The following is a 55943-nucleotide window of genomic DNA, read 5'->3' as shown; positions in this document are numbered from 1 at the left end:
CTGATCACCGCCGGACTCCGCGGCGGCAAGGGCACCGCCGAACAGGTCGGCACGCACCCGCGCGTCTTCGCCACCCTCACCGCACCGAGCTTCGGCCCGGTCCACAACCGTCCCTCCAGCGGCCGGCCCTGCCGCTGCGGTGCCCGGCACGACGAGACAGCCCCGGCCCTCGGTACGCCCCTCGATCCGGACGCATACGACTACGAAGCGGCCGTGCTCTGGAACGCCCACGCCGGAGCCCTCTGGCGGCGCTTCTCGATCTACCTGCGCCGTGAGATCGCCAAGCGCGCCGGACTCACCCAACGCGCGTTTCGGCATCACGCACGCGTGTCCTTCGCCAAGGTCGCCGAGTACCAGAAGCGGGGCGCCGTCCACTTCCACGCGGTCATCCGCCTGGACGGCCCGGAGGGCGGCGACACGGCCCCTCCCGCCTGGGCCTCCGCCGAGCTGCTGGCCGACGCCATCCATGCCGCCGCCACCGCCACCCGCGTCAACGGACCCGATGTCGACGGCCGAGTCCACACCTTCACCTTCGGCCGTCAACTCGACGTACGCACCATCCGCTCCGCCGACTTCGGCGGCGGCCAAGAGCTGACCGAACGGGCCGTCGCCGCGTACATCGCTAAGTACGCCACCAAAGGCGCCGAGACAGCGACCGGCACCCTGGACCGGCCGATCCGCTTCCTCGCTGAACTGGCACAGGCACGGATCACCGACCACGCGCGGCACATGATCCGGACGGCCTGGACCCTCGGCGCACGCAATGACCTCGAACACCTCCGCCTGCGCGCCTGGGCCCACATGCTCGGCTTCCGTGGCCACTTCTCCACCAAGTCCCGCCGCTACTCCACCACTCTCGGCGCCCTCCGCGACGCCCGCGCCGAATGGCGCCGCGCCCAAGCCGCCATGGCCGCTCCCCAGGACGGCGAAACCACGCTCGTCCTCGCCCACTGGGTCTTCGCCGGAACCGGCCTCAGCACCGGTGAGCAATGGCTGGCCGCTTCCCTCGAACCCGCCCCCGGAACGGAAGGAGAACCGACATGGACGCCCGTCGCGACGAGCTGATGACCGTCCGCCAAGTCCTGGATGAGCTGGGCGGTGTCTCCCGTCGGACGTTTTACCGCTGGCGAGAACTGGGGTACGGGCCAGCCGCATTCAAGCTGCCCAACGGGGAGCTGCGGGTTCGGCGGAGCGACTTCAACACATGGCTGCGACAGCTGGAGGAGGCGGCGTGAAGTCTCTCGATGTGAAGGTCTGGGGAGTCCGTAAGCGGGACACCAAAACGCCCTCGTACGGTGTCCGCTGGTCCGTCGCAGGCGATGTGTTCTCGGAGTCCTTCCGCACCAAGGCGCTCGCCGACCACTACCGCACGAAGCTCATGCGTGCGATGCGCGAGGGCGAGGAGTTCGACACGGAGTCGGGACTTCCGGCCTCGATGGAAGAGAAGAAGTCGGCCGTGTCGTGGTACGCCTTCGCTCTCCGATACCTCGCCATGAAATGGCCTCATGCCGCCCCTAACACACGGGACGGCATCAACGAAGCCCTCACCAGTGTGACCCTGGGACTCCTCGACGAGCGCGCCGGACGACCGTCCGACGAGGATCTCCGCAGAGCATTGCGCAACTGGGCCTTCGTGCTGCCAGGGCCCGATGACCGGGAAGTCCCGGACGACGTGCGGAACGTTCTCCACTGGGTGTCCAAGGCATCCCGGCCGCTCTCCGATCTCGCTGAAGCGGCCACGGCTCGCACGGTCCTCGACTCGCTCAAGCTCAAGCTCGACGGCACGGCGGCAGCGGCGGAGACCGTGCGGCGCAAGCGTCGGACACTCGTCAACGCCGCGAACTACGCCGTCGACCTGGGGGAGCTGCGTGAGAACCCCATCACGGCTGTCCGCTGGCAGAAGCCGAAAGTGTCCAACCAGGTCGACCCGCGGGTTGTCGCCAATCCGGAGCAGGCACGGAACCTCCTGGCGGCGGTTTCCTACGTGGGCGGGTACCGGCGTGCTCGTGGTCGTCGCCTCGTGGGTCTGTTCGCTGCCATGTACTTCGGTGGCCTGCGGCCGGCGGAAGCGGTCGGACTCGTCGAGACGGACCTGAAGCTTCCCGAGCAGGGCTGGGGCTCGGCGCTGCTCCACCGGACCCGGCCGTCCGTCGGCAAGCAGTGGACCGACTCGGGGGAGACCCATGACGACCGCGGGCTGAAGAACCGGCCGACCGAGGACGTGAGGCGGGTGCCGATCCCGCCTCACCTCGTCGCCGTGCTCCGCGAGCACCTGGCCACCTTCGGCACGGCGGACGACGGACGGCTCTTCTTCAGTGAGAAGGGCTCGGTCGTCCCGTCCTCGACCTACTACCGCGTGTGGCAGGAAGCTCGGCTCCTCGCGCTTCCGCCGGCCATTGCGGCCTCGCCGCTCGCGAGTCGACCGTACGACCTCCGGCATTCGGCGCTGTCGACGTGGCTCAACGCCGGTGTCGACCCAACCGAGGTGGCCGAGCGCGCCGGCAACAGTGTCGAGGTCCTGCTGACCCGCTACGCGAAGTGCCTCGACGGACGGCAGGACGTCGCCAACCGGCGTATCGAGGACCTCCTGCGCGAATACGAGTGAGGCACCCTGTACCTCATTGAGGCTCCGGGCATCTTGTCCGGAGCCTCTCTCGTTTTGAGCCCTACCCGCTGCGATGCTTCGAGCCGAGAGCGGACGAGGGGGGGGCTCGTGGAGCTGAAGGTCACGCGCTGGAAGCGGTACGGACATGATCGCCTGTACGCGAATCTGCCGGATGGCACCGCGGTCGGCTGGGCGGATGTCAGGACGGGGCACATTACGGTCCTGGTCGCCGAGTACCGCGACGACGTGGTTGCCGTGCTGACACGCCACTTACGGAACGACTCCGAGTCGGTCATGCCACAGAGGGCACCTGAGGCTGAGGCGCGCCCGATGCTGCCGCCTTTGACGTCGGCCGACGACCTGTCCACCAACCGCCCTGGTGAGTCCCTCCGAGACCTGCTCGATAAATCCGGCGTAGGCCTGATTGAGCGGCTCGTCTCACAGCTCTTGCGTCGTCGCACAGAGTGGGACTCCTGGCAGAAGGGACTCGCGGGGGAGAGGAGAGTGGGAGCCGAGCTGAACCGTTTGGTGAGTCACGGCTGGCGGGTCCTGCATTCCATCCCCCTGGCCGACAAGGTGGACGTCGATCACTTGCTGGTCGGGCCCGGAGGCGTGTTCAGCATCAACACCAAGCACCACCACAAAAAGGCTGTATGGGTCGGCGACGATTCCGTGAAGGTCAATCACGGAAAGCCGGCCCCCTACGCGCGCAAGAGCCGGGCGGAAGCTAAGCGGGTAGCCCGAGTGCTTGAGCACTATTGCGGCTTTCCTGTCCCAGTGGAGCCCGTGCTCGTCTTCGTCGGCGTGACCGATCTGAAGGTGGTTGCCACACAGCTCAGCGTGCGCGTGTACCAGGAGCGTCAGGTGGCGGCACTGGCGCCGCTCTCCGGGGTGCTGACGGCCGAACAGGTCGAGCACGTGTACAGCGTTGCTCGTCATCGCCAGGCCTGGCGCCAGTTCCCGCCGACGGCGACACCAAAGGTTTGAGCACGTGGGCGTCTCCGACGCTCCCGAATGATCGTCGGAGCCTCGTCGTTAACCCGCCTGTGCAGGCCGCGCGGCTGGGGCCTGTTCGGAGGAGAGTAGGCGCTCAAGGCTCCTTCGCTCGCTATTGAGCACAGCGAGCATTCGAGTACGTGTGTGCTCGAAGTCAGGCTCGACCTCGACGCCGAGGTCATGGCGCAGGGTGACCCGCAGCAGATACACCCCGTCGGACAGGGGGCCGCTGAACCAATCTTTGGCCCGGTTGTACGACCTGTCTGGGGCAGGGCTGCTCGCCAATTGCTTCACCACGGTGTACCCGACTCCGAGCGCCCTATTGAGGGAAGAGGCGATCTCGTTGACGTCCTTCGGCAGTGCCATCTGGGCCAAGGAGTACTGCTCTGCCCAGGCTTCCTTCGCGGCATCGAGGACTGCTGGTTCGGCGCTTTCACTGCGCTCGGCCGCTAGGACTGCGTCTCGGGCAGCGACCCGGTAAGCGCGAGCCGTGGTATTCAAACGGGCATAGAGATCCCGCCTGGCTTCCTGCGCTCGGTCGTGGCGGTCCTCGGCCCGTTCACGATCGGCGCGCTGGTTCTGCTCCCGGGTGACGCGCTGGCTGAGCAATGCCCCACCCAGGGTTCCACCCAACGTTCCTCCGACGCCGATGAGCGCAACTGCAAGCGTGGTCACGTCCACGAGATCCCCCACCTCGTCCGATCATTTGCCCGCCGGCGGCGGTCGTCAGTCTTCCCACCCTCGACGCCGTGCACTACTGGGACGACGATAGCGAGCAGCGCGGCTGCTCGACTTCGATGCGCTGCGCCACCTGCGGGAATGCCTCAAGATCCCGTCCACGCCTCGTCCACAGCCCCCGACATACGGCCGCTCCGAGCGGCACATGCCTGCACATACGCGAAGACCCCGTCTCAGCGAAAGCGCTGATGGCGGGGTCTTTGGGCACCTGTTCCAAGGTGCCCCCGGCAGGATTCGAACCTGCGCACACGGCTCCGGAGGCCGTTGCTCTATCCCCTGAGCTACGGGGGCGTGTCGGGTGCGGGCTGCTTGCTCGCGGCGACGGGTAGAACACTACCAGCTCTGGCGGGGTGATCAGGAACGGGTTTCCGGGCCGGTGGTGCCGTGCTCGTTGCCGTGTGTTGGTCGCGGCCCCTTCCTGTTCGCTCCCTCGGGGCGGAAGTACGGAAAACGCGGACGCGGTGGCCGGTGCCGACCTACTCTCGAGTTGTGCCAGGCGCGTCGGGTCGGGTGCTTGTTGTGGACGACAACAAGGTCATCCGGCAGTTGATCAGGGTCAATCTCGAGCTGGAGGGCCTCGAGGTCGTGACCGCGGCCGATGGTGCCGAGTGTCTTGAAGTGGTTCATCAGGTGCGGCCCGATGTCATCACCCTCGATGTCGTCATGCCTCGACTGGACGGGCTCAGCACCGCCGCCCGGCTGCGGGCGGATCCGCGGACCCGGCATGTGCCTCTCGCCATCGTCAGTGCCTGCACCCCGTACGAGATCGAGGCCGGGCTCGATGCCGGCGTCGACGCCTTCCTCGCCAAGCCCTTCGAGCCCGCTGAACTCGTGCGGCTCGTACGGCAGTTGGTCGAACGGGGGCAGGGGCGTGTCGACGGGGGGAGTGGTGAGGGGGCGTTCGGGGACGTCCTCGGTGCGGGGGAGGCCGAGCGGGCCGGGCGAGCCGGTGCGTGATCAAGGGGGAGTGCGGGCCGCCGTCTGAGCAGCCTGCCTCGCGTTACGTCCGCTCCTTCCCGTTCGGACGCCTCCCCGCTGTCCACATCCCGGACCCTCCCCAAACCGGCTCGCATACCCATGCCCCTTCTCCCCTACGCTTGTCCCGTGACCCCTGTCGAGCTCTCGCGCACCGTGCTGCACGCCGTGCGTCGCGCTGTCGACCAGGGGGAACTGAATGTGACCGTGCCGGAGCGGGTCGTGGTCACTCCGCCGGGGCCCGGGGGGTGTGGGGACTACGCCACCAACGTCGCCCTGCAACTCGCCCGCCCCGCCGGGCAGCCGCCCCGTCGCGTCGCCGAGGTGCTCCGGCCCTACCTCGCCCGTGCCGAGGGTGTCGGCGATGTCGAGATCACCGGGCCCGGTTTCCTCAACATCCATCTTGAGCGGTCCGCTTCCTACGCTGTTGTGCAGCAGGTTCTCGATCACGGCGAGCGGTACGGGTACTCCGACGCCCTCGCCGGGCAGCTCGTCGAGCTGCGGGTGCCGTACGAGATCCGTGCCGAGGTGCTCGCCGACGCGCTCGCCCGGATCGTCGGGTCGCAGGGTGGGCGGGTGGAGGTCGAGCACCGGGAGCCCGTCAATCTGCGGCCCGTGCCGGCGCCCGAGGACCCCGCGCCGCTCGGGCTCGACGCCGCCCGGTGGGCTCTTCTTCATCCCGCTCCGCACGACCGGCCGCGCATCAGCGCCGAGCATCTCGTCCAGCGGGAGAGCAATCCTCTCTTCCGGGTGCGGTACGCGCACGCCCGCACCCGGGCCGTCAGCCGCAACGCCGCCGACCTCGGCTTCACCGCCGACATCGCCGACCTCGGCTTCACCGCCGACGCAGCCGACCTCCGGTTCACCGCCGACACAGTCGGCCTCGGCTTCACCACCGACGCCGCCACCCCCGGCCTCACCGCCGAGACCGGCCCAGCCGCTGAGCACACCCTCCTCAGCGCCCTCGCCGACCACCCCCGCATCCTCGCTCAAGCCGCATCGCACCGTACGCCCCACCGTCTCGCCCGGCACCTCGTCACCGTCGCCGATGGCGTCCTGGCCGTTCTGCCCGCCGTTCTCCCGCGTGGTGAGGAGAAACCCTCGGCCGCCCACCGTGCCCGGCTCGCGCTCGCCGAAGCCGCCGGGGCGGTGCTGGCCGGTGGCCTGTCCCTGCTCGGCATCGACGCACCCGACCACCTCTGAAAGAAACACGTCAGACATGAGCCGATCCGCACACCCCGCCGGGCCCCGTTACGCCGATGTGCTCCCCGAGGGCCACTACACCGCCCCGCCGGCCGACCTCAACGCCCTCGACCCCAAGGTGTGGGCGCAGACCGTCACCCGGGATGCCGAAGGAGTCGTCACCGTCGGCGGGCTCCCGGTGACCCGGCTCGCCGAGGAGTTCGGCACCCCCGCCTACGTCCTCGACGAGGCCGACTTCCGCGCCCGTGCCCGCGCCTGGCGCAGCGCGTTCGGGACCGACGCCGACGTCTTCTACGCCGGGAAGGCGTTCCTCTCCCGTGCCGTCGTGCGCTGGCTGCATGAGGAGGGGCTCAACCTGGACGTGTGCTCCGGGGGCGAGCTCGCCACCGCCCTCTCCGCCGGCATGCCCGCCGACCGCATCGCCTTCCACGGCAACAACAAGTCCACGGACGAGATCCACCGCGCGATCACGGCAGGCGTCGGGCGCATCGTGCTCGACTCCTTCCAGGAGATCGTCCGGGTCGCGCACATCGCGCAGTCCCTGGGCAAGCGGCAGCGCGTGCAGATCCGAATCACCGTCGGCGTCGAGGCGCACACGCACGAGTTCATCGCCACCGCGCACGAGGACCAGAAGTTCGGGATTCCGCTGGCCGGCGGGCAGGCCGCCGAGGCCGTGCGCCGGGCGCTCCAGCTCGACGGGATCGAGCTGATCGGGATCCACAGCCACATCGGGTCGCAGATCTTCGACATGTCCGGGTTCGAGGTCGCCGCGCACCGGGTGGTGGGGCTGCTCAAGGACATCCGGGACGAGCACGGGGTCGAGCTGCCGGAGATCGACCTCGGCGGCGGGCTCGGGATCGCGTACACCAGCGACGACGATCCGCGTGAGCCGCACGAGATCGCCAAGGCCCTGACCGAGATCGTCACGCGTGAGTGCGAGGGGGCCAAGCTCCGCACTCCGCGCATCTCCGTGGAGCCCGGGCGCGCCATCGTCGGGCCGACCGCCTTCACGCTGTACGAGGTCGGCACCATCAAGCCGCTCGACGGGCTGCGGACGTACGTCTCCGTGGACGGCGGCATGTCGGACAACATCCGCACCGCGCTGTACGACGCCGAGTACAGCGTCGCTCTCGTCTCCCGCACCTCCGACGCCGCGCCGATGCTCGCGCGGGTCGTCGGCAAGCACTGTGAGAGTGGCGACATCGTCGTGAAGGACGCGTTCCTGCCGGCCGACCTGGCACCGGGTGACCTGATCGCCGTACCGGCCACCGGCGCGTACTGCCGGTCCATGGCGAGCAACTACAACCACGTGCTCCGTCCGCCCGTCGTCGCCGTGAACGACGGTGAGGCCCGCGTGATCGTGCGACGCGAGACCGAGGAGGACCTCCTGCGTCTCGATGTCGGGTGATTCCGCCGGCGAGAAAAGAAGGAAAAAAGAAGGGGTGGAAGATCTACGGTCTTCCACCCCGGTACAAATGAAATCGACGTCTCACAATCCGGACATGGGATAGAAACTCCCGTCCGGTGAGTGAGACTGGTCCAACCGTAGACGGTATGAGGAAACGAGGTCGGATGATGCGTACGCGTCCGCTGAAGGTGGCGCTGCTGGGCTGTGGAGTGGTCGGCTCAGAGGTGGCGCGCATCATGACGACGCACGCCGACGACCTCGCCGCCCGGATCGGTGCCCCGGTGGAACTCGCGGGTGTGGCCGTGCGGCGGCCCTCCCGGGTGCGGGAGGGGATCGACCCCGGCCTCGTCACCACCGACGCGACCGCCCTCGTCAAACGCGGTGACATCGACGTCGTCGTCGAGGTCATCGGCGGGATCGAGCCCGCGCGCTCCCTCATCACCACCGCCTTCGAGCACGGCGCCTCCGTCGTCTCCGCCAACAAGGCGCTCCTCGCCCAGGACGGCGCTGCGCTGCACGCCGCCGCCGAGGCCAACGACAAGGACCTCTACTACGAGGCCGCCGTCGCCGGTGCCATCCCGCTGATCCGGCCGCTGCGCGAGTCCCTCGCCGGTGACAAGGTCAACCGGGTGCTCGGGATCGTCAACGGGACCACCAACTTCATCCTCGACAAGATGGACTCCACGGGCGCCGGTTACCAGGAGGCCCTCGACGAGGCCACCGCGCTCGGGTACGCGGAAGCCGACCCCACCGCCGACGTCGAAGGCTTCGACGCCGCCGCCAAGGCCGCCATCCTCGCCGGGATCGCCTTCCACACGCGCGTACGTCTCGACGACGTCTACCGCGAGGGCATGACCGAGGTGACGGCGGCCGACTTCGCCTCCGCCAAGGAGATGGGCTGCACCATCAAGCTCCTCGCCATCTGCGAGCGGGCGGTGGACGGCGGATCGGTCACCGCGCGCGTGCACCCCGCGATGATTCCGCTGAGCCACCCCCTCGCCTCCGTGCGCGGCGCGTACAACGCCGTGTTCGTGGAGTCCGACGCGTCCGGGCAGCTCATGTTCTACGGGCCGGGCGCCGGCGGCGCCCCCACGGCCTCCGCCGTACTCGGCGACCTCGTCGCCGTCTGCCGCAACCGACTCAGCGGGGCAACGGGGCCCGGCGAGTCGGCCTACGCTGCCCTGCCCGTCTCGGGCATGGGCGACGTCGTCACGCGCTACCACATCAGCCTCGACGTCGCCGACAAACCGGGCGTCCTCGCCCAGGTGGCCACCGTGTTCGCCGAGCACGGAGTGTCCATCGATACGGTTCGGCAGCAGGGCAAGGACGGCGAGGCGTCCCTCGTCGTCGTCACCCACCGCGCGTCCGACGCCTCCCTCACCGGGACCGTCGAGGCGTTGCGCAAGCTCGACACCGTGCGGGGTGTCGCCAGCATCATGCGGGTTGAAGGAGAGTAACCAGCAATGACCCACCAGTGGCGCGGAATCATCGAGGAGTACCGGGACCGGTTGCCGGTATCCGACACCACGCCGGTCGTGACGCTCCGCGAGGGCGGCACGCCCCTCGTGCCCGCGCAGGTGCTCTCCGAGCGCACGGGCTGCGAGGTCCACCTCAAGGTGGAGGGTGCCAACCCCACCGGGTCCTTCAAGGACCGCGGTATGACCATGGCGATCACGCGGGCCAAGGAGGAGGGCGCGAAGGCCGTCATCTGCGCCTCCACCGGCAACACCTCCGCCTCGGCCGCCGCGTACGCGGTGCGCGCGGGTATGGTTTCGGCCGTTCTTGTGCCGCAGGGCAAGATCGCGCTTGGCAAGATGGGGCAGGCGCTCGTCCACGGCGCCAAGATCCTCCAGGTCGACGGCAACTTCGACGACTGCCTCACCCTGGCCCGCGCGCTGAGCGACAACTACCCGGTGTCGCTGGTCAATTCGGTCAACCCGGTACGTATCGAGGGTCAGAAGACGGCCGCGTTCGAGATCGTCGACATGCTGGGCGACGCCCCCGACATCCACGTCCTGCCGGTGGGCAACGCGGGCAACATCACCGCGTACTGGAAGGGCTACACGGAATACGCCACCGATGGCGTGGCCGGAAAGACGCCCCGGATGTGGGGCTTCCAGGCGTCCGGCAGCGCCCCGATCGTGCGCGGCGAGGTCGTCAAGGACCCGTCGACGATCGCCACCGCGATCCGCATCGGCAACCCCGCCTCGTGGCAGTACGCGCTGGCCGCGCGGGACGAGTCCGGGGGCTTCATCGACGAGGTGACGGACCGTGAAATCCTGCGCGCCTACCGGCTGTTGGCCGCGCAGGAGGGTGTCTTCGTGGAGCCCGCGTCCGCCGCGTCCGTGGCCGGTCTGCTGAAGGCCGCCGAGCAGGGCAAGGTCGACCCGGGGCAGCGGATCGTGTGCACCGTGACCGGCAACGGTCTGAAGGATCCCGACTGGGCCGTAGCCGGCGCTCCGCAGCCGGTCACCGTCCCGGTCGACGCGGCGACGGCGGCCGAGCGCCTCGGCCTCGCCTGATCGCCTCGCCTGATCGCCTTCCTGATCAGAGGCATGGAACGGCGTTCAAGGGGTTAACCCTTCCGAGGGTGCACAAGGGGCCTACGACACGCATCGTGCGCCTCCTGTGCGCCCTATGTCGCCACAGAACCTTCCTTCGATAGGCTGTACTGAACCCGCCCGCCGCATATGCCCTCGCGCATGGCTCGGCGCCGTGCCGTCTTCGCGGCCGAGGGTTTTCCCGTACGTATCGAATGTCATTCGACAGTCACGCAGCTCAAGGAGAGTCATCGAGCGATGGCCGGTCCAGCGTTCCGCGCCGCCGCCGTCCGGGTGCGCGTCCCCGCCACCAGCGCCAACCTCGGCCCGGGCTTCGACGCCCTCGGCCTGGCCCTGGGCTTGTACGACGACGTGGTCGTCCGGGTGGCCGACTCCGGGCTGCACATCGACATCGCGGGTGAGGGCAGCGAGACGCTCCCGCGCGACGAGAGCCACCTCCTCGTCCGCTCCCTGCGCACCGCGTTCGACCTGCTGGGCGGGCAGCCGCGCGGCCTGGAGATCGTCTGCGCCAACCGCATCCCGCACGGCCGCGGCCTGGGCTCCTCCTCGGCCGCCATCTGCGCCGGCATCGTCGCCGCGCGTGCCGTGACCATAGGCGGCGAGGCCAGGCTCGACGACACGGCCCTCCTGGAGCTCGCCACCGAGATCGAGGGCCACCCCGACAACGTGGCGGCCTGTCTGCTCGGCGGCTTCACGCTCTCCTGGATGGAGGCCGGCGCCGCCCGGGCGATCAGGATGGCGCCCGCCGATTCCATCGTTCCGGTGGTTTTCGTGCCGGGGAAGCCCGTGCTCACGGAGACGGCGCGAGGACTGCTGCCGCGCACCGTCCCGCACGTCGACGCCGCCACCAACGCGGGCCGCGCGGCCCTGCTCGTCGAGGCCCTGACCAGGCGCCCCGAGCTGCTGCTGCCCGCCACCGAGGACCGCCTCCACCAGGAGTACCGCGCGCCGGCCATGCCGGAGAGCGCCGCGCTGGTGGAGCGGCTGCGGGCCGACGGAGTCCCGGCAGTCATCTCAGGTGCGGGACCCACCGTCCTCGCGCTCGTCGACGCCGACAGCGCCGACAAGGTGTCCCATCTGGCAGGCGAGGGGTGGGCCGCCAACCGGCTCGACCTCGACGCCCAGGGAGCGAGCGTGCTGCCGCTCGCCACCTCCAGTGACATGTAGAAGCCGGCGTTAGCCGGATTTCGAGAGGGGGAATGTTTGTTGGATCCGGTAGTGTTAACCTCAAGTCTGCACCCGACCCCACCATGGCGAGGTGCTTCGTGTCCCCGTCCGGGACAGACATTCTTCCGGGAGTCTCCCAAAAAGCCACTCTGTGTTCCGTACGTCGCACCTGGGCAGTACGCCGTATGCGGGCATTGAGCGGGCCACTGGGCACGCTCCGGAATCGGTGCTACCACGCCACGTGACACTGGGTGCCACGGCTCGAGGAAGCGCCATCACCAGAAATCTCTTCCGCCGCTTTGGCGGACCACCGCCCCGGCTTCGTCCACACCAAAAGGACCGAAGTCGGACAGCACAACCGGTCGCCGAGCCAGACAGGCCGACGTCCGCTCCAGGGAAGGACCCTTCGTGAGCGACACCACCGATCTGATGGGCGCACGTGTCGAGGAGACCGCTGCCGCGCCCGCCACGGACGCCTCCGCGCCTGCCACCGGTGCCGGCTCCCGGCGGCGCCGCGGTACCGGCCTCGAGGGCATGGTGCTGGCCGAGCTGCAGCAGGTCGCATCCGGCCTCGGAATCAGGGGCACCGCGCGCATGCGCAAGAGCCAGCTGATCGAGGTCATCAAGGAGGCGCAGGCGGGAGGAGGCGCCGCCCCGGCCGCGAAGGCCGACACCGCCGCCGGCGAGACCAAGCCGAAGCGCCGCGCCACCTCCAAGGCCCGTACGGGCGAGGCTGCCGCCGAGAAGAAGGCGGAGAAGGCGACTGACGCCCCCGCCGAGCAGGCCGTGGCCCAGCAGCAGATCGAGATCCCCGGCCAGCCGTCCCCCAAGGCCTCCGCTCCGGCCGAGCAGCAGAGCGCGTCCGCCGAGGAGGCTCCCACCGAGCGCCGTCGCCGCCGTGCGACCGCCGACGCGGGCGCGCCGGCGAACAGCCCCGAGACGGTCGCCGCCGAGGCGAAGAACGAGGCCAGGGCCGAGACCCCGGCCCAGCCGCAGGGCGACGCCAAGGCCGACGCCGACGGCGGCGAGGGCCGTCGCCGGGACCGCCGTGAGCGCGGCCGTGACCGTGGCGAACGCGGGGACCGCGGCGACCGCGGCGGTGACCGTGGTGACCGCGGTGACCGCCGTAAGAGCGACGACCAGCAGGGTGGCCAGCAGCGCGGTCAGCAGCAGAGCCAGCAGCAGGGCGGCGGCCGTCAGGACCGTAACGCCGGTCCGCAGGACGACGACGACTTCGACGGTGGCCGCCGTGGCCGTCGCGGCCGCTACCGCGACCGCCGTGGCCGCCGGGGTCGCGACGACATCGCCCCCGAGCCGCAGATCGCCGACGACGACGTCCTGATCCCCGTCGCGGGCATCCTGGACATCCTCGACAACTACGCCTTCATCCGTACGTCGGGCTACCTGCCCGGGCCGAACGACGTGTACGTCTCCCTCGCCCAGGTCCGCAAGAACGGCCTGCGCAAGGGTGACCACATCACCGGTGCCGTGCGTCAGCCCAAGGAAGGCGAGCGGCGCGAGAAGTTCAACGCGCTGGTGCGTCTCGACTCCGTCAACGGCATGGCGCCCGAACACGGCCGTGGCCGCCCGGAGTTCAACAAGCTGACGCCGCTGTACCCGCAGGACCGCCTGCGCCTCGAGACCGACCCGGGTGTGCTGACGACCCGGATCATCGACCTCGTGTCGCCGATCGGCAAGGGCCAGCGTGGTCTGATCGTGGCCCCGCCGAAGACCGGCAAGACCATGATCATGCAGGCGGTCGCCAACGCGATCACCCACAACAACCCCGAGTGCCACCTGATGGTCGTCCTCGTGGACGAGCGTCCGGAAGAGGTCACCGACATGCAGCGGTCGGTCAAGGGCGAGGTCATCTCCTCGACCTTCGACCGTCCGGCCGAGGACCACACGACGGTCGCCGAGCTCGCGATCGAGCGGGCGAAGCGGCTTGTCGAGCTGGGCCACGACGTGGTCGTGCTGCTCGACTCGATCACCCGTCTGGGCCGTGCGTACAACCTGGCGGCGCCCGCCTCCGGCCGCATCCTGTCCGGTGGTGTCGACTCGACCGCGCTGTACCCGCCGAAGCGCTTCTTCGGTGCGGCCCGCAACATCGAGGACGGTGGCTCGCTCACCATCCTGGCGACGGCTCTCGTCGACACCGGCTCCCGCATGGACGAGGTGATCTTCGAGGAGTTCAAGGGCACCGGCAACATGGAGCTCAAGCTCGACCGGAAGCTCGCCGACAAGCGGATCTTCCCGGCGGTGGACGTGGACGCGTCCGGTACCCGTAAGGAAGAGATCCTGCTCGGCAACGAGGAGCTCGCGGTGGTCTGGAAGCTGCGGCGGGTGCTGCACGCGCTGGACCAGCAGCAGGCGATCGAGCTGCTGCTGGACAAGATGAAGCAGACGAAGTCGAACGTCGAGTTCCTGATGCAGATCCAGAAGACCACGCCGACGCCTGGCAACGGTGACTAGTCGCCGTTGAGCCTGCGGTTGGCTGTCGGCCGCGGGTTCGCAGTGGTTTTCGCGCAGTTCCCCGCGCCCCTTCGAGGGCGCGCTCAGGGGCCGTCTCCTTTCAGGGGGCGGCCCCTTTTCGAGACCTTTGCCACAAGGGGTCGTCGTCGGCGCGCTTGCGGCCTGTAGCGGCTGATCGACTGAACCCGCAGGTCAGCGGGGTACGGCAGCGCTACGGTGACTACGTTCCGTGCGCAATGCTCCACAGGTCGGACACAGGCCGTTGTGCAACCCTTTCCCGGGTTTCGCCGTCTGACCGGACGGAGTGACCCTGACCGCAGGGGGTAACCGACCGGACGAAACCGAGGAGCACATGTCTGCCCAGAGCACGCCCGATCCCGGAATACCGAGCCGCGGCGCCGGTCCGCGTCACCGCGCCAAGGGCCAGCGCCGCAAGCCCCGCGGCAGGCGCAAGGGCCTGCTGATCACGGCCTGGACCGCGGCGGGCATCGTCGTGCTGGGCGGTACGGGTGCCGGTTACCTGTACTTCAAGCTCAACGGGAACATCAAGAGCGTCGACATCGACCAGGCCCTCGGCACCGACCGGCCCAAGAAGGCCGACAACGGCTCGGAGAACATCCTGGTCCTGGGCTCGGACACCCGCGCCGGCAGCAACAAGAAGCTCGGCGGCGGCACCGACGACGGCAGCGCCCGCTCCGACACGGCGATGATCATCCACGTGTACGAGGGCCACAAGAAGGCCAGCGTGGTCTCCATCCCGCGCGACACCCTGATCGACCGCCCCCAGTGCACCGACACCAAGGGCGACACCCACGACGCCGCGCCCGACGTGATGTTCAACTCCGCGTACACCACCGGCGGCGCCGCCTGCGCGGTGAAGACCGTGGAGTCCCTCACCGGCGTCCGTATGGACCACTACCTGGAGGTCGACTTCTCCGGCTTCCAGAAGCTCATCGACCAGCTCGGTGGCGTCGACATCACCACCACCAAGGACATCGACGACCCCGACAGCCATCTGAAGCTGAAGGCCGGCGAGCACACCCTCAACGGCAAGCAGGCCCTCGGCCTGGTCCGCACCCGGCACGGCGTCGGCGACGGCTCCGACCTCGGCCGCATCCAGCTCCAGCAGGCCTTCATCAAGGCCCTGGTCGACCAGGTCAAGCACATCGGCCTGTTCAGCGACGGCACGAAGCTGTACGACCTCGCCAACACCGCGACCAAGGCCGTCACGACCGACTCCGACCTGGGCTCCCTGAACTCCCTGATGTCCTTCGCCAACGGCCTGAAGGGCATCAGCGCCTCGAACATGAACATGGTGACGATGCCGGTGCGGTACGACCCGGCCAATCCCAACCGTGTGCTCATCGAGAAGACCAAGGCCCAGCTGGTCTGGAACGCCCTGAAGAACGACCGGCCGATCCCGAAGAGCGCCACGAAGGGAACCGCCACCGGCGAGGCCGGGGGCGTCGTCAGCGGTTCCTGAGCGACGCCGGGAACAAACGACCGCACCCCCTGGTTTTGGGGGATGGCCCCAGTCCTGGCAGACTGGTACGTCGGCTCCGGTTCACGCTTCCGTATCCCGCGGTTGCGACCCGGCGCCCTCCCGAAACTAGGAGACACCTTGAAGCGCGACATCCACCCCGAGTACGTCGAGACGCAGGTCAGCTGCACCTGTGGCGCGTCGTTCACCACCCGCAGCACGATCGAGAGCGGCACCATCCGCGCCGAGGTCTGCTCCGAGTGCCACCCGTTCTACACGGGCAAGCAGAAGATCCTCGACACCGGTGGCCGTGTGGCCCGCTTCGAGGCCCGCTTCGGCAAGGCTGCCGCCGGCTCCAAGAAGTAGCGAGCCCCATTTCGCCGGTCCACGGCCGCGCGCCCCTTCGAGGCGCGCGCCGGGACCGGCGTTTTTGGTCGCCCGCCCTTCCCTTCCATCGCAGTACAGGAGCCGAAAGATGTTCGAGGCCGTCGAGGAACTCGTCGCCGAGCACGCCGACCTGGAGAAGAAGCTCGCCGACCCGTCGGTCCACTCCGACCAGGCCAACGCGCGCAAGCTGAACAAGCGCTACGCCGAGCTCACCCCGATCGTCGCCACGTTCCGCTCCTGGAAGCAGACCGGCGACGACATCGAGACCGCGCGCGAACTCGGCGCCGACGACCCGGAGTTCGCCGCCGAGGTCAAGGAGCTGGAGAAGCACCGCGACGAGCTGACGGAGAAGCTGCGCCTGCTGCTCGTGCCGCGCGACCCCAGCGACGACAAGGACGTCATCCTCGAGATCAAGGCGGGCGCGGGCGGCGACGAGTCCGCCCTGTTCGCCGGCGACCTGCTGCGGATGTACCTGCGCTACGCCGAGCGCGTCGGCTGGAAGACCGAGATCATCGACGCCACCGAGTCCGAGCTGGGCGGCTACAAGGACGTCCAGGTCGCGGTGAAGACCAAGGGCGGCCAGGGCGCCACCGAGCCCGGACAGGGCGTCTGGGCGCGGCTGAAGTACGAGGGCGGCGTGCACCGCGTGCAGCGGGTGCCCGCGACCGAGTCCCAGGGCCGGATCCACACCTCCGCCGCCGGCGTGCTGGTCACCCCCGAGGCCGAGGAGGTCGACGTCGAGATCAACGCGAACGACCTCCGCATCGACGTCTACCGCTCCTCCGGACCCGGCGGGCAGTCCGTCAACACCACCGACTCCGCCGTGCGCATCACGCACCTCCCGACCGGAGTCGTCGCCTCCTGCCAGAACGAGAAGAGCCAGCTGCAGAACAAGGAGCAGGCGATGCGTATCCTGCGCTCCAGGCTGCTCGCCGCCGCGCAGGAGGAGGCGGAGCGGGAAGCCGCCGACGCCCGCCGCAGCCAGGTCCGCACCGTCGACCGCTCCGAGAAGATCCGCACGTACAACTTCCCGGAGAACCGCATCTCGGACCACCGCGTCGGTTTCAAGGCGTACAACCTTGACCAGGTCCTGGACGGCGACCTCGACGCGGTCATCCAGGCCTGTGTCGACGCGGACTCGGCGGCGAAGCTGGCCGCCGCGTAAGACGAGTAGGACACGTACGGACGAGTACGACACGGAGGACTTGCGTGAACCTGCTGCTCGCAGAGGTGGCCCAGGCCACCCAGCGGCTGGCCGACGCCGGCGTGCCCTCGCCGCGCAACGACGCGGAGGAGCTCGCCGCGTTCGTGCACGGCGTGAAGCGGGGCGAGTTGCACTCCGTGAAGGACTCCGACTTCGACGCCCGCTACTGGGAGGTCGTCGCGCGCCGTGAACAGCGCGAGCCGCTCCAGCACATCACCGGGCACGCCTTCTTCCGGTACCTGGAACTCCAGGTCGGGCCCGGCGTGTTCGTCCCGCGTCCCGAGACGGAGTCCGTGGTCGGCTGGGCCATAGACGCGGTACGCGCCATGGACGTCGTGGAGCCCTGCATCGTCGACCTGTGCACCGGCTCCGGCGCCATCGCGCTCGCGCTCGCCCAGGAGGTCCCGCGCTCCCGCGTGCACGCCGTGGAGCTGTCCGAGGACGCGCTGCGCTGGACCCGCAAGAACATGGAGGGGTCCAGGGTCGACCTGCGCCAGGGCGACGCCCTGGACGCCTTCCACGACCTCGACGGACAGGTCGACCTGGTCATCTCCAACCCGCCGTACATCCCGCTCACCGAATGGGAGTACGTCGCCCCCGAGGCCCGGGACTACGACCCCGACATGGCTCTGTTCTCCGGCGAGGACGGCCTCGACCTGATCCGCGGCCTGGAGCGCACCGCGCACCGGCTGCTGCGCCCCGGCGGTGTCGTCGTGATCGAACACGCGGACACCCAGGGCGGACAGGTCCCCTGGATCTTCACCGAGGAGCGGGGCTGGGCCGACGCGGCCGACCACCCCGACCTCAACAACCGCCCGCGCTTCGCGACGGCCCGCAGGGCGATGCCGTGAACGCGACCGTGACTTTCGAAACACCGACTTTCGACCCGCAGCAGTACGTGTACGAGGAGGCCCGCTAAATGGCACGGCGATACGACACCAACGACGCGACCGACCGCGTGACCGGTCTGCGTGAAGCCGCGTCCGCGGTCCGCCGTGGCGAACTGGTGGTCCTCCCCACCGACACGGTGTACGGCATCGGCGCCGACGCGTTCACCAAGGAGGCCGTGGGCGACCTCCTCGACGCCAAGGGCCGGGGCCGCAACATGCCCACCCCTGTGCTGATCGGCTCCCCGAACACGCTCCATGGTCTCGTCACCGACTTCTCCGAGCTGGCCTGGGAGCTGGTGGACGCGTTCTGGCCGGGCGCGCTGACACTCGTCGCCAAGCACCAGCCGTCCCTGCAGTGGGACCTGGGGGACACCCGCGGCACGGTTGCCGTGCGCATGCCGCTGCACCCGGTCGCCATCGAGCTGCTGACGGAGGTCGGGCCGATGGCGGTCTCCTCCGCGAACCTGACGGGGCACCCCGCGCCGGAGAACTGCGACGAGGCGCAGCAGATGCTCGGCGACTCGGTCTCCGTGTACCTGGACGGCGGTCCGACGCCCGGGAACGTGCCGTCGTCGATCGTCGACGTCAGTGGTGACGTGCCGTTGCTGCTGCGGGTGGGCGCGATCTCCGCGGACGAGCTGCGGAAGGTCGTACCCGACCTCGAGGTGGCGAATTGACAGCCCCTGACTCGGGGCGTGGCATAGGCAGCGGGGAACGCACGGCGGAGGAAACGACGACTTTCGGGTTTCCGCGCGACAGCTTCCGCATCCTCCATGTCAGCACCGGCAACGTGTGCCGCTCGCCGATCACCGAGCGGCTGACCCGGCATTTCGTGTCGCAGCGGCTCGGAGTGCTGGGCGGCGGGCTGATCGTGGAGAGCGCGGGCACCTGGGGCCACGAGGGCGCGCCCATGGAGGCGAACGCGGAGACCGTGCTCGCCGACTTCGGCGCGGACGCGTCGGGGTTCGTGGGGCGGGAGTTGCTCGACGAGCACGTCATCATGGCCGACCTGGTGCTGACGGCCACGCGTGACCATCGGGCGCAGGTGATCTCGATGGGGCATTCGGCGGGGCTGCGGACGTTCACGCTGAAGGAGTTCACGCGGCTGGTCAGGGCGATAGACCCGGCGACGCTGCCTCCGTTGGAGGACGGGGTGGTCGCGCGGGCCCGGGCGCTGGTGCGGGCCGCCGCGGCGTTGCGGGGGTGGCTGCTGGCGCCCACCGCCGAGGCGGACGAGGTGTACGACCCGTACGGTGCGCCGCTGCCGTTCTTCCGGTCGGTGGGGGACGAGATACATCAGGCGCTGGATCCGGTGGTGACGGCGTTGACCGGGGTGCGCGCCCGGGCGTAGCCGGGATCGCCGGCAACAGCGGGCGGGGGTTGCGTCGGCGGCCTACATTGGTCGTACGTCACCGTCGACGCACGGAGCACACCATGACGGTCACCCCTGCCATCGAGGCGGACATCCTGCGCCGACAGGACCCGGAGCTCGCGGACATCCTGCTCGGGGAGCGTGAGCGGCAGTCCACGACGCTCCAGTTGATCGCGGCTGAGAACTTCTCCTCGCCGGCCGTGCTGGCGGCGCTCGGCTCGCCGCTGGCGAACAAGTACGCGGAGGGGTACCCGGGGTCCCGGTACCACGGTGGCTGCGAGATCGTCGACGTCGCCGAGAGCATCGCCGTGGCACGCGCGAAGGCGCTGTTCGGGGCCGAGCACGCCAACGTGCAGGCGCACTCCGGCTCGTCGGCCGTCCTCGCCGCGTACGCCGCCCTGCTGCGCCCCGGGGACACCGTCCTCGCGCTGGGGCTGCCCTACGGCGGTCACCTCACGCACGGCTCGCCCGCGAACTTCTCCGGCCGCTGGTTCGACTTCGTCGGGTACGGCGTCGACGCGGAGAGCGGGCTCATCGACTACGAGCAGGTGCGGACGCTGGCCCACAACCACCGCCCCAAGGCGATCGTCTGCGGGTCGATCGCCTACCCGCGCCACATCGACCACGCCCTGTTCCGGGAGATCGCCGACGAGGTCGGGGCCTACCTGATCGCCGACGCGGCGCACCCGATCGGGCTCGTCGCCGGGGGAGCGGCGCCCAGTCCGGTGCCGTACGCCGACATCGTGTGCGCCACCACGCACAAGGTGCTGCGCGGACCGCGCGGCGGGATGCTGCTGTGCGGTGCGGAGCTCGCCGAGCGCGTGGACCGGGCGGTGTTCCCGTTCACCCAGGGCGGTGCGCAGATGCACACGATCGCCGCGAAGGCCGTCGCCTTCGGGGAGGCGGCAACACCCGCGTTCGCGGCGTACGCCCATCAGGTGGTCGCCAACGCGAGGGTTCTCGCGGCCGGTCTCGCGGCCGAGGGGCTGGTCGTCATCAGCGGCGGCACCGACACCCATCTCGTCGTCGCCGACCCGGCGCCCCTCGGCGTCGACGGACGTACCGCACGCGGACGGCTGGCCGCCGCCGGCATCGTGCTGGACTGCTGTGCGCTGCCCCATGACGCCGCCCGCGGCCTGCGCCTGGGCACGGCGGCGCTGACCACGCAGGGCATGGGGGAGAGGGAGATGCGGCGCGTCGCTGCGCTGCTGGCCGGGGTGCTGCGGGAGGACGTCGAGACCAGGAGGGCACGTGAAGAAGTGAGGGATCTCGCCGGGGGATTTCCGCCGTATCGCGGCTGAACCGGGGTAGGCGCGCATCCGTACACAGCCACACGTGCAACCATCGTCGATACCCGGAAGTCCCCAACCATATGCAGCCGTCGCTAGGGTGTGGGGCTGAGATGGCCAGCGAGACCTGTGGGGAAGCCCGTGCGTGAATACCTGCTGACGCTCTGCGTCACGGCCGCGGTGACGTATCTGCTGACAGGGCCGGTACGGAAGTTCGCGATCGTGGCCGGAGCGATGCCGGAGATCCGGGCACGTGACGTGCACCGGGAACCCACTCCGCGGCTCGGCGGGATCGCGATGTTCTTCGGCCTGTGCGCCGGCCTGCTGGTCGCGGACCACCTCACCAACCTCAACGAGGTCTTCGAGAAGTCGAACGAGCCGCGCGCCCTGCTCTCCGGGGCGGCACTCATCTGGCTGATCGGTGTCCTGGACGACAAGTTCGAGATCGACGCGCTGATCAAGCTGGGCGGCCAGATGATCGCCGCGGGTGTGATGGTCATGCAGGGTCTGACGATTCTGTGGCTGCCCATCCCGAAGGTCGGCACCGTCGCGCTGACCCAGTGGCAGGGCACCCTGCTGACGGTGGCGCTGGTCGTCATCACCATCAACGCGGTCAACTTCGTGGACGGCCTCGACGGCCTCGCCTCCGGCATGGTGTGCATCGCGGCGACCGCGTTCTTCATGTACGCCTACCGCATCTGGTACTCGTACGGCATCGAGGCCGCCGCACCGGCCACCCTCTTCGCGGCGATCCTGATGGGCATGTGCCTGGGCTTCCTGCCGCACAACATGCATCCGGCGCGGATCTTCATGGGTGACTCGGGCTCGATGCTCATCGGGCTGGTGCTGGCGGCGGGCGCGATCTCGGTCACGGGCCAGGTCGACCCGGACGTGATGAAGCTGTTCTCCGGGTCCGAGCGCAACGCGGTGCACCAGATGGTGCCGGTCTACATCCCGCTGCTGATGCCGCTGACGATCATCGCGATCCCGGCCGCCGACCTCATCCTGGCCATCGTGCGCCGCACCTGGCGCGGCCAGTCGCCGTTCGCCGCGGACCGCGGGCACCTGCACCACCGGCTCCTGGAGATCGGCCACTCGCACAGCCGCGCCGTGCTGATCATGTACTTCTGGTCCGCGGTGATCGCGTTCGGCGCGCTCTCCTACTCCGTCAACTCGGCGTCCATGTGGATCGTCCTGGGCATCGTCTTCCTCAGCGCGATCGGTCTCGCCCTGCTTCTGCTGCCGCGCTTCACGCCGCGCGCGCCGCGTTGGGCGGAGCACTTCGTACCGCCGCGCTACCGCCGCCGTCGCCGGGCCGCCGCCGCGGCGACGGAGCCCGTGCCCGCCACGCACCGGGCCGCCGCGGTCGGGGTCGAGATCGGAAGCGAGGCCGAGGAGGAGCGCACGCCCGTGGTGGCGGGAGTGTCCGGAGTCAACGGAGCGACCGCAGTGGGCCCCCGTTCGCGGCTCCCAAGGTAAGAATCTGACTAGAGCATTGCCAAGTCGTGGGGGAGCTATGGGGGGACAAAGCGCCTCTATAGCAGACAAAAGGGCGTCGATTCTGCACAGACGTGCAGCATCACTCTCATGTGTGACAGCGAGCACACGATCGAGGTAAAGACCTCATCAAATAGTTTGTGATACCGTTCACGAGAACCCCGGACAGAGTCGACGGACCGCAGTGCGACGGTCCATCGGTGCGAGTTCTCAAGCACTCCGCCCCGGGGACTACGCTCGTCCATGACGACACCCCTGCCCCCTGTGAAAGCGGAGTTGCCGCCATGCCGTCCAATGACGCCCGGATCCTGGCCCAGGCCGCTGTGCCCACAGCTGCCGTCGGCGCTGTCGCCGCTGTCATCGGCGCGATCGTGGCCGGTGGCGAGGGTGCGATCGGGGCGGTCGTCGCGACGCTGGTGGTGATCCTCTTCATGGGGATCGGTCTGTACGTCCTGCAGCGCACCGCCAAATCGCTTCCGCACCTCTTCCAAGCGATGGGCCTCATGCTTTACGCGGCGCAGATCCTGCTTCTGTTCATCTTCCTGGCCGCGTTCAAGAACACGACACTGTTCAACCCCCGGGTCTTCGCCATCACGCTCGTCGCCGGCACCCTCGCCTGGATCGCCGCGCAGACGCATGCCCACATGAAGTCCAAGATCCTCTACGTCGAACCCGATTCGGGCGCCTCCTCGACCGGCGGCAAGCCCGAAAAGACGGGGCACTCGTCGTGAGAGGTAGGGCCGGGATAAAGGCGCACGAGAAGTCCTGCTATCGTCCGGTGCCAACTGCGGCATCGCGGGCGCGGGCATCCGAGCTGACGCCTGCTCAATCGCGAGGCGAGATGCCCCTCAGCCGCCCCCACATCCGTAACACCAGTCCCGTGCCGAACCGCGGCCCTGCGCCGCGCCGACACAACGAGGTTGCCGTACCTATGCGCCACGATGAAGGAGCCCGCGGTGAGTGCTGACCCGACGCAGGTGCTCGCCTTCGAGACCGACTGCCACCTGTTCGATGGGTGTGGCTTCCCGGCTCCCGGCCTGCACTCGTTCCTCTTCGAGCCGCTCTGGGGCAACGCAGACGGCAACGGCGTCTACTTCAACAAGCCGATGCTGCTGGCCCTGCTGGGGTCCATCATCGTCGTGGGCTTCTTCTGGGCCGCGTTCGCCCGACCGAAGGTCGTCCCGGGCAAGCTCCAGATGATCGCCGAGGCGGGCTACGACTTCATCCGCCGTGGCGTGGTCTACGAGACGATCGGCAAGAAGGAGGGCGAGAAGTACGTCCCGCTCGCCGTCTCGCTGTTCTTCTTCATCTGGATGATGAATCTCTGGTCGATCATCCCCGTCGCCTCTTTCCCGGTGACGTCGATCATCGCCTACCCGGCTGTCCTGGCCGCGATCGTCTACATCACCTGGGTCTCGCTGACCTTCAAGCGGCACGGCTTCGTCGGCGCCCTCAAGAACTTCAGCGGCTACGACAAGACGCTGGGCGCGGTACTCCCGCTGTCCATGACCATCGAGTTCGCCTCGAACCTGCTGGTCCGCCCCTTCACGCACGCGGTGCGACTCTTCGCGAACATGTTCGCCGGCCACACCCTGCTGCTGCTCTTCACGATCGCCAGCTGGTACATGCTGAACGGCATCGGCATCGCGTACTCCGCGGTCTCGTTCGTGATGGTCATCGTGATGACCGCCTTCGAGCTCTTCATCCAGGCTGTTCAGGCGTACGTCTTCGTGCTCCTGACCTGCACCTTCATCCAGGGCGCGCTCGCCGAGCACCACTGAGCACCCCCGCTTTCGACCCCCTAGTCGTCCGGTGGCCAACCCCCACCGGTCCGTAAAGAGAAGGAAGAACTGGCATGTCCCAGACCCTCGCTGCTGTCACCGGTGACCTCGGCTCCGTCGGTTACGGTCTCGCGGCCATCGGCCCCGGCGTCGGTGTCGGCATCATCTTCGGTAACGGCACCCAGGCCCTCGCCCGCCAGCCCGAGGCGGCCGGCCTGATCCGCGCCAACCAGATCCTCGGCTTCGCGTTCTGTGAGGCGCTGGCCCTCATCGGCCTCGTCATGCCGTTCGTCTACTAAGACGAGCCCTGACGACAGCCCCATTCGACGAAAGGCACTGATGTGAACCACGCACTGGTTCAGCTGGCGGCCGAGGCGGAGAAGGAGAACCCCCTCATTCCGCCGTGGCCGGAGCTCGTCATCGGCCTGATCGCCTTCGTCATCGTCTTCGGCTTCCTCGCGAAGAAGCTCCTCCCGACCATCAACAAGGTTCTGGAAGAGCGTCGCGAGGCCATCGAGGGCGGTATCGAGAAGGCCGAGGCCGCGCAGACCGAGGCCCAGAGCGTCCTCGAGCAGTACAAGGCCCAGCTCGCCGAGGCCCGGCACGAGGCCGCGCGTCTGCGCCAGGAGGCGCAGGAGCAGGGCGCGACGCTCATCGCCGAGATGCGCGCCGAGGGCCAGCGGCAGCGCGAGGAGATCGTCGCCGCCGGTCACGCGCAGATCGAGGCCGACCGCAAGGCCGCCGCGTCCGCGCTGCGCCAGGACGTCGGCAAGCTCGCCACCGAGCTGGCCGGCAAGCTCGTCGGTGAGTCCCTCGAGGACCACGCCCGGCAGAGCCGCGTCATCGACCGCTTCCTCGACGAGCTCGAGGAGAAGGCCGAGGCCACGCGATGAACGGAGCGAGCCGCGAGGCCCTGGCAGCCGCACGCGAGCGTCTCGACGCGCTGACGGACTCCACGTCCGTGGACGCGGCGAAGCTCGCCGACGAGCTGGCCGCCGTCACCGCGCTGCTCGACCGCGAGGTGTCGCTGCGTCGGGTCCTGACCGACCCGGCGCAGGCCGGTGAGGCCAAGGCCGAGCTGGCCCAGCGCCTGCTCGGCAACCAGGTCGGCGGGGAGACCCTCGACCTGGTGTCCGGACTGGTGCGCTCCCGCTGGTCGCAGTCGCGCGACCTGGTGGACGCGCTGGAGGAGCTGGCGGCCACCGCCGACCTCACCGCGGCGCAGCAGGCCGGCACGCTCGACGACGTGGAGGACGAGCTGTTCCGCTTCGGGCGGATCGTCTCCTCGAACACCGAGCTGCGCGCCGCGCTGACCAACCGCAAGGCCAGTACCTCGGCCAAGGCCGAGCTGCTGCGCAGCCTGCTCGGCGGCAGGGCCGCCCGGGCCACCGAGCGTCTGGTGACGCGCCTTGTCACCGCGCCGCGGGGACGTAGCCTGGAGGCGGGACTCGAGTCCCTGTCCAAGCTCGCCGCCGAGCGTCGGGACCGTGTCGTGGCCGTCGTCACCTCGGCGGTGCCGCTGAGCGACCCGCAGAAGCAGCGCCTGGGCGCCGCCCTCGCGAAGCTCTACGGCCGCACGATGCACCTCAACCTGGACGTGGACCCCGAGGTCCTCGGCGGGATCCGGGTGCAGGTCGGCGACGAGGTCATCAACGGCTCCCTCGCGGACCGCATCGACGACGCCGCCCGCCGCATGGCGAGCTAGCAGCAACTCAACAAGACGTAGAAATACGGCCCGAGTTGGGCCGTGCAGAGGATTCACCTCGTTCAGGGGGGAGTCCCCCATCCCCCCAAGTGAAACTTCGGGCCCAACAAGGAGAGCAGGGAACCCAGATGGCGGAGCTCACGATCCGGCCGGAGGAGATCCGGGACGCGCTGGAGAACTTCGTCCAGTCGTACAAGCCGGACGCGGCCTCGCGCGAGGAGGTCGGTACGGTCACCGTCGCCGGCGACGGTATCGCCAAGATCGAGGGTCTGCCCTCGGCCATGGCGAACGAGCTGCTGAAGTTCGAGGACGGGTCTCTCGGCCTCGCGCTGAACCTCGAAGAGCGCGAGATCGGTGCGGTCGTCCTCGGCGAGTTCAGCGGCATCGAGGAGGGTCAGCCGGTCACCCGTACCGGTGAGGTGCTCTCCGTGGCCGTCGGCGAGGGCTACCTCGGCCGCGTGGTCGACCCGCTCGGCAACCCGATCGACGGCCTCGGTGAGATCGAGACCAGCGCTCGTCGCGCCCTCGAGCTGCAGGCCCCCACGGTCATGCAGCGCAAGTCGGTGCACGAGCCGATGGAGACCGGCTACAAGGCCGTCGACGCGATGACCCCGATCGGCCGTGGCCAGCGTCAGCTGGTCATCGGTGACCGTCAGACCGGCAAGACCGCCCTGGCCGTCGACACGATCATCAACCAGCGCGACAACTGGCGCACCGGCGACCCGAACAAGCAGGTCCGCTGCATCTACGTCGCCATCGGTCAGAAGGGCTCCACCATCGCGTCGGTCCGCCGCGCGCTGGAGGAGAACGGCGCGCTGGAGTACACGACCATCGTGGCCGCCCCGGCGTCCGACCCGGCCGGCTTCAAGTACCTGGCGCCGTACACCGGCTCGGCCATCGGCCAGCAGTGGATGTACGAGGGCAAGCACGTCCTGATCATCTTCGACGACCTGTCTAAGCAGGCCGACGCCTACCGCGCCGTGTCCCTGCTGCTGCGCCGCCCGCCGGGCCGTGAGGCCTACCCGGGTGACGTCTTCTACCTGCACTCCCGGCTGCTGGAGCGCTGCGCCAAGCTCTCCGACGAGATGGGTGCCGGCTCGATGACCGGTCTGCCGATCGTCGAGACCAAGGCCAACGACGTCTCGGCGTTCATCCCGACCAACGTCATCTCCATCACCGACGGCCAGTGCTTCCTGGAGTCGGACCTGTTCAACGCCGGTCAGCGTCCCGCGCTGAACGTCGGTATCTCCGTCTCCCGAGTCGGTGGTTCCGCGCAGCACAAGGCGATGCGCCAGGTGTCGGGTCGTCTCCGCGTGGACCTCGCCCAGTTCCGTGAGCTGGAGGCGTTCGCCGCCTTCGGTTCCGACCTGGACGCCGCGTCGAAGGCGCAGCTGGAGCGCGGTTCGCGCATGGTCGAGCTGCTGAAGCAGGCCCAGTACCAGCCGATGGCCACCGAGGACCAGGTCGTCTCCATCTGGGCCGGCACCAACGGCAAGATGGACGAGGTTCCCGTCGCCGACATCCGCCGCTTCGAGAAGGAGCTGCTCGAGTACCTGCACCGCAAGGAGCAGGGCCTCATGACCTCCATCAAGGAGGGCGCGAAGATGTCGAACGACACCATCCAGGCGATCGACGACGCCGTTGCCGAGTTCAAGAAGCAGTTCGAGACCTCGGACGGCAAGCTGCTCGGCGAGGACGCTTCGCCCGCCGCCAAGTGACGTAAGGAAGGGACCTGACTCATGGGAGCCCAGCTCCGGGTCTACAAGCGTCGCATCCGATCCGTCACCGCGACCAAGAAGATCACCAAGGCGATGGAGATGATCGCCGCCTCGCGCGTCGTCAAGGCGCAGCGCAAGGTGGCGGCCTCCACGCCGTACGCGCAGGAACTGACCCGCGCGGTCACGGCGGTCGGTACCGGCTCGAACACCAAGCACCCGCTGACCACCCAGGCCGAGACGGTCACCCGGTCCGCGGTGCTGCTCCTGACGAGCGACCGTGGTCTCGCCGGTGCCTTCAACTCCAACGCCATCAAGGCCGCGGAGCAGCTGACCGAGCGCCTGGAGCGCGAGGGCAAGCAGGTCGACACGTACATCGTCGGCCGGCGCGGTGTCGCCCACTACAACTTCCGTGAGCGCACCATCGCGGAGTCGTGGACCGGCTTCACCGACGAGCCCACGTACACGGACGCCAAGAAGGTCGCGGCCCCCCTGATCGAGGCCATCGAGACGGAGACCGCGGAGGGCGGCGTGGACGAGCTCCACATCGTCTTCACCGAGTTCGTCTCGATGATGACGCAGACGGCGCTCGACGACCGTCTGCTCCCGCTCAGCCTCGAAGAGGTGGAGCAGGAGCAGACGACGAAGGACGAGATCCTTCCGCTGTACGACTTCGAGCCCTCGGCGGAGGACGTCCTCGACGCCCTGCTGCCGCGCTACGTGGAGAGCCGGATCTACAACGCGCTGCTCCAGTCGGCCGCCTCCAAGCACGCCGCCACGCGGCGCGCGATGAAGTCGGCCACCGACAACGCCGGAGAGCTCATCGAGACGCTGTCCCGGCTTGCCAACGCGGCCCGCCAGGCCGAAATCACCCAGGAAATCAGCGAGATCGTCGGAGGCGCGAGCGCCCTGGCCGACGCGACCGCGGGGAGTGACCGCTAATGACCACCACTGTTGAGACGGCCACGGCTACGGGCCGCGTCGCCCGGGTCATCGGCCCGGTCGTCGACGTGGAGTTCCCCGTCGACGCGATGCCGGAGATCTACAACGCCCTCCACGTCGAGGTCTCCGACCCGGCGAACGCCGGCGAGAAGAAGATCCTGACCCTGGAGGTCGCCCAGCACCTGGGTGACGGCCTGGTTCGCACCATCTCCATGCAGCCCACCGACGGTCTGGTCCGCCAGGCCCAGGTCACCGACACCGGCACGGGCATCACCGTCCCGGTCGGCGACTTCACCAAGGGCAAGGTGTTCAACACCCTCGGTGAGGTGCTGAACGTCGACGAGACCTACGACGGTGAGCGCTGGTCCATCCACCGCAAGGCGCCGAACTTCGACGAGCTCGAGTCGAAGACCGAGATGTTCGAGACCGGCGTCAAGGTCATCGACCTTCTCACCCCGTACGTCAAGGGTGGAAAGATCGGTCTGTTCGGTGGTGCCGGCGTCGGCAAGACGGTGCTCATCCAGGAGATGATCTACCGCGTCGCCAACAACCACGACGGTGTCTCCGTGTTCGCCGGTGTCGGCGAGCGCACCCGTGAGGGCAACGACCTCATCGAGGAGATGTCGGACTCGGGCGTCATCGACAAGACCGCCCTTGTCTTCGGTCAGATGGACGAGCCCCCGGGCACCCGTCTGCGCGTGGCCCTGGCCGGTCTGACCATGGCGGAGTACTTCCGCGATGTGCAGAAGCAGGACGTGCTGTTCTTCATCGACAACATCTTCCGCTTCACCCAGGCCGGTTCCGAGGTCTCCACGCTGCTCGGCCGTATGCCCTCCGCGGTGGGTTACCAGCCGAACCTGGCCGACGAGATGGGTCTCCTCCAGGAGCGCATCACCTCGACCCGTGGTCACTCGATCACCTCGATGCAGGCGATCTACGTCCCCGCGGACGACCTGACCGACCCGGCCCCGGCCACCACCTTCGCCCACCTCGACGCGACGACGGTTCTGTCCCGTCCGATCTCCGAGAAGGGCATCTACCCGGCCGTGGACCCGCTGGACTCCACGTCCCGCATCCTGGACCCGCGCTACATCGCGCAGGACCACTACGACGCCGCCATGCGCGTCAAGACGATCCTGCAGAAGTACAAGGACCTCCAGGACATCATCGCGATCCTCGGTATCGACGAGCTCGGCGAGGAGGACAAGCTCGTCGTCCACCGTGCCCGTCGCGTGGAGCGCTTCCTGTCCCAGAACACCCACGTCGCCAAGCAGTTCACCGGCGTCGACGGGTCGGACGTCCCGCTGGACGAGTCGATCGCGGCCTTCAACGCGATCTGCGACGGCGAGTACGACCACTTCCCGGAGCAGGCGTTCTTCATGTGCGGTGGCATCGAGGACCTCAAGGCCAACGCCAAGGAGCTGGGCGTCTCCTGAACTCGGACTCCAAGGAGTTCTGAGCTCTGAGTTCGTGTGAGGGGGCGGGCGCGTCCCGCCCCCTCATCCACGCCCACTAGACTTGTAACCAACACCCGGCAGACCCGCCGGGTGGTGACCCGAGGAGCCACCTTGGCTGCTGAGCTGCACGTCGCGCTGGTCGCGGCCGACCGAGAGGTCTGGTCCGGCGAGGCCACCCTGGTCGTCGCGCGCACCACGTCCGGCGACATCGGCGTCATGCCCGGTCACCAGCCGCTGCTCGGTGTGCTGGAGTCGGGCCCGGTGACCATCCGTACGAGTGACGGTGGAACGGTCATCGCCGCGGTGCACGGCGGATTCATCTCGTTCGCGGACGACAAGCTGTCGCTGCTGGCCGAGATCGCCGAGCTGTCGGACGAGATCGACGTCCAGCGCGTGGAGCGGGAGCTCGAGCGCGCGAAGGCGGAGGGCGACGCCGCCGCCGAGCGCCGCGCGGACGTACGACTGCGTGCCGCGGCGGCGCGCTGATTCCAGCGCGCGCCATGCGATGACGTCACTCAGCCGCGGTCGGCACCGGAGCAATCCGGAGCCGACCGCGGCTGAGGCAGATATGGATGTTTTTTCCGTTCCGTTACCTGTAGTGAAGGTACCTAGGAGACGAGGAGGTCGGTGCCGATGGTCCTCGCTCTGACTGTGTGCGGAATCGTCGTGGCCCTGGTGGTACTGGGGCTGTTCCTCCTCGGCCTGCGTCGCAGGCTCATCCAGCGCTCCGGCGGCACCTTCGACTGTTCCCTGCGCTGGGACGTCCCCGAGAAACCGGACACCAGCGGCAAGGGCTGGAGCTACGGCGTCGCCCGCTACAACGGCGACCGCGTGGTGTGGTACCGCGTCTTCTCCTACGCCTACCGCCCGCGCCGCATCCTGGAGCGCGCCTCGATCGAGGTGGCCGGCCGCCGGCTGCCCGAGGGCGAGGAGGAGCTGGCGTTGCTGTCCGACGCCGTCATCCTCACCTGTCTCCACCGGGGCACGCGTCTCGAACTCGCGATGAGCGAAGACGCGCTGACCGGTTTCCTCGCGTGGCTGGAGGCAGCCCCGCCCGGTCAGCGTGTCAACGTCGCTTAACGCGCCGAACTGGTTTACGACAGTCCGCTGTTGATGGCGTTCACCAGCTCACCGCCGGCGGTGTCGCCGCTGAACTCCCAGAAGAACGCGCCGCCCAGGCCCTGGTTCTTCGCCCAGCTCATCTTCCCGGCGATCGTGGCCGGGGTGTCGTAGGACCACCAGTTGCTGCCGCAGTGGGCGTACGCCGTGCCCGCGACGGTGCCGGTGACGGGGCAGGACGTCTTGAGCACCTTGTAGTCCTCGATGCCCGCCTCGTAGGTGCCGGGGGCCGCGCCGGTCGCCGTGCCGCCGGGGGCGGACTGGGTGACGCCGGTCCAGCCGCGGCCGTAGAAGCCGATGCCGAGGAGCAGCTTGGCCGAGGGGACGCCCTTCGCCTTCAGCTTGGCGATCGCGTCGGCGGAGTTGAATCCGGCGGTCGGGATGCCGGGGTACGAGGTGAGCGGCGAGTGCGGCGCGGTCGGGCCGGTGTTCGCCCAGGCGCCGAAGTAGTCGTACGTCATCACGTTGTACCAGTCGACGGAGGCCGAGGCGCCGCCGTAGTCGGCCGCGTCGATCTTGCCGCCGGAGGATCCGTCGGCGGTGATGGCGGCGGTGACCAGGTACTTCGAGCCGAATTCGGTGCGCAGGGCCTGCATCAGGTTCTTGAAGGCCGCGGCGCCCGAGGTGTCGCAGCTCAGGCCGCAGGCGTTGGGGTACTCCCAGTCGATGTCGATGCCGTCGAAGACGTCGGCCCAGCGCGGGTCCTCCACCACGGCCTTGCAGGACCGGGCGAACGCGGCCGGGTTCTGCGCGGCCTGGCCGAAGCCGCCCGAGTAGGTCCAGCCGCCGAACGACCACAGCACCTTGAGGTGCGGGTACTTGGCCTTCAGCTGGCGCAGCTGGTTGAAGTTGCCGCGCAGCGGCTGGTCCCAGGTGTCGGCGGTGCCGCTGACGGACTGGTCGGCGGTGTAGGCCTTGTCGGTGGCGGCGTAGGCGTCGTCGAGGACGCACTGGCCGTTCTTGACGTTGCCGAACGCGTAGTTGATGTGGGTGATCTTCGCGGCGGAGCCCGAGGTCACCAGGTTCTTGACGTGGTAGTTGCGGCCGTAGACGCCCCACTCGGTGAAGTAGCCGAGCTTGACCTTGTCGCCGGTGGGCGGGGGCTCGGTGGTGCCGCCGGTGGTGCGCACGGCGCGGGCGCCGCTGACCGGGCCGGTCTGGTCGGCGGTGTCGCGGGCCTGGACCGTGTAGGAGTAGTCGGTGCCCGCGCTCAGGCCGGTGTCGGTGTACGACGTGGTCGTCACGGTGGCGACCTTGGCGCCGTCGCGCAGGACGTCGTAGTTCTTGACGCCCTTGTCGTCGGTGGCCGCGCTCCAGGCCAGCTTCACCGAGGTGTCGGTGATGCCGGAGGCGGTGGGGGTGCCCGGCGCGGAGGGCGCCGCGTCGCCGGGGACGGAGGTGCCGTCACAGCTGCCGCCGTTGAGCTTGCAGTTCGCGGGGGATCCGGAGCCGGCGCCGTTGAATCCGAAGGAGACGGTGGCGCCCGGGGCGAGGGTGCCGTTGTAGGACTTGTTCCTGGCGGTCCAGTGGGTGCCGGACGAGGTGACGTCGGCGTCCCAGGCCGAGGTGACGGACGTGCCGGAGGGGAAGTCCCACTCGACGGTCCAGGAGCTGAGGGTGGTGGTACCGGTGTTCTTGACGGTCCACCTGCCTTCGAAGCCGGTGCCCCAGTCGGAGGCCTTGGTGTAGGTGGCGGTCGCCGACGTCGCGGCCTGGGCGGGGCTCGCGAGGCCGACCAGTCCGGCCAGCGGGAGCAACAGGGACGCGAAACCTGCCGCGGCTCTGTGTCTGAAGCGCATGCTGCGCCTCCTCGTATGAGGTTGTCGGGGGGAGCGCGTGACTGAGCCTCACGCCCTCTCACAGTGCCGCGAGAATAGAAAGGTCTGGACCATAGGTCAATAGGTCTGGACCACGGCGCGGATTGCGTTCCTAGATCCCCAACTCCTGTGCCAGCACGGCCGCTTGGACCCGGCTGCGCAGCTCCAGCTTCCCCAGCAGACGGCTGACGTGCGTCTTCACCGTCGCCTCCGCCATGTCCAGCCGGGCGGCGATGTCGGCGTTGGACAGCCCCTCGCCGAGGCAGGACAACACCTCGCGCTCGCGCCGGGTCAGCGCCCGCACGACGGCCGGGTCGGCCTTCGGCTCCCGTACGGGCGCGGCGGCGAACTCGGCGATGAGCCGGCGGGTGACGGCCGGGGCGACGATCCCCTCGCCGCCCGCCACCGTGCGCACGGCCGCGAGCAGGTCCTTCGCCTCCGTGTTCTTGAGCAGGAATCCGGCCGCACCGGCCCGCAGCGCCCCGAAGACGTACTCGTCGAGGTCGAACGTGGTGAGCACGAGCACATCGGCGAGCCGCTCCGCCACGACCTGCCGGGTGGCCGACACCCCGTCCAGGCGCGGCATCTGCACGTCCATCAGCACCACGTCCGGCCGGAGCTCCCGCGCCCGCGCCACCGCCTGCTCCCCGTCCGCCGCCTCGCCGACCACCTCGATGTCGGGCGCGCTGCGCAGGATGAGGACCAGACCGGCGCGGACGGCGGACTGGTCCTCGGCGACGAGGACCCGGATCGGGTGGCTCATGCGGGATCTCCTTCGGTGAGGGGAAGGCCGGCGTGTACGGTCCACAGCGCGCCGTCGGGACCGGCCTCCAGCGTGCCGCCCAGCAGCGTGGCCCGCTCCCGCATGCCCACGAGCCCGGCGCCCGAGCCCGGCGCACGCGGACCGTCCCGGTGGCCGTACGGGCTGGTCACCCGCACGTCGAGGAGGCCGTCGTGGCGGGCCAGGGCGACGGTGACCCGGCCCGGGCAGGCGTGCTTGAGGGCGTTGGTGAGCGACTCCTGAACGATGCGGTACGCGGCGAGCTCGACGGGGGCCGGGACCGTGCCGTGGGCGGTGTCGAGGACGACGTCGAGGCCGTTGGCGCGGGCGCTGTCGACCAGGGTGGTGAGGCCGTCGAGGGTGGGGACGGCGGCCGGCTCCCGCTCGGGCGCGCCGTCACGGAGGATCCCGATCAGCCGCCGCATCTCCGCGAGCCCTTCGACGCTGTTCTCGCGGATGACGGTGAGCGCCTCCCGGGAGGTCTTCGCGTCGTCGAGGGAGATCGCGGCGGTGGAGTGGATGGCGATGGCCGACAGATGGTTGGCGACCATGTCGTGCAACTCCCGGGCCATCCGAGCGCGTTCGGCGGTGACCGCTTGGACGCGGTCCATCTCGGCGAGCAGCGCGGTCTGCTCGGCGCGCAGCCGGGCGGCCTCGGCGGCGTCGCGGTGGTCGCGGACGACCCAGCCGGTGGCGGCGGGCCCGAACGCGACGACTCCGACGACCACCCCGATCAGCAGGACTTCCGGCACGCGCCACACCGCGAACGGAACCACCGTCCCGGCGACCGTGAGCAGTCCGGTGATCCAGGGGATGCGGCGGGCCGAGGCGGGCGGGCCGTACAGGACGGCCGCGTACACGAGGTCCGTGAACATCAGGACCGTGGCCACGTTGCCCTGAGTCGTGAGGTCCGCGGTGATCACGACCGTGCCGGTCAGCAGGGCCGTGCGCGGGGCGGTCCGGCGCAGCAGCTCGCAGGCGGCCATCACTCCGAGCGGCACCAGGACCGCCCAGTGGCCGTCGAAGAGGGTGATCGGGTCGTCGGACGGCCGGACACCCAGACGGCAGACCACCAGCAGCAGTCCGCCGAGCAGCCCGCCGAGGGCGACGTACACGTCGAAGCGGTGCGGGCGGGGCAGTCGTCGTACGGCCATGCCCTCCATCCAACACGGCCCGCGCGGCGCGTGCCTGATCCGTGGGAAGGGTCCTGGACTGCATCTTTCGATGTACCGCTGATTCGTCAACGGCGACGACGATTCCCGCCCGCGTGCCCGGGAGCCTGAGAGGGTGACCGAAGGGAGTAGATCATGATCGTCGCGTTGGTCGTCGCCTGCGAAGTCGGCTTCTGGGTGCTGCTGGGGCTGGGCCTGGCCGTGCGCTACCTGCTGAGGTGGCGCCGTACGAGCGTCGTCCTGCTGCTGTGCGAGCCGGTCCTGGAGCTGGTCCTGTTCGTGGCGACCGCGATCGACCTGAAGAACGGCGCCGAGCCGAGCTGGGAGCACGGCCTGGCGGCTCTGTACATCGGCTACACGGTGGCGTTCGGCCACTACACGATCCGCTGGATCGACGGCCACGCCGCCCACCGCCTGGGCGGAGCCCCGCCCCCGCCGAAGCCGCCGCGCCACGGCCTCGCCCGCGCCCGGCACGAGACGAAGCTGTGGCTGCGCGGGGTCCTCGGTGGCGCGGTGGCGCTGGCGCTCCTCCAGTGCGCCGTCTGGTACGTCGGCGACTCCGGCGACATCAGCTCCCTGCGCGCCTTCCAATGGGCGGCCCTGCGTGCCGTCGGCATCTACGGCCTGATCACCCTCGCGTACTGGATCTGGCCGAAGAAGGCGCCGGCCGGGCAGCAGGAGTCGAGCGAGCCCCGGAAGGAGCGTGTCGGCCGATGAGCCGGGCGTCGAGGAATCTGCTGGAGGGCGCGGCCACCTTCGCGATCGGCCTTGTGCTGTGGCTGTTCACCGGGGGAGTGGAGGTCCCGGTCGTCACCCTGACGAAGGTCGGCGTGGTGATGATGTGCGTAGGGGCCGCCCAGGCCGCGACGGGCCTGTACCGGACGACCCGCCGCTAGGGCCTGTTGCGAAAGTGGCGCCTGCCGCGCGACGCCCGGCACGCACTCTCGCCGCACCGCCCGAAAGCCCGAGTACGCCCAGTACGAGGGCTTCCGGGCGGCACGCCGAGAGCACGCACCGGACACCGCGCGGCCGCCCTTCGGGCGACGACGCCACTTTCGCAACAGGCCCTAGCCGCTGACGTCAGCGTTCGCCGCCCGGCACCCACAGCACGTCCCCGACCTCCTTGTTCGCCGTCCGAGCCAGGATGAACAGGAGGTCGGACAGGCGGTTGAGGTAGGTCGCGGTGAGGGGGTTCATCGACTCGCCGTGGACCTCCAGCGCGGCCCAGGTGGAGCGCTCGGCCCGGCGGACGACCGTGCAGGCCTGGTGGAGCAGGGCCGCGCCGGGGGTGCCGCCGGGGAGGATGAAGGAGCGGAGCTTCTCCAGCTGTTCGTTGAAGTGGTCGCAGTCCGCCTCCAGCTTGTCGACGTAGAACTGCTCGACCCGCAGGGGAGGGAACTCCGGGTTCTCCACGACCGGTGTCGACAGGTCCGCGCCCACGTCGAACAGGTCGTTCTGCACACGGGTGAGGACCTTGACGACCTCCTCCTCGAGACCGCCCAGCGCGATCGCCGTCCCGATCACCGCGTTCGCCTCGTTGGCGTCCGCGTACGCGGCGATCCGCAGGTCGGTCTTGGCGACCCGGCTCATGTCACCGAGGTTGGTGGTGCCCTTGTCGCCGGTCTTGGTGTAGATGCGCGTCAGATTGACCATGAGGCCAGCCTAATTACGCCCCCGACGTGCGGAAGACCCTTGTGCCCACCGTCACGGCCAGCGTCGTCAGACCGACGGCCACCAGCACGCCGTACAGCATGTGCGCCGTCGCGTACGAGCCGACGTACGCGTCCCGCACCGCGTCCACCAGATAGCGGAACGGCATGAGGTGGGACAGGACGTCCAGCCAGGCCGGGCCCAGCGTCATCGGGAGCATCAGGCCGGACAGGAGCATGGCGGGCATGGTCATCGCGTTGATCGCGGGGCCGAACTCCCCGGGCGTACGGAGCTTCATCGCCAGGGCGTACGACAGCGAGGCCAGCGGCAGCGTGAGCAGCGCGACGAACGCGAAGCCGATCAGGACGCCGGCCAGCGGAGCGCGCAGCCCCATCACCACCGCCGCCAGCACCAGCAGCACCGCCTGGAAGACGAACACCGTGGCGTCCCGCAGCACGCGGCCGAGCAGCAGGGCGAGGCGGCTGACGGGCGTGACGCGCATCCGCTCCACCACGCCGTGCCCCTTCTCGATGATGATCGAGAAGCCCGCGAAGGACGCCCCGAACAGACCGAGTTGGAGCAGCAGCCCGGGGACCAGGAGCTGCCAGGAACTCCCCTGCCCGCCGAGCGGCAGGTCCGTCAGCAGCGGGCCGAAGAACAACAGGTACAGCAGCGGCATCAGGACGCCGAAGAGCAGCGCGAAGCGGGAGCGCAGGGACTGGCGCAGGTAGCGGCCGTAGACGAGTGCGGTGTCGTGAAGCAGCATGCGGGGACTCCTATACGGCCACGGGGGCGGCGTCGGCGGGGGTGGCGCTGCGGCCGGTGATGGCGAGGAACGTGTCCTGCAGAGAGGCGTCGATCGAGCCGCCGTACCGGAGCTTCAGCGCGCTCGGCGTGCCCTCCGCCACGACCACGCCCTGGTCGACGACCACCAGACGGTCGGAGAGCGCGTCCGCCTCGTCGAGGTAGTGGGTGGTCAGGAAGACGGTCGTACCGTGCTCGTCGCGCAGTCGGCGGACCAGGTCCCACAGATCGGCGCGGCTGCCCGGGTCCAGGCCCGTGGTCGGCTCGTCCAGGAACAGCACCTTCGGGCGGTGCGTGAGTGCCATCGCGATGTCGAGGCGGCGCCGCTGGCCGCCGGAGAGCGCGCCCGCCTTGCGGTCGAGCAGGTCGGTCAGGTCCAGCTCGTGCGCCAACTCCTCTGCACGCTCGGCCGCCTGGGACTTCGTCAGGCGGTACAGCCGCCCTTGGGTGACCAGCTCCTCCCTTACGGAGATCTGCGGGTCGACCCCTCCCGACTGCGCCACATAGCCGCAGGCGCGCCGCACGCCCGCCGGGTCGCTCGCCAGGTCGCAGCCCGCGACCGTGGCCGCGCCGCCGGTCGGGGCGAGCAGGGTGGTGAGCATCCGGAGGGTGGTGGTCTTCCCCGCTCCGTTCGGGCCGAGGAAGCCGAGGATCTCGCCCTCGCGCACGACCAGGTCGATCCGGCGCACGGCCTCCACGGGGCCGCGCTTGGTCTGGAAGGTGCGGGCCAGTCCGGCCGCACTGATGATTGCCATGACCCCAGAAAAACAGAGTCCCTTAAATTTTGCAACGCCTCCAAAATTCAAGGGAGCCCAAGGAACGTTAGGATTCGGACATGACAGAGGGGCTCAGGGAGCGGAAGAAGCGCGAGACCAGGCAGCGGATCTCGGACATCGCCACAGGGCTGTTCCTGGAGCGCGGGTTCGTACCGGTGACGATCGCGGAGGTGGCCGAGGCGGCCGACGTCTCCGTGAACACCGTCTACAACTACTTCCCGGCCAAGGAGGACCTCTTCTTCGATCGCTCCGCCGGTGTCGTCGACCGGCTCCCGCGCTGGGTGCGCGGACGGGACGTGGGGGAGTCCGCCGCCCGGGCCGTCCTGCGCGAGCTGCGCGCCGAGGTCGAGGCGGTCTCCCCGCGGATCGGACTGATGGAGGGCTTTGACCGCTTCCTGCGCGTCATCCAGGACGCCCCGCCGCTCCGCTCCCGGCTGTGGAGCCTCCAGCAGGAGGTCCTGGACAACCTGGAGGCCGCCCTGCGCGAGGAGACCGGGGCCGCCGTGGACGACCCGCTGCCGAACCTGATGGCGGGTCAGATCGGCTGGGTCCATCAGACGGTCTTCGCGATCATCGGTCGTGAGATGGTCGCGGGGCGCAATCCAGACGAAGTGTCCCGAGAGGTGCTCGTGCTTCTCGACGGTATCGAAGAGCTGTTGAGCGAGAAGGTGCTCAACTACGCCGTTCGAGGCGCGGGCTGAGCGGTGCCGGTGTGATGTCCGTCATGTGAGACGTGACGCGCATTACTTACCGGTCACGCAGCCCTTCCCGAGCGCTAGTGTCCGCCCCAGAGACGTACGTAAACAGCGCGTAAGGGGAGTCGGAGTGGCACGGAAGCTCGCCGTCATCGGGGCCGGTCTCATGGGGTCCGGCATCGCCCAGGTCTCCGCACAGGCGGGCTGGGACGTCGTCCTGCGCGACGTGACCGACGAGGCACTCAAGCGTGGCACGGACGGCATCAAGGCCTCGTACGACAAGTTCGTGAGCAAGGGCAAGCTGGAGGCGCACGACGCCGACGCGGCTCTCGCCCGCATCACCGCCACCACCGATCTGGACGCCGTCGCCGACGCCGATGTCGTCGTCGAGGCCGTCTTCGAGAAGCTGGAGGTCAAGCACGAGATCTTCCGCGCGCTCGACAAGGTCACGCGCGAGGATGCCGTGCTCGCCTCCAACACCTCCGCCATCCCGATCACCAAGATCGCGGCCGTGACGGAGCGCCCGGAGCGCGTCGTCGGCACCCACTTCTTCTCCCCGGTCCCGATGATGCAGCTGTGCGAACTGGTGCGCGGCTACAAGACGAGCGACGAAACCCTCGCCACCGCACGGGAGTTCGCCGAGTCCGTCGGCAAGACCTGCATCGTCGTCAACCGGGACGTGGCCGGCTTCGTCACCACCCGCCTCATCTCCGCCCTCGTCGTCGAGGCCGCCAAGCTCCACGAGTCGGGCGTCGCGACCGCCGAGGACATCGACCTCGCCTGCAAGCTGGGCTTCGGTCACGCCATGGGCCCGCTGGCCACCGCCGACCTCACCGGCGTCGACATCCTGTTGCACGCCACCAGCAACATCTACACCGAGTCCCAGGACGAGAAGTTCGCCCCGCCGGAGCTGATGCGCCGGATGGTTGACGCCGGTGACATCGGACGCAAGAGCGGGCAGGGCTTCTACAAGCACTGACACCGCACCCGCCCCTCGGGCATCACGCCATAGGGTGAATTCGGTATCGGTTCGCTCACAGACGGCAACCTCCGAGCGGCCTACGCCGTCAGAGGTTGCATCACCTAGACATGTCACATCGTGGAGCACGACGACGTACTCACGGGAGCGCATATGTACATCAGGGGCGACCACGTCGAGCTGGTCGTCGGGGGCCGCCTCGACGTCCGCAGCGCGGCGGACGCCCGTACGGTCCTGCACTCGGCCGTCGACGACGGCGTCGGCGACCTGGTGCTCGACCTGAGCGAACTGGACTCCTGGGACGCCACCGGACTCGGGGTGATCATGGGCGCCCACCGGCGGGCCGGCCGCTGCGGCCGACGCCTGGTGCTGCGCGGCGTACCGCCGCAGATGCAGCGCCTGCTGGTGGCGACCCGGCTGCACCGGATCCTGGCGATCGAGGGCGGCATCGGGGTCGAGTCGCTGCCCCGGGTGTGAGACCGGTCGCGGGTGGGAGACCGGTCGCGGGTGTGAATCCGCGGACGGGGGAGACCCGGGCGGCTCAAGGCAAAACGATCCACGCGCACAATCCTCACGAGACTGTGATGTCTCCGACGGCGCGGTAACCGGGACTGTCATAGATACTGTGCGAAGGTTTAGGGTTCGGCTGCCCGCCGCCCTGACAGCTCCGAGCGGGTACCGGACCAGAAGCGACAGCGAGGTGTGCGGCAAGGCCGGGAGGGGCTCGCACATGCACACGAACGCTTTTTGGGGGGCTTGAACCCATGGACCCGAACACCCGGGGACCCGAGGAGTACGGCCACGACGGCGAGGCCCGCGCATCGCGCCCACGCCCGTCCAGGGACCCCCTCACACCCGACTTCGGCCAGTCCGCACCGGCGCTCGCCCGCACGGTCCAGCTGGTCTCCGGCGACCACCTGCTTACCGTCAACCCCGTCGACGGCAGTGAGATAGAGCTCTGCCCGCCGCCCGAGCGGCCCGGCAGGCCCGAGAAGCTCACCGAGGCCGCGCGCGCCGAGGCCACCCGGGCCGCCAAGCCGCCCGTACCGCCGGGCCCCGCGCAACCCGCGCTGCCGCTCCTGGGCCGCCAGGAGGAGCGCGAGCAGCTGGTGCGGCTGCTCGCCCGCGGCCGCTCCGTACGCCTCACCGGTCCCGCCGGCTCCGGCCGCACCAGCCTCCTCGACATCGTCGCCGAGGACTGCTCCGACCTCGCCCCCGAGGGCGTGCTCCGCCTCAGCGGCTTCAACCGCACCGCGAACGACCTCCTCCACGACCTCTTCTACGCCGCCTACGACGCCCCCCTGTACCGCCCTGAACGGGACGAACTGCTCGCCCTCGTCCGTGAGATCGGCGCGGTCGTCGTGGTGGACGACCTCGAGTTCGGCGGCACCGGGCTCGACGAGCTGCTGGACGCGACGCCCGAGTGCGCCTTCCTGTTCGCCGCCACCCCCGACGTGCCCGCCCCCTCCGCCGACTCGTCCGTCGAGGAGGTCGCGCTGGGCGGCCTCGACCGGGCCGGCGGCGTTGACCTCATCGAGCGGGTCGTGGGCCGCGCGCTCACCGAAGAGGAGTCCAACTGGGCCGGTGACCTCTGGTTCGAGTCCGAGGGGCTGCCGCTGCGCTTCCTCCAGGCCGGCGCACTGCTGAGCCAGCGCGACCAACTGCGCGTCGGTGCCGCCGCGGTCGACGAGTTCGGCGTCTTCGAGGACGCGCGCCCCGTCGACGCGGTGGACGTGCCGTTCGACGCCGAGGACGCCGAGCCGACACCGCTTCCCTCGCTCGGTGAGGCCGCCGCGCCCGCGCCGCTGCTCGCCGCCCGGCTGAGCGACTCCGCCCGCACCACCCTGCGCTTCGCCGTCGCCCTCGACGGGGAGGTCCCGCACCAGGCGCACCTGCCCGCGCTGGTCGGCGACACCCACGCGGACGCCGCCCTCGGTGAACTGGCCGCCTGCGGACTGGTCTCGCCGGTCGGCTCCCGCTACCGGCTCGCCGCCGGTGTGCCCGCCCAGCTGGCCGCCGCCGGATACGGCGAGGACATCGAGGAGCGGGCCCTCGCCGCCGCCCGGCACTACACCTGGTGGGCCGGACACCCCTCGGTCACGCCCGAGAGGGTGTGCGCCGAGGCCGACGCCCTGCTCGCCGCGCTGGGCGTCCTGGTGCCGCTCGCCTCCCCGGCCGCCGAGGCCGCCGGGGCGGACGACGACGAGGACGAGCAGAGCATCGCCGTCCAACTCGCCCGCACGGCCGCGCCCGCGTTCGCCGCGGGACTGCACTGGGGTGCCTGGGAGCGGGCGCTGCGGGCCGGCGCGGAGGCCTCCCAGCTCGCCGGAGAGGTCGCCGAACAGGCCTACTTCCACCACGAACTCGGCGTCCTCGCGCTCTGCGAGGGGCAACTCGACCGGGCCCGCGCCGAACTGGAGGCCTCCATCGGGCTGCGCGGCGCGCTCGCCGACAAGCGCGGCACCGTCGCGGGCCGTCGCGCGCTCGCCCTGGTCGCGGACCGCACGGGCGACGTGCTGGGCCTCGCGGCGGCGATGGCCGGGGAAGAGGTCCCGGACGCGCGCTCGGAGGAGTCGGCGTCGCCCGCGGCCGGTGTCCCCGCCGCGCTGTCCGCCTTCCCACAGCTCCAGCCCCCGGTCAGCGACACCCTCGTCACCCACCAGGCCGCCACGCCGCCCGGCCCCTCCGGTCCGCCCGCGCGTCACGGCCGGGGTGGCCTCAAGGGGCTCGTCCGGCGCAATGCCGTGGCGGTCGGCGCGGGCACGCTGCTCGCGGCGGTGCTCGGCACGGTCGTGACGCTCGGCGCCACCTCCGACCGCGACACCAACCCCCCGTCGTCCGACCGGGTCGGCGTCAACCCGTCCGCCAGCACCGGTCTGGAGGACGGCAGCCTGGGCGCGGACGTACCGTCGCAGGACGACGGCAACGGCGACACCGGAAGGGCGACCAGCAGGCCGACGGACCCGGGCCCCGACGGCACGTACGGCACCACGGACGACCCGACCCCGACCCGGATCGACGAGCAGCCCTCGGACACACCGAGCGGGACACGCGGAACGGACGACGCCTCGCCGTCGCCGACCAAGCCGACGTCCAAGCCCACGTCGCCGAAGCCGCCGTCGTCGCCGATCAGTCCGTCGGCACCGTCGAGCCCGACGGGCACGTCCCCGGAACCGACCGACCCCGGGACGACTCCCCCGGCGACCACTCCGTCGGAGTCCGCCCCGTCCACCAACAACACGGCCGGCGGCCCCGCCTACTCCAGCACCCCGACGAAGACCACGGCCGGCGCGTCGGAGAGCACCGCGGAGAGCACTCCTACCGGTTCGGGCCCGGTGATCTGACTTCGTTCCCGCCGCGGGGGAATCCCGCGGCGGGAAGAGGCGGCTCAGAACAAGCGGAGCTTGTCGTCCTCGATGCCGCGCAGCGCGTCGTAGTCCAGGACGTGGCAGCCGATGCCTCGGTCGGTGGCGAGGACTCGGGCCTGGGGCTTGATCTCCTGGGCGGCGAAGATGCCGCGGACCGGGGCGAGATGCGGGTCGCGGTTCAACAGCTCCAGGTACCGCGTGAGTTGCTCGACGCCGTCGATCTCACCGCGCCGCTTGATCTCGATCGCGACGGTCTGTCCCTCGGCGTCCCGGCAGAGGATGTCGACGGGCCCGATGGCCGTCATGTACTCGCGCCGGATCAGGGTGTAGCCGTCGCCGAGGGTCTCGATGCGGTCGGCGAGGAGCTCCTGGAGGTGCGCTTCCACGCCGTCCTTGATCAAACCGGGATCGACGCCGAGTTCGTGGGAGGAGTCGTGGAGGACTTCCTCCATCGTGATGATGAGCTTCTCGCCCGCCTTGTTGATGACGGTCCAGACGCCCTCCTCGTCACCCGTGCCCTCCTTCAGCGTGCAGGGCGGCGACATCCAGTTCAGGGGCTTGTAGGCCCGGTCGTCCGCGTGGATGGAGACGCTGCCGTCCGCCTTCACCAGGATGAGACGGGGGGCGGAGGGGAGATGGGCGGTGAGCCGGCCCGCGTAGTCGACGGAGCATCGGGCAATGACGAGACGCATGGTCGGCAACGCTACTCGACGGGCGAGGGTGCACGCGATTCGCCCTGGATGACCCCTGTTACGTCGTGGCCGATTGTGTGCCGGACGGGAGTTGCCCATGTGGGCATTCTCCTGGTGCCGTCACCGTCTGTTGCCTACCGTAGTGAACGGGAGGTCGCGAAGTGTGTACGCAGCGTGCTCGACGTAGTGGTGTGCGGCCTCCCCATTCCGTGTCCGGCAACCCCTGCTGTGCGGGGGTGCGAGAGGAGTACCCATGTCGCTCGACGTCTCACCGGCCCTACTCGAACAGGCCGAGCGAGGCGAGGTCGACGAAGCAGAATTCGTCGACTGCGTCCGGACCTCCCTGCCCTACGCTTGGGAGATGATCAGCTCCCTGGTGGCCCAGCTGAAGGTCGACGGCGGAGCGTTCGCCGACAACCAGACGCCTCCGCCGGACGAGCAGGCGCGCGGCCAGCTCTTGCGCGCGCTCGCGAGTGACGCCATACGCGGCGCCCTGCAGCGGCACTTCGGTGTGCGGCTGGCCTTCCAGAACTGCCACCGGGTGGCCGTGTTCCCGCTGGACCCCTCGGTCGACGAGAAGTTGGCCCGCTTCACCTCGGTGCGCAGCCAACTGCTGAACCAGTCCCCGGAGTTCCGGGACTGCTGACGCGGTGAACCGCTTGCTTGCCGCTCCGTACGCGGGGGGTGTTTCCGTCGGAGCGGCAGGCATGGTTCCTCAGGGGTCCTTGCAAGGACCCCTCAGCCGAGGTGGGGGAGTACCTCGGCGCCGAGCCGTCGCAGGTTGTCCTCCGTGGCCGCGAGATCCCCGGAACCCTCGACGAGCAGGGCGAAGCGGGAGATGCCGGTGCGCTCACTGGTCGCGGCGAGCCGGTCGACGCACAGCCGGGGCGTGCCCACCGGGTGCAGTCCGCAGAGCAGTTCGGTGTACGCCACCGGATCCCGCATCCGGCGCGGTCGGCCGTCCACTGTCATATGCGCGTCGAGCCCCTGTTTCAGCCATCCTGGCATCGCCTTCACGAGTGCCTCCACCGCGTCCGTGCGCCGGTCCGCGATCTGGCAGACGCCGGCCGAGACATGTCCCGCGCCGAGGACCTCTTCCGGGGGCCGCCCGGCCGCGCGCGCGTACTGCCGCCACAGGGCGACCATCTCGGCCTTCTCCTCGTCCCCCACGTGCATGCCGAGCAGCATCGGCAGCCCGCGTTCGGCGGCGAGGCGCACGCTGGCCGGGGAGGTGCAGGCGACGATCACCTCGGGCCCCTCCTCCTCCGTGAGGGACTCCGAGGGCCTGGGGACGACGGGGACCTCGCGGAAGCGGAAGCGCTCGCCCGAGGCCCCGACCGAGGGTTCGCGCAGCCACCGGACCAGCAGATCGAGTGATTCCGGGAACCCCTTCTCGTACGCCTCCAGGCCCGCGCCGAAGACCTCCAGGTCGACCCACGGGCCACCGCGTCCGACGCCCAGCGAGAAGCGCCCGCCGCTCGTCATGTGCAGCAGCGCGGCCTGTTCGCCGAGGGCGACGGGGTGGACGGTGGGCAGTACGCTGACCGCCGTGCCGACACGGATGCGGCGGGTGCGGCCGAGCAGCAGGGCGGCGAGGGTGACCGCCGAGGGGCACGTGCCGTACGGCACGAAGTGGTGCTCGGCCAGCCAGACCGAGTCCAGCCCCGCCTCCTCGGCGACCTCGGCGGAGCGGACCGCCCGGTGCAGCGCCTCCCCCTGGCCCTGACCCGGGAACTGGGCCGCCAACACGAAACTTCCAACGCGCATGGCACTTCCTGTTTCCTTGGCTCCGACACGGAGCTCCCCCACCGGGCATAACCGCGCGACACGTGCCGAGGACACGGCCTGGTAAGGAGATTTGCCGATTGTCGGGAGAATGGGCCGCCGCGGAGGGGGACTTGTGGGGGGTTGCGTCCTGCGCGTACCCCGCTTCTGGCCGCGTAGGCTGGACATGGCCCGTGCTCCCTGTATAGCCCCGTGAGGTGTCCCGTGTCCCCGCGTCGCAACCGGCCCAAGGGTGCCGACTCGTCCCGGAGCGCCGAAGAAGACCGCACGAGCCGCTACGGCGGCTGGCAGTCCTCGGTGAGCTGGGACGGCGAGGAGTGGAACGTGCGGCACGTGGCCGGGGCGAGCGCCCAGGGCAAGACGTACCGCTGCCCCGGCTGCGACCAGATGATCCCCGACGGAGTGCCGCACGTCGTGGCCTGGCCCGACCACGTCGGCGTCGACGACCGCCGCCACTGGCACAAGGCGTGCTGGAACGCACGGGACCGCCGCACCCCGGGGGTGCGGCGGTCCCGTAACGCGCCGAGATTCTGAGCGCCGATCGCAGTGCGCTGAGTATCGACCTCGGCCTGTCCGCCTTCGCCGTCCTGTCCGACGGCAGCAAGATCGACAGCCCGCGCTTCCTGCGCCGGGCCGAGAAGAAACTCAAGCGCTGTCAGCGGGAGCTGTCCCGCAAGGCCAAGGGATCCAAGAACCGGGCCAAGGCCCGCATCAAGGTCGCACGCCGGCACGCCAAGGTCGCCGACCGGCGCCGGGACTTCCACCACAAGGCATCCACACAGATCATCCGCGACAACCAAGCGGTTTACGTGGAAGACCTCGCGGTGTCCGGCCTCGGACGCACCCGGCTGGCCAAGTCCGTGCACGACGCGGGATGGTCCGCGTTCGTACGGATGCTGGAGTACAAGGCTGCTCTGCACGGCCGTACCTTCGCCAAAGTGGACCGAACCTTCCCCTCCTCCCAGGTCTGCTCGACCTGCGGATACCGGGACGGCCCCAAGCCCCTCCACGTCCGGGAGTGGACGTGCGGCGCGTGCGGCACGGTCCACGACCGCGACCACAACGCAGCCCGCAACGTCCTCTTCGAAGGGCGCCGTATCGTCGCCGCCGGACGGGCGGAGACGCTAAACGCCTGTGGAGCGCCGGTAAGACGGGCACACGTGCCCGCACAGCGCGGTGAAGCAGAAAGCTCCCGGAAGGGTCAGACGACCCAGGCCGGAATCCCAGGACTTCAGGCCAGGGAGCACGTCAAACGTCCCGCTTCTCCAGGAGCGCGACGGCGCCCGCGAACGCGGCGGCCGTGACGCCCAGGATGATCCACAACGGGTCCCAGCCGGACGGGCCGGTGTCGGTGAGCGAGGTGGAGTAGAAGACACTGAGCTGGTTCGGGATCGAGTACTCGAACAGCGCCTGGCGCACGTCCTCCATCGACTCCGAGAACATGAACAGCGCGATGACCAGCGGGGCGAGGACCAGGCCGATCATGATGGTGATGGCACCCGCGGAGTGCCGGATGATCGAGCCGACCAGGAGCGAGAGCAGCCCGAGCAGCGCGATGTAGAGCGAGACACCGACCGTGCCCTTCAGCCACTCGCTGCCCGAGGGCGACCGCGCGCCGCTCAGCATGGCCACGTCGGCGAAGGCGACGAGCAGGGCCGAGAGCAGCGTGACGACGAACGCGACCGCGAAGAAGACGATCGCCTTCGCCGCCAGCACCCGCCCACGGGACGGGCACGCGGTCATCGTGGTCCGGATCATGCCGGTGCCGTACTCCGAGGCCGTGGTCAGCACGCCGAGCGTGATGACGCACATGCTGCCCAGCAGCAGCCCGAAGAAGCCGAACGACAGCGGGTTCTCGCCCGCGAGGTCCTGCTCCCCGGCGTTGGCGGAGACCAGCGCCCCGGCACCCAGCCCGATGCCGATGACGAGCAGGACGAACACGCCCAGCGTCCACATCGTGGAGCGCACCGACTTGATCTTCGTCCACTCCGAGGCGAGGGCGTGCCCGAGGTGCGTGGGCGTGATGGGGATCGGCGAGGTGTAACCGGGGTGCGAAGGCGCGGGCGCCGCCTGCCAGTGGGGTGCGGCCTGTGGCATCGGGGGCTGGGGGGTGCTCATCGGGCGTCCTCGGACTTGGTCGTGTCGACGGCGGGCTGAGGGGCGGAGGCGGGCTGAGGGGCCGAGGCGGCCTGAGCCGGCGCGGCGGCCTGAGCCGGCGCCGGTGCGGCCGCCGGGGCCTGGCCCTGCGGTGCCGCCGGGGCCTGCTGCGCGTACGGGTTGGGCTGTCCCGGGCCGGGCGCGGCCACGGGGGCGCCGGGAGCCGCGGGAGCACCCGGGGCGCCGTACGGCCCGGCGGGCGGCTGCGGGCCGCCGTGCGGGCCCGTGGGGGCCTGCACCGGCTGGCCCTGCGGCGGCGGAGGCGCGTACCAGCCCGGCTGGCCCTGCCCCGGCACCGGCATCGGCGGCTGCGCGCCGGGCGGCAGCGGCTGCTGGAGGCCGGCCTTCTGGTCGATGGTCGAGCGGTAGTCGACGGCGCCCTGCGTCATCCGCATGTACGCCTCCTCCAGCGAGGCCTGATGCGGCGACAGCTCCCACAGGCGTACGTCGGTGTCGTGGGCGATGTCGCTGATGCGGGGCAGCGGCAGTCCGGTCACCCGCAGCGCGCCGTCCTGCTCCGGCATCACCTGTCCGCCGGCCTCGGTCAGCGCCGACGTCAGCTTCTCGCGCAGCTGCGGCTCGGTGTCCGGGGTGCGCACGCGGGCGAAGTCGGCGGAGTTGGCCGAGATGAAGTCCTTCACGCTCATGTCGGAGAGCAGCTGCCCGCGCCCGATGACGATCAGGTGGTCGGCGGTCAGCGCCATCTCGCTCATCAGGTGGGAGGAGACGAAGACCGTACGGCCCTCCGCGGCGAGCGCCTTCATCAGGTTGCGCACCCACAGGATGCCCTCGGGGTCGAGGCCGTTGACCGGCTCGTCGAAGAGCAGCACCTGGGGGTCGCCGAGGAGCGCGGCGGCGATGCCGAGCCGCTGGCCCATACCGAGCGAGAACCCCTTGGACCGCTTGCGGGCCACGTCCTGGAGCCCGACCACGCCCAGCACCTCGTCCACGCGCCGCGCCGGGATGCCCGACAGCTGGGCCAGGCTCAGCAGGTGGTTGCGGGCGGCACGGCCGCCGTGCACGGCCTTGGCGTCCAGCAGGGCACCGACCTGGCGGGGCGCGTTCGGCAGCTTGCGGTACGGGTAGCCACCGATCGTCACCGACCCCGAGGTGGGGTTGTCCAGGCCGAGGATCATCCGCATGGTCGTCGACTTGCCGGAGCCGTTGGGCCCGAGGAAGCCGGTGACGGCGCCCGGCCGCACCTGGAAGGAAAGGTTGTACACAGCGGTCTTGTCGCCGTAGCGCTTGGTCAGGCCGACTGCCTCGATCATGCTCCGCACCCATCGAAAGGTTCAGGACAGCGGGGCACACGCCCCCCGTAAGGGTTAGGAGGATATCCGGGCGCTGACGGTTCCATCCAAGAGGAGGTAAAAGGTCGAGCCACCACGGGCCCGACCGGTCAGGCGTCCCTCCTCTTCAACAGGACGTAACCGCCGACGAGGGCCGCCACCACCCACAGCAGCATGATGCCGAGGCCGCCCCAGGGCCCGTACGGGGTGTCGTCGTCGAGCGGGGTGACCACCTGCATGATCCGGCTGCCGGCCTGGTCGGGCAGGAACCGGCCGATCTTCTTCGTCGCGTCGACGTTGCCGAGGATGTTGGAGATGAGGAAGAAGAACGGCATCAGGATGCCCAGCGACAGCATCGGCGAACGCAGCATCGTGGCCACGCCCATCGAGAACACCGCGATGAGGGTCATGTAGAGGCCACCGCCGACGACCGCGCGCAGCACACCGGGCTCGCCGAGCTCCGTGCGGTGCGAGCCGAGCATCGCCTGGCCCAGGAAGAACGTGGCGAAGCTGGTGGCCAGGGCGACGACCAGGGCGAGCCCCGTGGCCACCGCGATCTTGCTGAACAGGAAGGTGCCCCGGCGCGGTACGGCGGCCAGGGAGGTGCGGATCATGCCGGTGCTGTACTCGTTGGAGACCACCAGCACCCCGAACACGATCATCGCGAGCTGACCGAGGGTCATCCCGGCGAAACTGATGAACGTCGGGTCGAAGGAGAGCCGGTCCCGCGCGCTCATCGAGTCGAACTCGTTCTTTGACAGCGCGGAGATCAGCATGCCGAGGGCGATGGTGACGACCACGGCGAGGGAGAGCGTCCACACGGTGGACGCGACGGAGCGGATCTTCGTCCACTCGGAGCGGATGACCTGGGTCGCCGCCATGCTCAGCCCCTCCTCCAGTCGTCGCCCCAGCCTTGCGCGGGCGCGTCGGTGTGCGCGTGGTACTCGACCGACTCCGCGGTCAGCTGCATGAACGCCTCCTCCAGCGAGGCCTGCTGGGGGCTCAGCTCGTGCAGCACGAGCTGGTGCCGCGCCGCGAGCTCCCCGATGAGCTCCGACTTGCTTCCGTCCACCTCGAGCGTGCCGTTGCCGGTCTCCACGACGGTGATCCCGGCCCCGTGCAGCACGTCGAGCAGTCGCTCGCGCTGGGGGGAGCGGATCCGGACGTAGGAGCGCGAGTTGCGCTCGATGAAGTCGGCCATGGAGGTGTCGGCGAGCAGGCGTCCCTGGCCGATCACGACGAGGTGGTCGGCGGTCAGCGCCATCTCGCTCATCAGGTGACTCGACACGAACACCGTGCGCCCCTGGGCCGCCAGCGACTTCATCAGGTTGCGGATCCAGTGGATGCCCTCGGGGTCGAGGCCGTTGACCGGCTCGTCGAACATCAGGATCCGCGGGTCGCCGAGGAGCGCGCCCGCGATGCCGAGCCGCTGCCCCATGCCCAGCGAGAACCCCTTGGCCTTCTTTCGGGCGACCGCGGTCAGCCCCACCGTGTCGAGGACCTCGTACACCCGCTTCCGCGGGATGCCGTTGCTCTGCGCGAGGCACAGCAGATGGTTGAAGGCGCTGCGCCCACCGTGCACGCCCTTCGCGTCCAGCAGGGCACCGATGTACGTCAGCGGGTCCTTCAGCTGCTCGTAGCGCTTGCCGTCGATGCGGACCTGTCCGGCGGTGGGCCGGTCGAGCCCGAGCACCATGCGCATCGTCGTCGACTTCCCGGCACCGTTGGGCCCGAGGAACCCGGTCACGATGCCCGGTCTGACGGTGAACGTGAGGTTGTTGACCGCCACCTTCTCGCCGTACCGCTTCGTCAGCCCCTCGAGCTCGATCATGCGGTTCACGCTAGAACGCGACGAAGCCCCCTGCCACCGGAGTGGCAGAGGGCTTCGCAGTTGTTCACACGTCAGCCGCCGGAACGTTACCGGGACTGCTGGGCCGGAACCCCGCGGGAGATCGGCTCGTCGTCGGCCGGCGTGCCGGCGGCGGCCACCGCGGCGCCCGTGAGCGTGGCGAGCATCTCGCGCACGTTGGTGAGCTGGGCGTTGATGGAGTCGCGGCGGTTGGTGAGGGCGGCCAGCTCGCGCTCGGATTCCGAGCGGATGCGGTCGGCCTTGGCGTTCGCGTCCGCGACGATGTCCTCGGCCTGGCGCTGGGCGGTCTCCACCGTCTGGCGGGCACGGCGCTCGGCGTCGGTGCGCAGCTTCTCCGCCTCCAGACGCAGCTGCTCGGCGCGGTGCTCGATCTCCGCCAGGCGCTTCTCCGCCTTCTGCTGACGCGAGGCCAGGTCGCGCTCGGACTGCTCGCGGCGCTTGGCCAGGTTGGTCTCGAAGTCGGCGGCGGCCTGGGCGGCCTTGGCGCGGGTCTCCTCGAAGAGGGCGTCGGCCTCCTCACGCTTGGACTGCGCGTCCTTCTGGGCCTCGGAGCGCAGCTGCGACGCGTCACTCTTGGCCTTCTCGACGATCCGGACGCCCTCGTCCTCCGCCTTGGCCTTGCGCTCCGCAGCGAACGATTCTGCGTCGTTGCGGACCTGCTGGGCCGCGGACTCGGCGAGTTCGCGGTGCTGCTCGGCGGCGCGACGGGCCTCCTCCCGCAGGTCCTTGGCCTCCTCCTCCGCGAGGCGGAGGATCTTCTCGACACGCGCGCCGAGACCGGCGTACGACGGCTCGGCGTCGCTCACCTGTGCCTGGGCGTTCTGCGTCTCGAGGTGGAGCTCCTCGATGCGCTTCTCGAGGGCGGTGATACGGGCCAGAGCGCTGTCACGGTCGGAGACGAGCTTCGAGATGCGGTCGTCCACCTGCGCGCGGTCGTATCCACGCCGCACAAGCTCGAAGCCGTAGGGGGAAGTGTCGCTCATGGGGTTCCTGTCGAATGAGACCGGTGAGGTGATAGGGGGAATCCTAGGGGCCGAAGCGGTGTGTCATCGAGCGGATACGGTTTCGATCTGGAGAATGACACCCCTTTTGAGTGGCTAACCCGGGGACGGCTTGCCAAAAACTTGGTCAAATGCCCCAGACAACACCGGAACCCGACCGCTCCGCTAGCTCTCCGAGGACTTGCCACCCGATCGAGGAGCGCCCACCGAGGCGCCGGCCTTGACCCCGCCGTCCTTGGCCCCTGACGGGGCCTCGAAAGACTCCAACGCCTCCAGGACGTCCTGGACACGGGAGATCTCGGCGTTGATGTCCTCGCGACGGCGCACCAGGACCTCCAGCTCCCGCTTGCCCTCCTCGACCGTGCGCCTGGCCTCGCGGATCGCCTCGGCCTTCAGCTCCTCGGCCTCCCGAACGAGCGCCGCCTTCTTCTGCTCGGCCTCCTTCAGCAGCCCCTCGGCCTTCTTCACCGCGGCGATACGGACCTTGCCCGCCTCGGAGTTGGCGTCCGACACCAGCTCCTTCGCCTTGGCCTGCGCCTTGGCGAGCTGCTCCTCCGCCGCCTTGATCAGCGCGTCGCAGCGGTCGCCCGTCGACTTCATCGTCTCGGCGGCCTCGCGGCGGGCCCGCTCGTGCAGCTCCTCGATCTCCGCCGTGAGCCGCTCACGCAGCTCCTCCGCGCGCTCCCGGATCGCCGTGGCGTCCCGGCGCGCGCCGACGAGCAGCTCGTCGGCGTCCGTACGGGCCTTCTCCACGCGCGCGTTGCCCTCGCGGGTCGCCTCGGAGACGAGCCGGTCGGCCTCCGTGCGGGCCGCGCCGACCATCGTGTCCGCCTGCGACTCGGCGTCCGCGGTGGTCTTCTGCGCCTGCTGCTGCGCCTCGGTGAGCAGCTTGTCCGCCTCGGCCGTGGTCTCCGTGATGAGCTTGTCGACCTGCTCGGCGGCCTCGGAGCGCCGCTTGTTGGCGTCCTTGCGGGCCTCGTCCAGCGTCGAGTCGGCCTCCTCGCGCGCCACGGCCATCATGCGGTCGGCCTCCGCGGCCGCCTCCGCCCTGACGCGCTCCGCCTCGGCACGGGTGCGCTCGGCGTGCTGCTGCGCGGACGCCACCGTGTCGGCGGCCTCGGCACGCAGCCGCTCCGCCTCGCCGCTCGCGTCCGCGAGGATCTGCTCGGCCTGGGCGACCGTCTCCGACCGCAGCCGCTCGGCCTCGCTCAGCGCCTCGGCCCGTACCCGCTCCGCCTCGGCGGCCGTGTCCGACTGGAGCCGCTCGGCCTCCGCGATGGTCTCCGTCTGGAGCCGCTCCGCCTCGGACCGCGCCTCGGTGATGAGGGTGTCCGCCTGCGTCGCCGCGTCCGACCGGATCCGGTTGGCGTCCTCGCGGGCGTCGGCCCGGGTGCGGGAGGCGTCCTGCTCGGCCTGCGCGATGGTGTCCGACGCCTCCGTGCGTACGCGCTGGGCGTGCGCCGCCGCGTCCGACCGCAGCCGCTCCGACTCCTCGATCGCCTCCGCGACCGTACGCTCGGCCAGCGCCTTGGCGGCCTCCGACTCCTCGTGCGTCTGGCGCCGCAGCCGCGCCGCGTCCTCGCCGGCCCGCTCCCGCTCGGCGTAGGCGTCGGAGCGGACCCGGTCCGCCTCCTCCTCGGCCTCCCGGCGTGTACGGTCCGCCGCGTGCTCGGCGGCGCTGCGCAGCCCGGTGATCTCCTCCTGCGCCTGCTCGTGCAGCCCGGCGACGGAGTCCCGCACCTGCTGGGCGTGCTGCTCGGCCGCCGACACCATCTCCGACGCGCGCCGGTCGGCCTCCTCGACCAGCCGTACGGACTCGGCCTGGGCGTCCTCCACGCGCTTGCGCGCCGACGCCAGCAGCTCCTCGCTCTGCTCGCGGGCCCGCTCGCGCTCCTGGTCGGCCTCCTGGCGGGCGGAACCGAGGAGTTCCTCGGCCTCGCGGCGGCGCCGGGCGGCCTCCTCCTGGGCGGCGGCCAGCGTCTCCGACGCCTCCGTGGCCAGCCGCTCGGCGGCGGCCTGCGCCTCGGCGCGCACCCGGTCGGCGGTGTCCTGGGCCTCCGACTTAAGCCGCTCCGCCTCGGCCGCGGCCTCCGACCGCAGGCGGACGGCGACGGACTCGCCCTCGGCGCGGGACGCGGACGCGTCGGCCGCGGCCTCGTTGCGCAGCCGGTCGGCCTCGTCCTCGGCCTGCTGCTGGAGCGTACGGATGCGTTCGGCGGCCTCGCCGCGCAGCCGATCGATCTCTTCGGCGGCCTCGCGGCGGATCCGCGCGGCCTCCTCACGGGCGTCCGTCAGCGCCTGCTCGGCGGCGGCGAGCCGCTGCTCGGCGTCCGACTGCAGACGCGACAGCTCCTCGGCGGCGTCCGCCTGCCGGGCCGCGACCGCGCGCTCGGTCTCCTCGCGCAGCTCGCGCGCCGCCTGCTCGGCGTTGGAGGTGATGGTCTCGGCCAGCTCCACCGCCTCGTCACGCTGGCGCTCGGCCTCCGCGCGGGTGCGCTCCAGGGTCTCCTCGGCCTGCCGGCGCAGCGTCGTCGCGCGCTCGATGGCCTCGGTGCGGACCTTCTCGCTGTCCGTGGTGGCCTTCTGGCGCAGCTCGTCGGCGTCGGCCTTCGCCTTCGCCAGCAGCTCCTCGGCGGTCTTGGCCGCCTCCTCGATCTGCTGGACGGCCTCCTTGCGGGCCTCCGCGCGGATCTTGTCGCCCTCGGAGACCGCCTCGGAGCGCAGCTGCTCGGCCTCGCCGCGCAGTCGGCGGGCCTCCTCCTGGAGCTCGACCGTCTTGGCGCGGTACTCCTTGGTGTCGTCCTTCGCGGCGCCCTTGAGCTGCTCGGCGATGTCGTGCGCCTCGGCACGCAGCCGGTCCGCCTCGGCCTCGGCCTCGCGGCGGATCCGCTCCGCCTCCTCGGACGCCGCCCGCGTGGTGCTGCGCGCGTCCTCCTGGGCCTTGTTGAGAACGTCCTCGGCGGTCTTGGCCGCCTTCGACAGCTGGGTCGCGCTCTCCTCGGCGGTGAGCGTACGGGCCTTCTCGGCGGCCTCGGCCAGGACCTTCTCGGCCTCGGCGCGGGCGTCGGCGACGATCTGCTCGGCGTCCGCCTTGGTGGTCTCGGCCTCCTTGGTGGCCTCGCTGACCAGCCGGGCGACCTGCTCCTTCGCCGTACGGGTGCGCTGCTCGTTGGTCGTCTCGGCGCTGGCGAGGGCCTTCTCGGCGGCGGTCTTGGCCTCGGTGACCAGCTTCTCGGCCTCGGCGCGCGCCTCGCGCAGCGCGGTCTCCGCCTCGGCCATGCGCTGCTCGGCGGCACGGCTGAGCTCACCCGCCTGGCGGCGCGCGGCGTCCGACTCGGTCGCGGTGGAGGTGCGCAGCTGCTCGGCGTGGTCGGTGGCCTCCTGCGCCTGCGTGGAGGCGGCGTTCAGCAGCCGCTCGGCGTCCGCGCGGGCGCGGCGCAGCAACTGCTCGGCCTCCGCGCGGGCCGACTCGGCCTCGCTCTGGAGCCGCTGCCGGGCCTCGGAGGCGACCCGCTCGGCCTCCGCGCGGGCCGCGGCCAGCGCCTGCTCGGCCTCGGCACGCGACTCGTCGAGAAGACGGCGGGCCTGTTGCTCCGTACGGGCGCGCAGCTGCTCCGCCCAGGCGACGTTCTCGTTGACGTGCGACTCGACGGTCTGGCGGCGCTCCGCCAGCTCCTGGTCGAGCTGCTGACGCCGGGAGACGGCCTCCTGGTGCAGCTCCGACTGGAGGCGCGCGGCCTGCTCGGCGTGCTCCTGGAGGATCCGCTGGGTCTGCGCCCGCGCCTGGCTCAGCTCGCGCTCGGCCTCCTGGCGCAGCTGGTCGGCCTGCATCTGGGCATTGCGCAGCAACTGTTCGGCCTGATAGCCGATGTCCCCGCCGTCGAAGGCGGGCCGGGACATGATGGTGCGCCGCGCCTCGTGCAACTTGGCGCGCAGCACCTCGACCTGGTAGCCGAGGTCCTCGGCATGCTGGATCGCCTTTTCCCGCTCGGTCTTCAGCCGTTTCATCTCGGCTTCGAACCGAGTGAGGTGGTCGACGTCAGCCGCCGGCTCCCGCTCCTGGCTCTCGTAGCCCCGCACTGCGCGGTCCCATCCGTCCCCTGGTCGCAACCTTCTCCGTACGAGCTCCGTCCGTACGCCGAAC

The 55943-nt window shown here is 70.1% G+C and carries 52 protein-coding genes, 1 tRNA gene and 1 pseudogene (1 of these 54 cut by a window edge); 38 read left to right on the top strand and 16 right to left on the bottom strand.

All coding sequences use genetic code 11. The features are described from left to right. The 4 genes from ACGFNV_RS07380 to ACGFNV_RS07365 all read left to right on the top strand — a co-directional run. Positions 1-1065 carry the 3' portion of a replication initiator gene (locus tag ACGFNV_RS07380; RefSeq protein ID WP_393620210.1) on the top strand. It extends 255 nt beyond the left edge of the window, so the window shows 1065 of its 1320 coding nt (coding positions 256-1320); the start codon falls outside the window, past its left edge; it ends in the stop codon at positions 1063-1065. Continuing rightward, complete coding sequence (locus tag ACGFNV_RS07375) at positions 1041-1235, top strand: AlpA family transcriptional regulator (RefSeq protein WP_030851903.1); 195 nt, start codon at positions 1041-1043, stop codon at positions 1233-1235. Before ACGFNV_RS07380 ends, ACGFNV_RS07375 begins: the two co-directional genes overlap by 25 nt. After that, complete coding sequence (locus tag ACGFNV_RS07370; protein ID WP_393620208.1) at positions 1232-2605, top strand: tyrosine-type recombinase/integrase; 1374 nt, start codon at positions 1232-1234, stop codon at positions 2603-2605. Before ACGFNV_RS07375 ends, ACGFNV_RS07370 begins: the two co-directional genes overlap by 4 nt. A gap of 108 nt (positions 2606-2713) precedes the next feature. Further along, the gene (locus ACGFNV_RS07365; protein WP_393620206.1) at positions 2714-3592 is read left to right on the top strand and encodes a nuclease-related domain-containing protein; all 879 of its coding nucleotides are present in this window, start codon (positions 2714-2716) and stop codon (positions 3590-3592) included. Between the two features lie 48 nt (positions 3593-3640). Here the strand turns inward: ACGFNV_RS07365 and ACGFNV_RS07360 are convergent, their stop codons facing one another. Both ACGFNV_RS07360 and ACGFNV_RS07355 read right to left on the bottom strand, forming a co-directional pair. Further along, the gene (locus ACGFNV_RS07360) at positions 3641-4282 is read right to left on the bottom strand and encodes a hypothetical protein (RefSeq protein WP_393620205.1); all 642 of its coding nucleotides are present in this window, start codon (positions 4280-4282) and stop codon (positions 3641-3643) included. Positions 4283-4558: 276 nt separating this feature from the next. Then, a tRNA-Arg gene (locus ACGFNV_RS07355) sits at positions 4559-4630 on the bottom strand. Between the two features lie 105 nt (positions 4631-4735). Here ACGFNV_RS07355 and ACGFNV_RS07350 point away from each other — a divergent pair. The 25 genes from ACGFNV_RS07350 (at position 4736) to ACGFNV_RS07230 (ending at position 30924) form a co-directional block, all read left to right on the top strand. Then, positions 4736-5296 carry a response regulator gene (locus ACGFNV_RS07350; RefSeq protein WP_393621447.1) on the top strand — a complete coding sequence of 187 codons (561 nt, stop codon included), beginning with the start codon at positions 4736-4738 and terminating at the stop codon, positions 5294-5296. Positions 5297-5443: 147 nt separating this feature from the next. Beyond that, positions 5444-6517, top strand: a complete 1074-nt coding sequence (gene nrtL / locus ACGFNV_RS07345; RefSeq protein ID WP_393620203.1) for an ArgS-related anticodon-binding protein NrtL — start codon at positions 5444-5446, stop codon at positions 6515-6517. 16 nt (positions 6518-6533) lie between these two features. Beyond that, the gene (gene lysA, locus ACGFNV_RS07340; protein ID WP_393620201.1) at positions 6534-7925 is read left to right on the top strand and encodes a diaminopimelate decarboxylase; all 1392 of its coding nucleotides are present in this window, start codon (positions 6534-6536) and stop codon (positions 7923-7925) included. Positions 7926-8089: 164 nt separating this feature from the next. Beyond that, on the top strand, positions 8090-9382 hold the full coding sequence (locus ACGFNV_RS07335) for a homoserine dehydrogenase (protein WP_393620199.1): 1293 nt from the start codon (positions 8090-8092) through the stop codon (positions 9380-9382). A gap of 6 nt (positions 9383-9388) precedes the next feature. After that, positions 9389-10447 carry a threonine synthase gene (thrC, locus tag ACGFNV_RS07330; protein ID WP_393620197.1) on the top strand — a complete coding sequence of 353 codons (1059 nt, stop codon included), beginning with the start codon at positions 9389-9391 and terminating at the stop codon, positions 10445-10447. 276 nt (positions 10448-10723) lie between these two features. Then, a complete protein-coding gene (gene thrB, locus ACGFNV_RS07325; RefSeq protein WP_393620196.1) occupies positions 10724-11653 on the top strand; it encodes a homoserine kinase in 930 nt (309 codons plus the stop codon). Between the two features lie 408 nt (positions 11654-12061). After that, complete coding sequence (gene rho, locus ACGFNV_RS07320; RefSeq protein ID WP_393620194.1) at positions 12062-14125, top strand: transcription termination factor Rho; 2064 nt, start codon at positions 12062-12064, stop codon at positions 14123-14125. A 352-nt stretch (positions 14126-14477) separates the two neighbouring features. Then, complete coding sequence (locus ACGFNV_RS07315) at positions 14478-15608, top strand: LCP family protein (RefSeq protein ID WP_393620192.1); 1131 nt, start codon at positions 14478-14480, stop codon at positions 15606-15608. 138 nt (positions 15609-15746) lie between these two features. Then, entirely contained in the window at positions 15747-15971 is a 225-nt protein-coding gene (gene rpmE / locus ACGFNV_RS07310) for a 50S ribosomal protein L31 (RefSeq protein WP_019326867.1), read from the top strand. Positions 15972-16080: 109 nt separating this feature from the next. Next, positions 16081-17157 (top strand): peptide chain release factor 1, encoded by a 1077-nt coding sequence (prfA, locus tag ACGFNV_RS07305; protein ID WP_393620190.1) that lies wholly within the window; start codon positions 16081-16083, stop codon positions 17155-17157. 44 nt (positions 17158-17201) lie between these two features. Next, a complete protein-coding gene (gene prmC, locus ACGFNV_RS07300; RefSeq protein WP_393620189.1) occupies positions 17202-18047 on the top strand; it encodes a peptide chain release factor N(5)-glutamine methyltransferase in 846 nt (281 codons plus the stop codon). Positions 18048-18115: 68 nt separating this feature from the next. Then, a complete protein-coding gene (locus tag ACGFNV_RS07295; protein WP_393620188.1) occupies positions 18116-18763 on the top strand; it encodes an L-threonylcarbamoyladenylate synthase in 648 nt (215 codons plus the stop codon). Continuing rightward, on the top strand, positions 18760-19437 hold the full coding sequence (locus ACGFNV_RS07290; RefSeq protein WP_133927087.1) for a protein-tyrosine-phosphatase: 678 nt from the start codon (positions 18760-18762) through the stop codon (positions 19435-19437). The genes ACGFNV_RS07295 and ACGFNV_RS07290 overlap by 4 nt, the downstream gene beginning before the upstream one ends. Positions 19438-19520: 83 nt before the next feature. Next, positions 19521-20759, top strand: coding sequence for a serine hydroxymethyltransferase (gene glyA, locus ACGFNV_RS07285; RefSeq protein WP_393620186.1), 1239 nt, complete (start codon positions 19521-19523; stop codon positions 20757-20759). A gap of 129 nt (positions 20760-20888) precedes the next feature. Next, positions 20889-22226 (top strand): MraY family glycosyltransferase, encoded by a 1338-nt coding sequence (locus tag ACGFNV_RS07280; RefSeq protein WP_393620184.1) that lies wholly within the window; start codon positions 20889-20891, stop codon positions 22224-22226. Between the two features lie 302 nt (positions 22227-22528). Beyond that, complete coding sequence (locus ACGFNV_RS07275; RefSeq protein WP_393620183.1) at positions 22529-22975, top strand: hypothetical protein; 447 nt, start codon at positions 22529-22531, stop codon at positions 22973-22975. A 210-nt stretch (positions 22976-23185) separates the two neighbouring features. Next, positions 23186-24025 (top strand): F0F1 ATP synthase subunit A, encoded by an 840-nt coding sequence (gene atpB, locus ACGFNV_RS07270; protein WP_393620181.1) that lies wholly within the window; start codon positions 23186-23188, stop codon positions 24023-24025. Between the two features lie 74 nt (positions 24026-24099). Further along, positions 24100-24324, top strand: a complete 225-nt coding sequence (gene atpE, locus ACGFNV_RS07265) for an ATP synthase F0 subunit C (RefSeq protein ID WP_018521144.1) — start codon at positions 24100-24102, stop codon at positions 24322-24324. A 42-nt stretch (positions 24325-24366) separates the two neighbouring features. Next, positions 24367-24918: a F0F1 ATP synthase subunit B gene (locus ACGFNV_RS07260; RefSeq protein WP_208298971.1), complete on the top strand. Its 552-nt coding sequence runs from the start codon at positions 24367-24369 to the stop codon at positions 24916-24918. Then, positions 24915-25730, top strand: a complete 816-nt coding sequence (locus ACGFNV_RS07255; protein ID WP_393620179.1) for a F0F1 ATP synthase subunit delta — start codon at positions 24915-24917, stop codon at positions 25728-25730. Before ACGFNV_RS07260 ends, ACGFNV_RS07255 begins: the two co-directional genes overlap by 4 nt. A gap of 128 nt (positions 25731-25858) precedes the next feature. Beyond that, positions 25859-27448 carry a F0F1 ATP synthase subunit alpha gene (gene atpA, locus ACGFNV_RS07250; RefSeq protein WP_393620177.1) on the top strand — a complete coding sequence of 530 codons (1590 nt, stop codon included), beginning with the start codon at positions 25859-25861 and terminating at the stop codon, positions 27446-27448. A gap of 21 nt (positions 27449-27469) precedes the next feature. Continuing rightward, positions 27470-28387 (top strand): F0F1 ATP synthase subunit gamma, encoded by a 918-nt coding sequence (locus tag ACGFNV_RS07245; protein ID WP_393620175.1) that lies wholly within the window; start codon positions 27470-27472, stop codon positions 28385-28387. Next, positions 28387-29823: a F0F1 ATP synthase subunit beta gene (gene atpD, locus ACGFNV_RS07240; RefSeq protein ID WP_393620174.1), complete on the top strand. Its 1437-nt coding sequence runs from the start codon at positions 28387-28389 to the stop codon at positions 29821-29823. Before ACGFNV_RS07245 ends, atpD begins: the two co-directional genes overlap by 1 nt. Before the next feature lie 132 nt (positions 29824-29955). Continuing rightward, the gene (locus tag ACGFNV_RS07235; protein WP_133927078.1) at positions 29956-30330 is read left to right on the top strand and encodes a F0F1 ATP synthase subunit epsilon; all 375 of its coding nucleotides are present in this window, start codon (positions 29956-29958) and stop codon (positions 30328-30330) included. 147 nt (positions 30331-30477) lie between these two features. Beyond that, positions 30478-30924: a DUF2550 domain-containing protein gene (locus tag ACGFNV_RS07230; RefSeq protein WP_133927077.1), complete on the top strand. Its 447-nt coding sequence runs from the start codon at positions 30478-30480 to the stop codon at positions 30922-30924. 14 nt (positions 30925-30938) lie between these two features. Here ACGFNV_RS07230 and ACGFNV_RS07225 read toward each other — a convergent pair whose 3' ends face one another. The 3 genes from ACGFNV_RS07225 to ACGFNV_RS07215 all read right to left on the bottom strand — a co-directional run bounded on the left by ACGFNV_RS07225 (position 30939) and on the right by ACGFNV_RS07215 (position 34715). After that, positions 30939-32762, bottom strand: a complete 1824-nt coding sequence (locus ACGFNV_RS07225; protein WP_393620172.1) for a glycosyl hydrolase family 18 protein — start codon at positions 32760-32762, stop codon at positions 30939-30941. Between the two features lie 130 nt (positions 32763-32892). Then, positions 32893-33543: a response regulator gene (locus tag ACGFNV_RS07220; RefSeq protein WP_393620171.1), complete on the bottom strand. Its 651-nt coding sequence runs from the start codon at positions 33541-33543 to the stop codon at positions 32893-32895. Then, complete coding sequence (locus ACGFNV_RS07215) at positions 33540-34715, bottom strand: sensor histidine kinase (RefSeq protein ID WP_393620170.1); 1176 nt, start codon at positions 34713-34715, stop codon at positions 33540-33542. Before ACGFNV_RS07215 ends, ACGFNV_RS07220 begins: the two co-directional genes overlap by 4 nt. Before the next feature lie 153 nt (positions 34716-34868). On the opposite strand from ACGFNV_RS07215, the gene ACGFNV_RS07210 reads away from it, so the two are divergent. Further along, on the top strand, positions 34869-35450 hold the full coding sequence (locus ACGFNV_RS07210; protein WP_393620168.1) for a hypothetical protein: 582 nt from the start codon (positions 34869-34871) through the stop codon (positions 35448-35450). Then, positions 35447-35629, top strand: coding sequence for a DUF5708 family protein (locus ACGFNV_RS07205; protein ID WP_393620167.1), 183 nt, complete (start codon positions 35447-35449; stop codon positions 35627-35629). Before ACGFNV_RS07210 ends, ACGFNV_RS07205 begins: the two co-directional genes overlap by 4 nt. Positions 35630-35813: 184 nt before the next feature. Here ACGFNV_RS07205 and ACGFNV_RS07200 read toward each other — a convergent pair whose 3' ends face one another. Genes ACGFNV_RS07200 through ACGFNV_RS07190 form a run of 3 tightly spaced genes read right to left on the bottom strand, consistent with a single transcriptional unit; the run spans position 35814 to position 37942 of the window. Next, positions 35814-36386 carry a cob(I)yrinic acid a,c-diamide adenosyltransferase gene (locus tag ACGFNV_RS07200; RefSeq protein ID WP_393620166.1) on the bottom strand — a complete coding sequence of 191 codons (573 nt, stop codon included), beginning with the start codon at positions 36384-36386 and terminating at the stop codon, positions 35814-35816. A 13-nt stretch (positions 36387-36399) separates the two neighbouring features. Next, a complete protein-coding gene (locus ACGFNV_RS07195) occupies positions 36400-37149 on the bottom strand; it encodes an ABC transporter permease (RefSeq protein WP_393620165.1) in 750 nt (249 codons plus the stop codon). 10 nt (positions 37150-37159) lie between these two features. After that, on the bottom strand, positions 37160-37942 hold the full coding sequence (locus ACGFNV_RS07190) for an ABC transporter ATP-binding protein (protein WP_393620163.1): 783 nt from the start codon (positions 37940-37942) through the stop codon (positions 37160-37162). A gap of 80 nt (positions 37943-38022) precedes the next feature. Here ACGFNV_RS07190 and ACGFNV_RS07185 point away from each other — a divergent pair, with 80 nt between their 5' ends. The 4 genes from ACGFNV_RS07185 to ACGFNV_RS07170 all read left to right on the top strand — a co-directional run bounded on the left by ACGFNV_RS07185 (position 38023) and on the right by ACGFNV_RS07170 (position 42981). Then, positions 38023-38664 carry a TetR/AcrR family transcriptional regulator gene (locus tag ACGFNV_RS07185; RefSeq protein WP_393620161.1) on the top strand — a complete coding sequence of 214 codons (642 nt, stop codon included), beginning with the start codon at positions 38023-38025 and terminating at the stop codon, positions 38662-38664. A gap of 124 nt (positions 38665-38788) precedes the next feature. Then, entirely contained in the window at positions 38789-39637 is an 849-nt protein-coding gene (locus ACGFNV_RS07180) for a 3-hydroxyacyl-CoA dehydrogenase family protein (RefSeq protein ID WP_133927067.1), read from the top strand. 153 nt (positions 39638-39790) lie between these two features. Further along, positions 39791-40114, top strand: coding sequence for an STAS domain-containing protein (locus ACGFNV_RS07175; RefSeq protein ID WP_393620160.1), 324 nt, complete (start codon positions 39791-39793; stop codon positions 40112-40114). 287 nt (positions 40115-40401) lie between these two features. Continuing rightward, entirely contained in the window at positions 40402-42981 is a 2580-nt protein-coding gene (locus ACGFNV_RS07170) for an ATP-binding protein (protein ID WP_393620158.1), read from the top strand. Between the two features lie 44 nt (positions 42982-43025). Here ACGFNV_RS07170 and nucS read toward each other — a convergent pair whose 3' ends face one another. Beyond that, the gene (gene nucS / locus ACGFNV_RS07165) at positions 43026-43697 is read right to left on the bottom strand and encodes an endonuclease NucS (protein ID WP_393620156.1); all 672 of its coding nucleotides are present in this window, start codon (positions 43695-43697) and stop codon (positions 43026-43028) included. Between the two features lie 253 nt (positions 43698-43950). Between nucS and ACGFNV_RS07160 the strand changes: the two genes are divergently transcribed. Continuing rightward, positions 43951-44343, top strand: a complete 393-nt coding sequence (locus tag ACGFNV_RS07160; protein WP_037680606.1) for an SCO5389 family protein — start codon at positions 43951-43953, stop codon at positions 44341-44343. A 92-nt stretch (positions 44344-44435) separates the two neighbouring features. Here the strand turns inward: ACGFNV_RS07160 and ACGFNV_RS07155 are convergent, their stop codons facing one another. Continuing rightward, positions 44436-45464: an LLM class flavin-dependent oxidoreductase gene (locus ACGFNV_RS07155; protein ID WP_393620154.1), complete on the bottom strand. Its 1029-nt coding sequence runs from the start codon at positions 45462-45464 to the stop codon at positions 44436-44438. 222 nt (positions 45465-45686) lie between these two features. On the opposite strand from ACGFNV_RS07155, the gene ACGFNV_RS07150 reads away from it, so the two are divergent. Together ACGFNV_RS07150 and ACGFNV_RS07145 are read left to right on the top strand one after the other, a co-directional pair. Further along, positions 45687-46016, top strand: a complete 330-nt coding sequence (locus ACGFNV_RS07150; protein WP_393620153.1) for an ATP/GTP-binding protein — start codon at positions 45687-45689, stop codon at positions 46014-46016. A gap of 20 nt (positions 46017-46036) precedes the next feature. After that, positions 46037-46786, top strand: a pseudogene (locus ACGFNV_RS07145) (RNA-guided endonuclease TnpB family protein); the annotation flags it as partial. Here ACGFNV_RS07145 and ACGFNV_RS07140 read toward each other — a convergent pair. The 6 genes from ACGFNV_RS07140 to scy all read right to left on the bottom strand — a co-directional run bounded on the left by ACGFNV_RS07140 (position 46731) and on the right by scy (position 55879). After that, a complete protein-coding gene (locus ACGFNV_RS07140) occupies positions 46731-47600 on the bottom strand; it encodes an ABC transporter permease subunit (RefSeq protein WP_393620152.1) in 870 nt (289 codons plus the stop codon). The pseudogene ACGFNV_RS07145 and the gene ACGFNV_RS07140 sit on opposite strands and share 56 nt — an antisense overlap. Further along, positions 47597-48910, bottom strand: a complete 1314-nt coding sequence (locus tag ACGFNV_RS07135) for an ABC transporter ATP-binding protein (RefSeq protein ID WP_393620150.1) — start codon at positions 48908-48910, stop codon at positions 47597-47599. The genes ACGFNV_RS07140 and ACGFNV_RS07135 overlap by 4 nt, the downstream gene beginning before the upstream one ends. 128 nt (positions 48911-49038) lie before the next feature. Beyond that, complete coding sequence (locus ACGFNV_RS07130) at positions 49039-49809, bottom strand: ABC transporter permease (RefSeq protein WP_393620148.1); 771 nt, start codon at positions 49807-49809, stop codon at positions 49039-49041. A gap of 2 nt (positions 49810-49811) precedes the next feature. Continuing rightward, the gene (locus ACGFNV_RS07125; protein WP_393620146.1) at positions 49812-50759 is read right to left on the bottom strand and encodes an ABC transporter ATP-binding protein; all 948 of its coding nucleotides are present in this window, start codon (positions 50757-50759) and stop codon (positions 49812-49814) included. Between the two features lie 86 nt (positions 50760-50845). Continuing rightward, positions 50846-51781, bottom strand: a complete 936-nt coding sequence (locus ACGFNV_RS07120) for a cellulose-binding protein (RefSeq protein WP_133927059.1) — start codon at positions 51779-51781, stop codon at positions 50846-50848. A 183-nt stretch (positions 51782-51964) separates the two neighbouring features. Further along, positions 51965-55879: a polarized growth protein Scy gene (gene scy / locus ACGFNV_RS07115; RefSeq protein ID WP_393620144.1), complete on the bottom strand. Its 3915-nt coding sequence runs from the start codon at positions 55877-55879 to the stop codon at positions 51965-51967. Positions 55880-55943 lie beyond the last annotated feature (64 nt).

Source organism: Streptomyces sp. NPDC048751, assembly GCF_043198595.1.
Classification (GTDB): domain Bacteria; phylum Actinomycetota; class Actinomycetes; order Streptomycetales; family Streptomycetaceae; genus Streptomyces.
Note: the sequence above shows the minus strand (reverse complement) of the source record. Positions and strands in the feature narration are given on the sequence as shown.

Bases quoted from the DNA above. Each gene is read 5' to 3' on its own strand.
- ACGFNV_RS07175 (WP_393620160.1), top strand. From the start codon at position 39,791: ATGTACATCAGGGGCGACCACGTCGAGCTGGTCGTCGGGGGCCGCCTC.
- thrB (WP_393620196.1), top strand. From the start codon at position 10,724: ATGGCCGGTCCAGCGTTCCGCGCCGCCGCCGTCCGGGTGCGCGTCCCC.
- ACGFNV_RS07140 (WP_393620152.1), bottom strand. From the start codon at position 47,600: ATGAGCACCCCCCAGCCCCCGATGCCACAGGCCGCACCCCACTGGCAG.
- ACGFNV_RS07275 (WP_393620183.1), top strand. From the start codon at position 22,529: ATGCCGTCCAATGACGCCCGGATCCTGGCCCAGGCCGCTGTGCCCACA.
- ACGFNV_RS07190 (WP_393620163.1), bottom strand. From the start codon at position 37,942: ATGGCAATCATCAGTGCGGCCGGACTGGCCCGCACCTTCCAGACCAAG.
- ACGFNV_RS07220 (WP_393620171.1), bottom strand. From the start codon at position 33,543: ATGAGCCACCCGATCCGGGTCCTCGTCGCCGAGGACCAGTCCGCCGTC.
- ACGFNV_RS07215 (WP_393620170.1), bottom strand. From the start codon at position 34,715: ATGGCCGTACGACGACTGCCCCGCCCGCACCGCTTCGACGTGTACGTC.
- ACGFNV_RS07335 (WP_393620199.1), top strand. From the start codon at position 8,090: ATGATGCGTACGCGTCCGCTGAAGGTGGCGCTGCTGGGCTGTGGAGTG.
- ACGFNV_RS07160 (WP_037680606.1), top strand. From the start codon at position 43,951: ATGTCGCTCGACGTCTCACCGGCCCTACTCGAACAGGCCGAGCGAGGC.
- ACGFNV_RS07155 (WP_393620154.1), bottom strand. From the start codon at position 45,464: ATGCGCGTTGGAAGTTTCGTGTTGGCGGCCCAGTTCCCGGGTCAGGGC.
- ACGFNV_RS07135 (WP_393620150.1), bottom strand. From the start codon at position 48,910: ATGATCGAGGCAGTCGGCCTGACCAAGCGCTACGGCGACAAGACCGCT.
- ACGFNV_RS07255 (WP_393620179.1), top strand. From the start codon at position 24,915: ATGAACGGAGCGAGCCGCGAGGCCCTGGCAGCCGCACGCGAGCGTCTC.
- ACGFNV_RS07245 (WP_393620175.1), top strand. From the start codon at position 27,470: ATGGGAGCCCAGCTCCGGGTCTACAAGCGTCGCATCCGATCCGTCACC.
- ACGFNV_RS07375 (WP_030851903.1), top strand. From the start codon at position 1,041: ATGGACGCCCGTCGCGACGAGCTGATGACCGTCCGCCAAGTCCTGGAT.
- ACGFNV_RS07185 (WP_393620161.1), top strand. From the start codon at position 38,023: ATGACAGAGGGGCTCAGGGAGCGGAAGAAGCGCGAGACCAGGCAGCGG.
- ACGFNV_RS07315 (WP_393620192.1), top strand. From the start codon at position 14,478: ATGTCTGCCCAGAGCACGCCCGATCCCGGAATACCGAGCCGCGGCGCC.
- prfA (WP_393620190.1), top strand. From the start codon at position 16,081: ATGTTCGAGGCCGTCGAGGAACTCGTCGCCGAGCACGCCGACCTGGAG.
- atpE (WP_018521144.1), top strand. From the start codon at position 24,100: ATGTCCCAGACCCTCGCTGCTGTCACCGGTGACCTCGGCTCCGTCGGT.
- thrC (WP_393620197.1), top strand. From the start codon at position 9,389: ATGACCCACCAGTGGCGCGGAATCATCGAGGAGTACCGGGACCGGTTG.
- ACGFNV_RS07225 (WP_393620172.1), bottom strand. From the start codon at position 32,762: ATGCGCTTCAGACACAGAGCCGCGGCAGGTTTCGCGTCCCTGTTGCTC.
- ACGFNV_RS07130 (WP_393620148.1), bottom strand. From the start codon at position 49,809: ATGGCGGCGACCCAGGTCATCCGCTCCGAGTGGACGAAGATCCGCTCC.
- ACGFNV_RS07210 (WP_393620168.1), top strand. From the start codon at position 34,869: ATGATCGTCGCGTTGGTCGTCGCCTGCGAAGTCGGCTTCTGGGTGCTG.
- atpA (WP_393620177.1), top strand. From the start codon at position 25,859: ATGGCGGAGCTCACGATCCGGCCGGAGGAGATCCGGGACGCGCTGGAG.
- ACGFNV_RS07170 (WP_393620158.1), top strand. From the start codon at position 40,402: ATGGACCCGAACACCCGGGGACCCGAGGAGTACGGCCACGACGGCGAG.
- lysA (WP_393620201.1), top strand. From the start codon at position 6,534: ATGAGCCGATCCGCACACCCCGCCGGGCCCCGTTACGCCGATGTGCTC.
- ACGFNV_RS07120 (WP_133927059.1), bottom strand. From the start codon at position 51,781: ATGAGCGACACTTCCCCCTACGGCTTCGAGCTTGTGCGGCGTGGATAC.
- nucS (WP_393620156.1), bottom strand. From the start codon at position 43,697: ATGCGTCTCGTCATTGCCCGATGCTCCGTCGACTACGCGGGCCGGCTC.
- glyA (WP_393620186.1), top strand. From the start codon at position 19,521: ATGACGGTCACCCCTGCCATCGAGGCGGACATCCTGCGCCGACAGGAC.
- ACGFNV_RS07125 (WP_393620146.1), bottom strand. From the start codon at position 50,759: ATGATCGAGCTCGAGGGGCTGACGAAGCGGTACGGCGAGAAGGTGGCG.
- ACGFNV_RS07230 (WP_133927077.1), top strand. From the start codon at position 30,478: ATGGTCCTCGCTCTGACTGTGTGCGGAATCGTCGTGGCCCTGGTGGTA.
- atpB (WP_393620181.1), top strand. From the start codon at position 23,186: ATGAAGGAGCCCGCGGTGAGTGCTGACCCGACGCAGGTGCTCGCCTTC.
- ACGFNV_RS07295 (WP_393620188.1), top strand. From the start codon at position 18,116: ATGGCACGGCGATACGACACCAACGACGCGACCGACCGCGTGACCGGT.
- ACGFNV_RS07200 (WP_393620166.1), bottom strand. From the start codon at position 36,386: ATGGTCAATCTGACGCGCATCTACACCAAGACCGGCGACAAGGGCACC.
- atpD (WP_393620174.1), top strand. From the start codon at position 28,387: ATGACCACCACTGTTGAGACGGCCACGGCTACGGGCCGCGTCGCCCGG.
- ACGFNV_RS07195 (WP_393620165.1), bottom strand. From the start codon at position 37,149: ATGCTGCTTCACGACACCGCACTCGTCTACGGCCGCTACCTGCGCCAG.
- ACGFNV_RS07205 (WP_393620167.1), top strand. From the start codon at position 35,447: ATGAGCCGGGCGTCGAGGAATCTGCTGGAGGGCGCGGCCACCTTCGCG.